The sequence below is a fragment of the Kytococcus schroeteri genome (assembly GCF_042433515.1).
Lineage (GTDB): Bacteria > Actinomycetota > Actinomycetes > Actinomycetales > Dermatophilaceae > Kytococcus > Kytococcus schroeteri.
Window position 1 is genome coordinate 1 of record NZ_JBHLVH010000003.1, and the last position, 56,366, is coordinate 56,366.

49 protein-coding genes, 2 tRNA genes and 2 pseudogenes (1 of these 53 running past the window's edge) are annotated in these 56,366 nt (G+C 73.3%); 19 read left to right on the top strand and 34 right to left on the bottom strand.

The window, feature by feature from the left end; all coding sequences use genetic code 11:
- Window positions 1-414: 414 nt before the first annotated feature.
- From ACFFHC_RS01345 to ACFFHC_RS01355, 3 genes and pseudogenes are all read right to left on the bottom strand, one after another.
- A pseudogene (locus tag ACFFHC_RS01345) lies at window positions 415-939 on the bottom strand (urocanase-related protein); the annotation flags it as partial.
- A 419-nt stretch (window positions 940-1,358) separates the two neighbouring features.
- On the bottom strand, window positions 1,359-2,153 hold the full coding sequence (locus ACFFHC_RS01350) for a hypothetical protein (protein ID WP_144464418.1): 795 nt from the start codon (window positions 2,151-2,153) through the stop codon (window positions 1,359-1,361).
- 373 nt (window positions 2,154-2,526) lie between these two features.
- A pseudogene (locus ACFFHC_RS01355) lies at window positions 2,527-3,726 on the bottom strand (ISL3 family transposase); the annotation flags it as partial.
- 28 nt (window positions 3,727-3,754) lie between these two features.
- On the opposite strand from ACFFHC_RS01355, the gene ACFFHC_RS01360 reads away from it, so the two are divergent.
- Window positions 3,755-4,375 (top strand): hypothetical protein, encoded by a 621-nt coding sequence (locus tag ACFFHC_RS01360; RefSeq protein ID WP_141494903.1) that lies wholly within the window; start codon window positions 3,755-3,757, stop codon window positions 4,373-4,375.
- Between the two features lie 109 nt (window positions 4,376-4,484).
- Here ACFFHC_RS01360 and hutU read toward each other — a convergent pair whose 3' ends face one another.
- From hutU to ACFFHC_RS01380, 4 genes are all read right to left on the bottom strand, one after another.
- Window positions 4,485-6,197, bottom strand: coding sequence for a urocanate hydratase (gene hutU / locus ACFFHC_RS01365; RefSeq protein ID WP_141494904.1), 1,713 nt, complete (start codon window positions 6,195-6,197; stop codon window positions 4,485-4,487).
- 188 nt (window positions 6,198-6,385) lie between these two features.
- The gene (locus tag ACFFHC_RS01370) at window positions 6,386-8,182 is read right to left on the bottom strand and encodes a selenocysteine-specific translation elongation factor (RefSeq protein WP_101850094.1); all 1,797 of its coding nucleotides are present in this window, start codon (window positions 8,180-8,182) and stop codon (window positions 6,386-6,388) included.
- The gene (gene selA, locus ACFFHC_RS01375) at window positions 8,179-9,558 is read right to left on the bottom strand and encodes an L-seryl-tRNA(Sec) selenium transferase (protein WP_101850095.1); all 1,380 of its coding nucleotides are present in this window, start codon (window positions 9,556-9,558) and stop codon (window positions 8,179-8,181) included. The genes ACFFHC_RS01370 and selA overlap by 4 nt, the downstream gene beginning before the upstream one ends.
- 208 nt (window positions 9,559-9,766) lie before the next feature.
- Window positions 9,767-9,862, bottom strand: a tRNA-Sec gene (locus ACFFHC_RS01380).
- A 110-nt stretch (window positions 9,863-9,972) separates the two neighbouring features.
- Between ACFFHC_RS01380 and selD the strand changes: the two genes are divergently transcribed.
- A complete protein-coding gene (gene selD, locus ACFFHC_RS01385; protein WP_141494917.1) occupies window positions 9,973-11,043 on the top strand; it encodes a selenide, water dikinase SelD in 1,071 nt (356 codons plus the stop codon).
- A gap of 35 nt (window positions 11,044-11,078) precedes the next feature.
- Here the strand turns inward: selD and nrfD are convergent, their stop codons facing one another.
- From nrfD to fdh, 3 genes are read right to left on the bottom strand one after another with little or no spacing between them, the layout of a single operon-like run.
- The gene (gene nrfD / locus ACFFHC_RS01390) at window positions 11,079-12,218 is read right to left on the bottom strand and encodes an NrfD/PsrC family molybdoenzyme membrane anchor subunit (protein WP_379802575.1); all 1,140 of its coding nucleotides are present in this window, start codon (window positions 12,216-12,218) and stop codon (window positions 11,079-11,081) included.
- The gene (locus ACFFHC_RS01395) at window positions 12,215-13,243 is read right to left on the bottom strand and encodes a 4Fe-4S dicluster domain-containing protein (protein ID WP_101850097.1); all 1,029 of its coding nucleotides are present in this window, start codon (window positions 13,241-13,243) and stop codon (window positions 12,215-12,217) included. Before ACFFHC_RS01395 ends, nrfD begins: the two co-directional genes overlap by 4 nt.
- Window positions 13,240-16,557 (bottom strand): formate dehydrogenase, encoded by a 3,318-nt coding sequence (gene fdh / locus ACFFHC_RS01400; RefSeq protein WP_379802576.1) that lies wholly within the window; start codon window positions 16,555-16,557, stop codon window positions 13,240-13,242. Before fdh ends, ACFFHC_RS01395 begins: the two co-directional genes overlap by 4 nt.
- Window positions 16,558-16,759: 202 nt before the next feature.
- On the opposite strand from fdh, the gene ACFFHC_RS01405 reads away from it, so the two are divergent.
- Window positions 16,760-17,506 carry a DUF6318 family protein gene (locus ACFFHC_RS01405; RefSeq protein WP_379802577.1) on the top strand — a complete coding sequence of 249 codons (747 nt, stop codon included), beginning with the start codon at window positions 16,760-16,762 and terminating at the stop codon, window positions 17,504-17,506.
- A gap of 23 nt (window positions 17,507-17,529) precedes the next feature.
- Window positions 17,530-18,393 carry a hypothetical protein gene (locus tag ACFFHC_RS01410; protein ID WP_379802578.1) on the top strand — a complete coding sequence of 288 codons (864 nt, stop codon included), beginning with the start codon at window positions 17,530-17,532 and terminating at the stop codon, window positions 18,391-18,393.
- Between the two features lie 215 nt (window positions 18,394-18,608).
- Here ACFFHC_RS01410 and hutH read toward each other — a convergent pair whose 3' ends face one another.
- On the bottom strand, window positions 18,609-20,237 hold the full coding sequence (hutH, locus tag ACFFHC_RS01415; protein WP_083323604.1) for a histidine ammonia-lyase: 1,629 nt from the start codon (window positions 20,235-20,237) through the stop codon (window positions 18,609-18,611).
- A 104-nt stretch (window positions 20,238-20,341) separates the two neighbouring features.
- Entirely contained in the window at window positions 20,342-21,847 is a 1,506-nt protein-coding gene (putP, locus tag ACFFHC_RS01420; protein WP_379802579.1) for a sodium/proline symporter PutP, read from the bottom strand.
- A gap of 173 nt (window positions 21,848-22,020) precedes the next feature.
- Between putP and ACFFHC_RS01425 the strand changes: the two genes are divergently transcribed.
- Window positions 22,021-22,761 carry an IclR family transcriptional regulator gene (locus ACFFHC_RS01425; RefSeq protein WP_070705408.1) on the top strand — a complete coding sequence of 247 codons (741 nt, stop codon included), beginning with the start codon at window positions 22,021-22,023 and terminating at the stop codon, window positions 22,759-22,761.
- A gap of 167 nt (window positions 22,762-22,928) precedes the next feature.
- Here the strand turns inward: ACFFHC_RS01425 and ACFFHC_RS01430 are convergent, their stop codons facing one another.
- Window positions 22,929-24,236, bottom strand: a complete 1,308-nt coding sequence (locus ACFFHC_RS01430; RefSeq protein WP_101849888.1) for a Dyp-type peroxidase — start codon at window positions 24,234-24,236, stop codon at window positions 22,929-22,931.
- A 9-nt stretch (window positions 24,237-24,245) separates the two neighbouring features.
- Entirely contained in the window at window positions 24,246-24,827 is a 582-nt protein-coding gene (locus tag ACFFHC_RS01435; RefSeq protein ID WP_181443183.1) for a copper chaperone PCu(A)C, read from the bottom strand.
- 159 nt (window positions 24,828-24,986) lie between these two features.
- Between ACFFHC_RS01435 and ACFFHC_RS01440 the strand changes: the two genes are divergently transcribed.
- A complete protein-coding gene (locus ACFFHC_RS01440) occupies window positions 24,987-25,967 on the top strand; it encodes an NAD(P)H-quinone oxidoreductase (protein ID WP_101849890.1) in 981 nt (326 codons plus the stop codon).
- Between the two features lie 39 nt (window positions 25,968-26,006).
- Here the strand turns inward: ACFFHC_RS01440 and ACFFHC_RS01445 are convergent, their stop codons facing one another.
- Window positions 26,007-27,602, bottom strand: coding sequence for a hypothetical protein (locus tag ACFFHC_RS01445; protein ID WP_379802580.1), 1,596 nt, complete (start codon window positions 27,600-27,602; stop codon window positions 26,007-26,009).
- 296 nt (window positions 27,603-27,898) lie between these two features.
- Between ACFFHC_RS01445 and ACFFHC_RS01450 the strand changes: the two genes are divergently transcribed.
- Window positions 27,899-28,051: a hypothetical protein gene (locus ACFFHC_RS01450; RefSeq protein ID WP_379802581.1), complete on the top strand. Its 153-nt coding sequence runs from the start codon at window positions 27,899-27,901 to the stop codon at window positions 28,049-28,051.
- Window positions 28,052-28,124: 73 nt separating this feature from the next.
- Here the strand turns inward: ACFFHC_RS01450 and ACFFHC_RS01455 are convergent, their stop codons facing one another.
- Both ACFFHC_RS01455 and ACFFHC_RS01460 read right to left on the bottom strand, forming a co-directional pair.
- Window positions 28,125-28,793: an ABC transporter ATP-binding protein gene (locus ACFFHC_RS01455; RefSeq protein WP_379802582.1), complete on the bottom strand. Its 669-nt coding sequence runs from the start codon at window positions 28,791-28,793 to the stop codon at window positions 28,125-28,127.
- A 304-nt stretch (window positions 28,794-29,097) separates the two neighbouring features.
- Entirely contained in the window at window positions 29,098-29,241 is a 144-nt protein-coding gene (locus tag ACFFHC_RS01460) for a hypothetical protein (protein WP_379802583.1), read from the bottom strand.
- 180 nt (window positions 29,242-29,421) lie between these two features.
- Between ACFFHC_RS01460 and ACFFHC_RS01465 the strand changes: the two genes are divergently transcribed.
- The gene (locus ACFFHC_RS01465) at window positions 29,422-30,429 is read left to right on the top strand and encodes a P1 family peptidase (RefSeq protein WP_379802584.1); all 1,008 of its coding nucleotides are present in this window, start codon (window positions 29,422-29,424) and stop codon (window positions 30,427-30,429) included.
- 2 nt (window positions 30,430-30,431) lie between these two features.
- Here the strand turns inward: ACFFHC_RS01465 and ACFFHC_RS01470 are convergent, their stop codons facing one another.
- The 6 genes from ACFFHC_RS01470 to ACFFHC_RS01495 are packed head-to-tail and all read right to left on the bottom strand — an operon-like array spanning window position 30,432 to window position 35,284.
- On the bottom strand, window positions 30,432-31,088 hold the full coding sequence (locus tag ACFFHC_RS01470; protein WP_141495043.1) for a LutC/YkgG family protein: 657 nt from the start codon (window positions 31,086-31,088) through the stop codon (window positions 30,432-30,434).
- Window positions 31,085-32,566 carry a lactate utilization protein B gene (locus ACFFHC_RS01475; protein WP_070703552.1) on the bottom strand — a complete coding sequence of 494 codons (1,482 nt, stop codon included), beginning with the start codon at window positions 32,564-32,566 and terminating at the stop codon, window positions 31,085-31,087. Before ACFFHC_RS01475 ends, ACFFHC_RS01470 begins: the two co-directional genes overlap by 4 nt.
- Window positions 32,563-33,360 (bottom strand): (Fe-S)-binding protein, encoded by a 798-nt coding sequence (locus ACFFHC_RS01480; RefSeq protein ID WP_256374414.1) that lies wholly within the window; start codon window positions 33,358-33,360, stop codon window positions 32,563-32,565. Before ACFFHC_RS01480 ends, ACFFHC_RS01475 begins: the two co-directional genes overlap by 4 nt.
- The gene (locus ACFFHC_RS01485) at window positions 33,357-33,494 is read right to left on the bottom strand and encodes a hypothetical protein (protein ID WP_168168416.1); all 138 of its coding nucleotides are present in this window, start codon (window positions 33,492-33,494) and stop codon (window positions 33,357-33,359) included. The genes ACFFHC_RS01480 and ACFFHC_RS01485 overlap by 4 nt, the downstream gene beginning before the upstream one ends.
- A 21-nt stretch (window positions 33,495-33,515) precedes the next feature.
- On the bottom strand, window positions 33,516-34,295 hold the full coding sequence (locus ACFFHC_RS01490; RefSeq protein WP_101849892.1) for an ABC transporter ATP-binding protein: 780 nt from the start codon (window positions 34,293-34,295) through the stop codon (window positions 33,516-33,518).
- Window positions 34,292-35,284, bottom strand: coding sequence for an FtsX-like permease family protein (locus tag ACFFHC_RS01495; protein WP_070703550.1), 993 nt, complete (start codon window positions 35,282-35,284; stop codon window positions 34,292-34,294). The genes ACFFHC_RS01490 and ACFFHC_RS01495 overlap by 4 nt, the downstream gene beginning before the upstream one ends.
- Before the next feature lie 353 nt (window positions 35,285-35,637).
- On the opposite strand from ACFFHC_RS01495, the gene ACFFHC_RS01500 reads away from it, so the two are divergent.
- The 8 genes from ACFFHC_RS01500 (at window position 35,638) to ACFFHC_RS01535 (ending at window position 44,827) form a co-directional block, all read left to right on the top strand.
- Entirely contained in the window at window positions 35,638-36,804 is a 1,167-nt protein-coding gene (locus ACFFHC_RS01500) for a sensor histidine kinase (protein WP_101849894.1), read from the top strand.
- Entirely contained in the window at window positions 36,801-37,487 is a 687-nt protein-coding gene (locus ACFFHC_RS01505) for a response regulator (RefSeq protein ID WP_101849895.1), read from the top strand. The genes ACFFHC_RS01500 and ACFFHC_RS01505 overlap by 4 nt, the downstream gene beginning before the upstream one ends.
- Before the next feature lie 319 nt (window positions 37,488-37,806).
- Window positions 37,807-39,609 carry a BCCT family transporter gene (locus ACFFHC_RS01510; RefSeq protein WP_070705398.1) on the top strand — a complete coding sequence of 601 codons (1,803 nt, stop codon included), beginning with the start codon at window positions 37,807-37,809 and terminating at the stop codon, window positions 39,607-39,609.
- A gap of 25 nt (window positions 39,610-39,634) precedes the next feature.
- Window positions 39,635-41,281, top strand: a complete 1,647-nt coding sequence (locus ACFFHC_RS01515) for an ABC transporter substrate-binding protein (RefSeq protein ID WP_070705397.1) — start codon at window positions 39,635-39,637, stop codon at window positions 41,279-41,281.
- Between the two features lie 4 nt (window positions 41,282-41,285).
- Complete coding sequence (locus ACFFHC_RS01520; RefSeq protein WP_379802585.1) at window positions 41,286-42,263, top strand: ABC transporter permease; 978 nt, start codon at window positions 41,286-41,288, stop codon at window positions 42,261-42,263.
- Window positions 42,256-43,089, top strand: a complete 834-nt coding sequence (locus ACFFHC_RS01525; protein WP_070705884.1) for an ABC transporter permease — start codon at window positions 42,256-42,258, stop codon at window positions 43,087-43,089. The genes ACFFHC_RS01520 and ACFFHC_RS01525 overlap by 8 nt, the downstream gene beginning before the upstream one ends.
- Entirely contained in the window at window positions 43,086-44,081 is a 996-nt protein-coding gene (locus tag ACFFHC_RS01530) for an ATP-binding cassette domain-containing protein (protein ID WP_238138210.1), read from the top strand. Before ACFFHC_RS01525 ends, ACFFHC_RS01530 begins: the two co-directional genes overlap by 4 nt.
- Window positions 44,078-44,827, top strand: a complete 750-nt coding sequence (locus tag ACFFHC_RS01535) for an ABC transporter ATP-binding protein (RefSeq protein ID WP_379802586.1) — start codon at window positions 44,078-44,080, stop codon at window positions 44,825-44,827. The genes ACFFHC_RS01530 and ACFFHC_RS01535 overlap by 4 nt, the downstream gene beginning before the upstream one ends.
- Here ACFFHC_RS01535 and ACFFHC_RS01540 read toward each other — a convergent pair.
- Together ACFFHC_RS01540 and ACFFHC_RS01545 are read right to left on the bottom strand one after the other, a co-directional pair.
- Window positions 44,814-46,607, bottom strand: coding sequence for an FAD-binding protein (locus ACFFHC_RS01540; protein ID WP_141495023.1), 1,794 nt, complete (start codon window positions 46,605-46,607; stop codon window positions 44,814-44,816). The genes ACFFHC_RS01535 and ACFFHC_RS01540 overlap by 14 nt on opposite strands.
- Before the next feature lie 7 nt (window positions 46,608-46,614).
- Window positions 46,615-47,862 (bottom strand): MFS transporter, encoded by a 1,248-nt coding sequence (locus ACFFHC_RS01545; protein WP_141495024.1) that lies wholly within the window; start codon window positions 47,860-47,862, stop codon window positions 46,615-46,617.
- An 83-nt stretch (window positions 47,863-47,945) separates the two neighbouring features.
- Here ACFFHC_RS01545 and ACFFHC_RS01550 point away from each other — a divergent pair, with 83 nt between their 5' ends.
- Complete coding sequence (locus tag ACFFHC_RS01550; protein WP_070705466.1) at window positions 47,946-48,242, top strand: ArsR/SmtB family transcription factor; 297 nt, start codon at window positions 47,946-47,948, stop codon at window positions 48,240-48,242.
- A gap of 102 nt (window positions 48,243-48,344) precedes the next feature.
- Here the strand turns inward: ACFFHC_RS01550 and ACFFHC_RS01555 are convergent, their stop codons facing one another.
- The 6 genes from ACFFHC_RS01555 to ACFFHC_RS01580 all read right to left on the bottom strand — a co-directional run bounded on the left by ACFFHC_RS01555 (window position 48,345) and on the right by ACFFHC_RS01580 (window position 52,906).
- Window positions 48,345-49,322, bottom strand: coding sequence for a type IV toxin-antitoxin system AbiEi family antitoxin domain-containing protein (locus tag ACFFHC_RS01555; RefSeq protein WP_379802587.1), 978 nt, complete (start codon window positions 49,320-49,322; stop codon window positions 48,345-48,347).
- Between the two features lie 195 nt (window positions 49,323-49,517).
- Window positions 49,518-50,420, bottom strand: a complete 903-nt coding sequence (locus ACFFHC_RS01560) for a hypothetical protein (protein ID WP_379802588.1) — start codon at window positions 50,418-50,420, stop codon at window positions 49,518-49,520.
- 19 nt (window positions 50,421-50,439) lie between these two features.
- Complete coding sequence (locus ACFFHC_RS01565) at window positions 50,440-50,952, bottom strand: cation:proton antiporter regulatory subunit (protein WP_141494959.1); 513 nt, start codon at window positions 50,950-50,952, stop codon at window positions 50,440-50,442.
- A gap of 3 nt (window positions 50,953-50,955) precedes the next feature.
- Entirely contained in the window at window positions 50,956-51,309 is a 354-nt protein-coding gene (locus ACFFHC_RS01570) for a thioredoxin domain-containing protein (protein WP_181443193.1), read from the bottom strand.
- Complete coding sequence (locus ACFFHC_RS01575; RefSeq protein WP_181443192.1) at window positions 51,306-52,124, bottom strand: VOC family protein; 819 nt, start codon at window positions 52,122-52,124, stop codon at window positions 51,306-51,308. The genes ACFFHC_RS01570 and ACFFHC_RS01575 overlap by 4 nt, the downstream gene beginning before the upstream one ends.
- Before the next feature lie 131 nt (window positions 52,125-52,255).
- Window positions 52,256-52,906 (bottom strand): MBL fold metallo-hydrolase, encoded by a 651-nt coding sequence (locus tag ACFFHC_RS01580; RefSeq protein WP_141494958.1) that lies wholly within the window; start codon window positions 52,904-52,906, stop codon window positions 52,256-52,258.
- Between the two features lie 46 nt (window positions 52,907-52,952).
- On the opposite strand from ACFFHC_RS01580, the gene ACFFHC_RS01585 reads away from it, so the two are divergent.
- Entirely contained in the window at window positions 52,953-53,600 is a 648-nt protein-coding gene (locus tag ACFFHC_RS01585) for an SDR family oxidoreductase (RefSeq protein ID WP_070706076.1), read from the top strand.
- Window positions 53,597-54,640, top strand: a complete 1,044-nt coding sequence (locus ACFFHC_RS01590; protein WP_070706074.1) for an LLM class flavin-dependent oxidoreductase — start codon at window positions 53,597-53,599, stop codon at window positions 54,638-54,640. Before ACFFHC_RS01585 ends, ACFFHC_RS01590 begins: the two co-directional genes overlap by 4 nt.
- A 61-nt stretch (window positions 54,641-54,701) precedes the next feature.
- On the opposite strand, the gene ACFFHC_RS01595 is transcribed toward ACFFHC_RS01590, so the two are convergent.
- The 3 genes from ACFFHC_RS01595 to ACFFHC_RS01605 all read right to left on the bottom strand — a co-directional run.
- Window positions 54,702-54,777, bottom strand: a tRNA-Thr gene (locus tag ACFFHC_RS01595).
- Window positions 54,778-54,888: 111 nt separating this feature from the next.
- Window positions 54,889-55,686 (bottom strand): transglycosylase family protein, encoded by a 798-nt coding sequence (locus tag ACFFHC_RS01600; RefSeq protein WP_379802589.1) that lies wholly within the window; start codon window positions 55,684-55,686, stop codon window positions 54,889-54,891.
- Window positions 55,687-56,081: 395 nt separating this feature from the next.
- Window positions 56,082-56,366, bottom strand: the 3' end of a protein-coding gene (locus tag ACFFHC_RS01605; RefSeq protein ID WP_141494877.1) for a transglycosylase family protein. The gene runs 657 nt beyond the window's last position; 285 of the gene's 942 nt are visible here — the last part of the coding sequence; its start codon lies beyond the right edge, outside the window — the gene reads right to left on this strand; its stop codon occupies window positions 56,082-56,084.

A 56,366-nucleotide genomic window follows, 5' to 3' on the forward strand; every position in this document is an offset into this window, starting at 1 on the left:
ATTTGGCATCGATTCATGACACACTGTTGAGTTCTCAAGGACCAAACACTCCCCAACACCCACCGCACACTCAGCGCGATCTCGTTCAGGGGCGATCCACAACCTTACACCATCCCAGCCCCGCTCACCAACCCGCCCCGCAAAGGACAGACCAGATCACCAGACCTGAGAGAAAGAGGTTGCCGCCACCCAGACCCCGGACCCACACTCTCCAGTCTCCCGGAGCGGGCCACCCGGCTGGGCAACGAGGAGGAACAATACACACACTCCACGCCAGACGCAAACGGCCACACCGAGCGGACCGCACTCCCTGTGGACCGCGGCGGGACACGAGGGGCGGAGACGCCGACGGGCCACCCGGGAGGCTCCCGGGTGGCCCGTCGTGCTGGGTTCAGCTCACCCCTGGCGCAGCCGTCAGTCCTCGGCGACCGTGTCGCTGTACTTCGCCGCGGTGGCGCGCGCCGCGTCCATCATCGGGACACGGGCGCCACGCTCCTCGGCCACCTCGATGGCGCGCTCGTAGCCCGCGTCGACGTGGCGGAACACACCCATGGCCGGGTCGTTCGTCAGCAGCGCCTCGAGCTTGGCCGCGGCCAGCTCGGTGCCGTCGGCCAGACCCACCTGACCGGCGTGGATGGAACGACCGATGCCGACGCCACCGCCGTGGTGGATGGACGTCCACGACGCACCCGAGGACACCGAGGTCATGGCGTTCAGCAGCGGCCAGTCGGCCACCGCGTCCGTGCCGTCCTTCATCGACTCGGTCTCCCGGTACGGGGAGGCCACCGAACCCGAGTCCAGGTGGTCGCGACCGATGACGATCGGCGCCGACACCTTGCCCTCACGCACCAGCTGGTTGAACAGCATCCCCGCCTTGTGGCGCTCGCCGTAGCCCAGCCAGCAGATGCGCGCCGGCAGCCCCTCGAACTCCACGAACTCCTGCAAAGAGACCGTTATGAAACCGTTGCCTTCAAGGCCTTGACACAGCCCCGTTACCAGAGAGATCAGTCTGCACAAGATGTATAGATGAGGGTAGAACGGCTTCTTGCTACCGCTTCCTGCCACTCCTTGTCCGACTCGGGGACGTTCAAACCATAAGTGTCCAACCTGGGGCCGATCCGACCATAACCCACGCAGTCCAAACCCCACTCTTGGTCTGCCCCGAGCCATTCGACCATTACGTGATCGGGTCCAGCACCCAGCAGGACCCGCCCCGGATGGCCATAGAGGATGCGTACCAACCCATAGAGAACTGGTTCAACTGTGTCTTCGCGACAGAGGACCGGCAGTCCCTCACGCACTTGGTCCACTGTCAAAGTCCGAGGCATATCTTCCCTCCGCCACTCATGCCAGACAGGTCAGATGTTCGCAGCACGCTTTACCCAATCAGGGCAACGGATGTACCCCGTGCAATACGATGTGACGATCCCAAAGGACTTCCCGTCACGGAGCGTGCGCCCATCATGGATAGTCACAAGGACAGTTCTTGTGGTCACCTTGCAGGTGCGAAAGATCCATCGGCCACTGCATGTAACGTAATTCACTGGGGCTAGATATTCGCGCTTTTCGTCCTTCTTGATGGTTGACGTGTACATCCTGGTAGACGCATAAGCGGCAGTCTTGGTCACGTTGTGCTTGCGGTACATCTTGATATGCCCAAAGCCTCGCTCCTTAGTGAAAGCCGTGGCCGGCTCGTAATAGCCTTTGCGCAGATGCACCCCCCGACCCTCCCTGTCCTTCCAGTGGGACACCGTATTATAGCGGCCATCTGGCGCCGGGAGAGCGAGCGACTCTAGTTCCCTTGCACCTTGGGTGAGATCATTTGCATCGACCTCAGAGGCGGAATCTAGGGCAGCAACACTGGATTCAAGGGACACGGGGACTTCACTGCCAACTCCCCCGAGTTCCTTTCCCATCACGGCAAACTCTACAACCTCTCCCTGTGCGGCGAGGGAAGCGATATCATCCCCAGTAAGTGATTCATCCGCGGACTGCTCATTTTCCTCGACACCTTCAATCTCCGCCTGATAGGCTTGATCGGCAGCGACAGTGGGCGAGGTCGCCCCAGATCCCTCATCGGCCGAAGCGAATGTTGAGCCCGTGATGAGTACGGCGCCGGCAAGACTTGCTGCAATTGAGTTCACGATATTCATGTAGGGAAGTTAGCACACCGCCGCGCCCCTGTCGAACGCGCTGCGGAAGAAGCATATTGGCGGACTCCAGCCGATCACCTCGCCCGGGTTCCGCCCATTCTGGATTGGGTGTCACACCACCACTGCTACACCCTCAGATCGGAAGAGCCATCAACCCCGGGCGATAGGATCAACAGTGATGTTCCACCGGCCCCGTCTCGTTCAAGGTAGGTGCAATAACTGCGACCATACTGAACTACTTCAGTGGGACAAGGGTGCTCTGGGCATCGATTGACCCCTATTCGCCTCATGGGCACTTGTTCCAGAGTGCGCCTCGCAAGTAAAATATTTTGAGGTCTTGTTTAAATCCGCATGGGTTCCAGGCTCTTCGCAAACGAGGGTGTAGTCGGGGCCTGAATCCGCCAGCTTCGAGGAGTGCTCGGGCGATGTAGTGGGTGAGGTTGCCGAACCCGAGGGCCAGCCCGCGAAGATGCTCAAGTCGTCCATTCACGGCCTCGGTAGGTCCGTTGCTGGTGCGGGGTCGCTCGAAGTAGGCCAGGACATCACAGACGCGTCTGGCCAGGGTGCGGCCGAGCTTGCGCAGCTCGACCAGCGGTCGGGGCACCCCGTCGGCGGGGGCATCGATCACCGAGCTCATCTCGACGCGGCCGGCGACCCGGTTGGGGTCTCGGTAGGCGGAGATCATGCGCTGGTAGATGACCCAGGTGCACTTGATCTGGACGTGCCGGTCCCCGGTGAACAGCTTGTCGAGGCGCTCGTCCTGGCGGTCGGCGAGCAGGTCGGCGCCGGTGTGCAGGGTCCGGCGCGCCGAGTAGAGCGGGTCGTCCTTGCGGCCGCGGTGCCCGTGCACCTCCTGCTGAACGCGGCGGCACTCATCCAGGGCGTCGCCAGCCAACCGGATGACGTGGAACGGGTCCATGACAGTGACCGCGTCCGACAGTTCCTCGGTGGTGGCGGTCTTGAACCCGGCGAACCCGTCCATGGCGACGACCTCGATCCCGTCGCACCAGGCCTGGTCCCGCTGCGCGAGCCAGTCTTTGGACGCCTTCTTGCTGCGGCCCTCGACCACGTCCAGCAGGCGGGAGGGCCCCGTACCGTCCCGGACCGGGGTGAGGTCGATGATGACGGTGACGTACGTGTCGCCCTTCCTGGTGTGCCGCCACACGTGCTCGTCGACCCCGAACACCTTCACCCCCTCGAACCGGGCCGGGTCACCGATCAGGACGCGCCGGCCCTCGGCCAGGACGGCGTCGTTGGCGGTGTCCCACACCACCGCCAACGCCTCGGCGACCCGGGCGATGGTCAGGTGCTGCACGACCAGCGCGAGCAACGCCCAGCGCAGCCCACCGCGGGAGATCTTCGCCCGCGGCTCGGCAGCGGCGGTGGTGTCCTGACGCCATACGTGGCCGCACTCGGTGCACCGGTACCGGCGCACGGTGAGCAGCAGCGTGGTCGGGCGCCATCCACACGGCTCGTGCGCCAGTTACCTGGTCACGGTGTCCCGCGCAACGCCCTGGCAGCCGCAACGTCGGCACCAGTCGCCCGGCTCGACGACTCGGCAGGCGAGCACCGAACCGCACTTTTTCCTGCAGGACAAGTACATGGGAAACGGGCTGGTGTACCGCAACGGCCACCTCGAGACCACCGACCGACGGACCCTCAAGGGCGACCTCACCAACGCCAACGGACTGCACGAACTCGGCATCCCGCTGGACATCATCGGCACCGTCGTCCACGACTCCTTCAAGGACACCATCGAGGCCGTGGGAGCAACCGGCGTCCGCTTCCACGAGCTCCCCCCACCTTCGGACAAGATGCAGGCCCTCAAACCCGGAGCATGGTGGGCACTGGAGATCACCGGAACCTCACCGACCTACTCCGAGACCTTCCATGACGAACACGTGAGGACCGTGAAACTCCCTGCCGTGTGGACCCTCGAGTCCTACTGCACCGACCCCACCCCCGACGGCCGGGACGGCAGCGGCTTCTACCACCCCGGCGACACGCTCAACATGGTCGTTACCCAACGCGTCGCCGACGCCCTCACCGCGGCCGACATCACGGTCCGCCTCGAAGAAGTCGGCCGCCACCCCCACCCCGTCTGGGACACCGAGGAGTGCGACAACCAGGCCGAGGCCTGGCGCCAGCGCATGGGGGTCGAGTTCGCCGACTGGCCCGACCCCGGCTGCTGCCCCGACCTCCTGCGCCCCACCACCACCTGATCGAGCCACCCGCACCGGCGGAACCCCCGAGACGCGCATCGGTCCGCATCTCGCCAGTCGAGATACGGACCGATGCGCATGCGGGCACGCAGGCCCGGGACAGTCCGGATCAGTCCTCGGCCACCGGGTCCTCGAACGCCCGGGCCTTGCGGCGGGCGGCGTCCATCATCGGCACGCGCACGCCCCGCTCGTCGGCCACCTCGATGGCCCGCTCGTACCCCGCGTCCACGTGGCGCAACACACCCATGCCCGGGTCGTTCGTCAGCAGCCGCTCCAGCTTCAGCTCGGCCAGGTCGGTGCCGTCGGCCAGCCCCACCTGCCCCGCATGGATCGACCGCCCGATGCCCACCCCACCACCATGGTGGATCGACGTCCACGACGCCCCCGAGCTCGCGGAGGTCAGCGCGTTGAGCAGCGGCCAGTCGGCCACGGCGTCCGTGCCGTCCTTCATCGCCTCGGTCTCCCGGTACGGGCTGGCCACCGAGCCCGAGTCCAGGTGATCCCGGCCGATGACGATCGGCGCCGACACCTTGCCCTCACGCACCAGCTGGTTGAACAGCATCCCCGCCTTGTGGCGCTCGCCGTAGCCCAGCCAGCAGATGCGCGCCGGCAGCCCCTCGAACTCCACGAACTCGTCGGCGGCGTCCAGCCACTTGTGGAGCTTCTCGTCCTCGGGGAAGAGCTCCTTGAGGGCCTGGTCGGTCACCTTGATGTCCTCCGGGTCGCCCGAGAGCGCCACCCAGCGGAACGGGCCGAGCCCCTCGCAGAACAGCGGGCGGATGTAGGCCGGCACGAAGCCGGGGAACTCGAACGCCCGGTCGTACCCGGCCTTGCGCGCCTCGTCGCGGATGGAGTTGCCGTAGTCGAACACCTCGGCGCCCGCGTCCTGGAACTCCACCATCGCCTTGACGTGGGCGGCCATGGCGGACTGGGCCTTCTTGGTGAAGCCCTCCGGGTCCTTCTCCGCCTCGGCGTGCCAGTTCTCCATCGTGAACTCGACCGGCAGGTAGCTCAGCGGGTCGTGGGCGGAGGTCTGGTCGGTGACGACGTCGATCTGCAGGTCGCCGGCCTTGTGGCGCTCGAGCAGGGCCGGGAACACCTCGGCCGCGTTGCCGACGATGCCGATGGACAGGCCGCGCTTCTCCTCCTTGGCCTTGTTGGCCCGGGCGATGGCGTCGTCCAGGTCGTCGGCGATCTCGTGCAGGTAGCGCTTGCCCACGCGGCGCTCCAGGCGGGTGCGGTCCACGTCCACGATGAGGCACACGCCGTCGTTGAGGGTGACGGCCAGCGGCTGCGCGCCACCCATGCCACCGCATCCACCGGTGAGGGTGATGGTGCCTGCGAGGGTGCCACCGAAGCGCTTGGTGGCCACCGCGGCGAAGGTCTCGTAGGTGCCCTGGAGGATGCCCTGGGTGGCGATGTAGATCCACGAGCCGGCCGTCATCTGGCCGTACATCATGAGGCCCTCGGCCTCGAGCTTGCGGAAGTGCTCCCAGGTGGCCCAGTCGCCCACGAGGTTGGAGTTGGCGATGAGCACGCGGGGGGCCCACACGTTGGTGCGGATGACGCCGACCGGCTTGCCGGACTGCACGAGGAGGGTCTCGTCGTCCTCGAGCTCCTTGAGGCTGGCCACGATGGCGTCGAAGGCCTCCCAGGAGCGGGCCGCGCGGCCGGTGCCGCCGTAGACCACGAGGTCGTCCGGGCGCTCGGCGACCTCCGGGTCGAGGTTGTTCATGAGCATGCGCAGCGGGGCCTCGGTCTGCCAGCTCTTGCAGGTCAGCTCGGTGCCGCGCGGGGCGCGGACGGGGCGGGCGCCTTCCATGGGTGTCTCCTTCGACTCGGTCGGCCGGGCGAGGCCCGGTGGCCGGTGGTGGGTGCACCCCGGCGCTGGTGCGGCCATTCCACCAGCCGTCGCGCCGGGGCGGCAGGTGGGGGCGGGGCGAGGTGTCCCAGATGTGGGACAGGCAGCGGGTGGGACGAGGGGCGTCGGGAGGCGACGAGCGCGGCCCGTCAGCGGACGACCTCGCGCTGCTGGCCGTCCACCCGGCGGGTCCAGCCTCGGCCGTCGAGGTGCTCCAGCAGCGGGACCGCCACCCGCCGCGTGGTGCCGAGCGCCTGCCGGGCCACACTGAGGGTGAACGGCTGCGGGAGGGCGGCGAGCTCCCGCATCGCGCGGGCGGGGGCGTCCGGGAGGAGGACGACCTCCCCCGGCAGGCGCAGCAGGCGGCCAGCGCGTGCGGCGGCCGCGAGCTCCCGGGCGCCGAGACCGAGGTCGTCGAGCTCGCGGGCCTCGGGCGCGGCGAAGGGGTCCTCGCGCAGCCAGGCCTCCACCTGGGTGACGGCCGCCTCGGCCGGGCCCAGGCCGGCGGCAGCGGGGTCGTGGACGCGGCCGTCGTCGACCGCGAGGCCGACCTGGCGCGCCAGCTCGGGCACCAGGGTGGCGTGCTGGGCCGGCAGGCCGATGGCGTGGGCGGCCTCGGCGAGCGGCACGCCGGCGCTCAGCGGCTGGGTGCGGTGGTGGGCGGCCACCGCATCGGACAGGGCGGTGCGCCAGGCGGACCAGGCGGCGGGGTCGACCACCACGTCGCCGTGACGGACCTCGGTGGGGGTGGCGACGTCCTCGGACGCGGGGGCGAGGCCGAGGCGCTCCAGCAGGGCGACGTCCTGCACCCGGCGGTCGGCCAGGCGGAGGCGGCGCAGCGCGGCCGGGTCTCCCCCGGCGGCCTCCAGCGCGGCGGCCCGGGCGGCGGCCGCGCCCCGGCGGCGCAGCGGGAGCGGGTCCACCTCGCGGACGGTGGCCGACCAGACGCGCCGGCTGCCCGGGTCACGGAGGATGGCGCGGTCGCCCACCCGCCACGGCAGGGGCGCCGCGAGGGTGAGGCGTACGTGGTGCCCGCCGAGTGGCCGCACGTGCGCCTCGACGTCGGCCGAGCCCACGTGGAGCGTGGCCTGCTGCGGCGGGGCGCCCGTGTCATCGACCGGGGCCAGCGCGAGGTCGACCACGGCGGAGCTCTCCCACGCGCCGGGGGTGAGGAGCACGGCGCCGCGCCCCACGGCATCGACCGCGGTGCGGCGGAGGTTGACCGCCACCCGCGAGACCGGGCCCACCTGCTCGAGCGGCGCGTCCTGGCTCTGGAGGCCGCGGACGGCCACGCGGGTGGGGGCGCCGTGGGCGTCGAGGAGGTCGAGCTCGTCGCCGACGGCCAGCGTGCCCGCGCCGAGGGTGCCGGTGACCACGGTGCCACTGCCGCCGACCGTGAACGCGCGGTCCGCCCAGAGGCGCACGGGCGCTGCCGGATCCGGCTCGGGGGTGCGGGCGGCGAGGGCGTCCAGCGCCGCGCGGAGCTCGTCCATGCCCTGGCCGGTGGGAGCCGCCACGCACACGTGCGGGACCGCGAGCCCCGCCGCCTCCAGGTGCGCGCGGGCGGTGACGAGGGTCTCGGCGGGTTCGGCGAGGTCGCAGCGGGTGACCACGAGGAGCAGGTCGCGGACGCCGAGGGCGCGGACGGCCGCCAGGTGCTCGGTGGACTGCGCCTGCCATCCCTGGTCGGCCGCCACCACGAAGACCACCGCGGGCGCCGGGCCGAGCCCGCTGAGCATGGTGCCGATGAAGCGACGGTGGCCGGGGACGTCGACGAAGGCCACCTCGGTGCCGGACGGGAGCGTGGTCCACGCGAAGCCCAGCTCGATGGTGAGGCCGCGCGCCTTCTCCTGGGCGAGGCGGTCGGGGTCGCGCCCGGTGAGGGCCCGCACGAGGGTGGACTTGCCGTGGTCCACATGGCCGGCGGTGGCCAGGACGCGCCTCATCGGGTGGGGTCCGTGGGGGTCGGCCCGGGGGCAGGGGCGGGCGCGGGCTCGCCCAGGGCGACGCGCACGGCATCGACCAGGGCGGGCTCGTCGGCGGGGTCGATGCAGCGCAGGTCGACCAGCCCCACCCCGCCCTCGACGCGGGCCAGCACCGTCGCGGTGCCCGCCGGAGGACGGCGGAGGCGCGCCACGGCATCGGAGGGGAGGACCAGCGCCCACCCCGGCAGCGGGACCCCCGGCGCCCCGCCGCCGCCGACACGGCCCTCGACCGGCACGACCTCGAGGCCGAGCTGGGCGGCCAGGGCGCGGGTGCGCGCGGCGAGGGCGTCCGGCGTGGCGTGGAGCGCGTCGGCCACGGGGGTGGACGGGCTGCGCAGGGTGGCCTCGAGCGCGGCGGCGGTGAGCTTGTCGATGCGCAGGGCGCGGGCCAACGGGTGACGACGCAGGCGCTGGACGAGCGCGACATCGCCCAGGACGAGGCCGGCCTGCGGACCGCCGAGGAGCTTGTCGCCGCTCGCCGTCACGAGGTGGGCGCCGGCGGCCAGGGCGGTGGTGAGGTCGGGCTCGGTGGGCAGGGCGGGGTCGGGGGCGAGCAGGCCGCTGCCGACGTCGTGCACCACCGGGACGCCCAGGGTGGCGAGCTCGCCGGCATCGACGCCGGAGGTGAAGCCCTCCACGCGGAAGTTGGACGGGTGCACCTTGAGGATGCAGCCCGTGTCCGGGGTGACGGCCTCGGCGTAGTCGCGCAGGTGGGTGCGGTTGGTGGTGCCGACCTCACGGAGGCGGGCGCCGGTGCTGGCGATGAGGTCCGGGAGGCGGAAGCCGTCGCCGATCTCGACCAGCTCGCCGCGGCTGACGACGACCTCGCGGCCGGCGGCCAGGGCGGTAGTGGCGAGCACCAGGGCGGCGGCGCCGTTGTTGACCACGAGGGCGTCGCCGGCGGCGGGGACCGCGCGGCGGAGGGCGTCGAGGAGGCCGGTGGCGCGCGGGCCGCGGGTGCCGGTGGCGAGGTCGAGTTCCACGTCGACGTGGCCGGCGGCCTCCTGGAGCGCGCGGCGGGCGGCCGCGGCGAGCGGGGCGCGGCCGAGGTTGGTGTGCACCACGATGCCGGTGGCGTTGAGCACGGGTGTGAGGCTGGTGGCGTGCTGCGGCAGGGCGGCCGCGGCGGCGTCGACCACCTGCTCGGGGGTGATCTCGCCGGCGCGGGCGCGCTGCTGGGCGGCGGTCACGGCATCGCGGACGGTGCGGCGGTCCAGGCGGGTCAGGGCCGGGGCGAGGCGCGGGTCGGCGAGCGCGGCATCGGTGCGGGGGATGCGGCGGCGCGGGTCCGGGGTGGGGCCGCGTGCGGCATCGGGGGCGGGGGGCGCGCCGGTCATGGGACGAGGGTAGGCGGCGGGTGTCCGGCAGGCGGGGTGGGGCGGCGTGGGTGGCCTTCGGTTTCCGCACCGGTGCCGAACTCGGTCGCCGCCCACGACGAGAACCGCACCGGTGCCGAACTCGACGGTCGACCTCGGCACCGGTGCGGATCTGGTGCAGGTGGCAGACCGAGTTCCGCACCGGTGCGCATCTCGGCACGGGAGACGTTGGCGGAGGCGGACGGGAATCGAACCCGCCAGGACGAGGTACTCGCCCTCGCCGGTGTTGAAGACCGGGGGGCCCACCAGGAACCCAGACGCCTCCGTGGCACAGCGTAGGTCAGCGAAGCGGCGCGGTGCGGGAGCACCGACCGGCGGAGGGCTGCCGAGGGCCGGGGTGAGGGGGCGGCGCCCGGGCGCTCCTAGTCTGGACCCATGACCGATGTCGTCCGCCTGACCCAGTACGCCCGCGGCGGAGGGTGTGCCTGCAAGATCCCGCCCGGTGAGCTCGAGGACGCCGTGGCCGCACTGCGGGGTGCACTGCCCGGCGGGCCCGGCGACGCCAGCGACCCGGGCGGCCCCGCCCCCCAGGGCCACACCGCCGGACCCGCCCCGACCGCAGAGGTGCTCGTGGGCCTCGACGACGGCGACGACGGCGCCGTGGTCCGCGTGTCCGACCGCCTGGCCGTGGTCTCCACCGCCGACTTCTTCACCCCCGTCCAGGACGACGCCGCCGACTGGGGCCGCATCGCCGCGGCCAACGCCCTCTCCGACGTGTACGCCATGGGCGGCACCCCGGTCATGGCCATCAACCTCGTGGCCTGGCCGCGCGAGCTGCTGCCCACCGAGCTGCTCGCCGAGGTGCTCCGCGGCGGCCTGGAGGTGGCCACCCGGGCGGGCTGCCCCGTCATCGGGGGGCACAGCATCGACGCACCGGAGCCCACCTACGGCATGGCGGTCACCGGCACCGTGGGCCCCGACCGCCTGCTGCGCAACGACGCCGCCGAGCCCGGCCTGCCCATCAGCCTCACCAAGCCGCTCGGCGTGGGCGTGCTCAACAACCACCACAAGGCCACCGGCACCCGCCACCCCGAGGCCGTGGAGCTCATGACCACCCTCAACGACACCGCGAGCCGTGCCGCGGTGGACGCCGGGGTGCGCGCCGCCACGGACGTCACCGGGTTCGGCCTGCTGGGGCACCTGCACAAGATGTGCCGCGCCTCGGGCGTGGCCGCCCGCATCGATGCCGGGGCGGTGCCCGTGCTCCGGGCCGCCCGCGAGCTGCTGGGCCAGGGCTTCGTGCCCGGTGGGTCGCGCCGCAACCTGGACTGGGTGCGGCCGCACCTGCGCGCCGAGGGCGTGGGCGAGGACGAGCTGGTGCTGCTGGCCGACGCGCAGACCTCCGGTGGGCTGCTCGTGGTGGGCGAGGTGCCGGGCGCCCCCGTCATCGGCGAGACGGTGGCCAGCGGGTCCCTCGGTGAGGGCGTGACCGTGCAGGTGGCCTGACCTGACGGACCGCATCCGGCCGGGCGCGCACGGCCTCAGGTGGTGATGGAGTCGCCCACCTGGCCGGCGGCACGGCGGGCCGCGAGGCGGCGGCGCTGCGGCTCCACGGTGAAGCGCGGGTCGCGGGCCGAGGCCTGACCGCCCTCCACGACGGCGAAACGGGTCAGCGCCGAGGCCGCCGCGAGCGCCAGCCCGGAGGCCACCGAGACCACGCGTCCCGCCGGCGTGCCACGCAGGGCGCCGGCCGCGAGAGCTCCCAGGCCGCCACCGAGGACGCAGGCCTTGGCGGTGCGCATCATCGTGCCGGGGTGGCCGGTGTGCAGGGGCTCCAGCACACCCTCGTGCTCCAGGTGCTGCTCGAGGCGGTGCACGGCCACGAGGTCGCCGAGCGCCCCCAGCGCCGCCAGCCGGCGGGCCGGGCCAGCGGCCCCGGTGGGCAGCAGCACCATCTGCACGCCGCCGGAGGCCAGCGCCGCGGAGGAGACGAACACCTGCGGCAGGTGGCGGCGGCTCTCGAACCACACCGGGGTGGCCGTGTCACTCAGCAGCACCGCGGTGTAGGCGGCCAGCGGCGCGGAGAACAGCGCCAACCCGGCCGTGCCCACGGCATCGAACGGGCGGAGCAGCGCCCCCAGCACCGGCAGGCCCGGCCCACCGCGGCGGCCGCCGAGCAGGCGGTCGACCTCGCAGGCCGCGGCCAGCCCCGCGCTGGCGCTGTAGCCGCTGAAGATCCACGTGCCCACCGACATGGGCGAGGTGAGCTTGAGCGTGCGGAGCCTGTTGAGGAAGCGCTCGGGCCGCCCCAGGTCGGCGATGAGGGCCACGCCGCTCGCGCCCGCGGCCGCCAGGGCCGTCAGGCGCGCGCTGGTGCGCAGCGCGTCGTGACCGGCCAGGTGCGCGCCGACCGCCAGCAGCCCCGACCCGCCGGCCACACCGCCGGTGAACAGGTAGACGCTGATCTCGTGCCGCCACGGCACGGCCTTGACCACACCCTGCCCGTAGTAGCTGGAGAACTCCGGTTCCGGGACCACCGGCTGCTCACCGCGGCCCCGCGCCCGGCCGGTGAGCCAGTCGGTGCCCCGGGCGGCCAGATCGCGCGCGGCGCCCCGACGGCGGCGTCGCCGGGGGCCGGCGTACTCGGCCGGGAAGTAGGAGTCGAACTCGCTCGTGGTCACCGGCGGCCTCCCAGGAAGGACAGGGCCACGGCGCCCAGCAGCCCGGCGGCGGCGCCCACGGCGGTGCGGTACATCTGCGGCAGGTGGGCGGTGGGCACCACGGGGTCCGGCGGGAGGCCGTACACCTCGGGCTCGTCGAGCAGCAGGAACACCGACCCGGTGCCGCCCACTCCGTCGTGCTCGTTGGCGCCGTAGAGCCGCGCCTCCGGGAAGCCGTTGCCGCGCAGCAGGTCCACGCGTTCGTGGGCGCGGCGCACCATCTCGTCGTGGTCGCCGAACTGGATGGACGTGGTGGGGCAGGTCTGCGCGCAGGCGGGCGTCTGGTCGTGGCCGATGCGGTCGTAGCAGAGCGTGCACTTCTGGGCGATGCCGATGCGGGGCACCTCACCGCCGTCCACGTGGCCACGGCCCCCGGTCTCGTCCTCGCGCCGCTCGATGACGCCGAACGGGCAGGCCCCCACGCAGTAGCCGCAGCCGTTGCACACGTCGGCCTGCACCACGACGGTGCCGAACTCGCTGCGGAAGAGCGCGCCGGTGGGGCACACGTCGAGGCAGCCGGCGTGGGTGCAGTGCTTGCACACGTCCGAGGACATGAGCCACCGGAAGTCCGGCACCGTGCCCTCGGCCCGGGCCTGCTGGGCGGCGAGCAGGTCGGTCACCGGCCCGCCGGACGGGGCGGGCGCTCCCCCATCGGGCACGGCGGGCGCACCGACCGACGGCATGCCGAGGTCCACCAGCCGGCGCCCGGACTCCCGCGCGGTCTCGATGCGCTCGGCGGACTGCTCCACGAACGCCACGTGCCGCCAGGTGCTCGCGCCCAGGTCGCCGGTGTTGTCGTAGGAGTTGCCGGTGGCGCCCAGGTCGTCCATGGGCAGCGCGTTCCACTCCTTGCACGCCACCTCGCAGGCCTTGCAGCCGATGCAGATGGACGTGTCGGTGAAGAAGCCCTTGCGCGGGGTCGGCTCCCAGCCCGCGTCGGCCGCGGGGTCGGTGGGTCCGGCCAGCTGGTTGCCCAGACGGCTCATCGGGGGTCTCCCTCCATCTCCTCGGCCAGCTCCGCGCGCGTGGTCACCGCGGCGTTGTCGGTGCCCACCTCCGGCGTGGCCCCGGCGCGGCGGCGGTGCTCCTCCACGAGCTCGGCCAGCGCGGCACCGCGCGGGCGGCGGCCCGGCAGCACCTCGCACGAGCCCACCTTGCTCTCCTGGATGTGCACGTTGGGGTCCAGCGCCACGCCCAGCAGGTCGTTGGCGGCGTCACCGGACACCACGGCCTCGCCACCGACGCCCCAGTGGTACGGCAGGCCCACGGTGTGCACCACCTGGTCGCCGGCCTGCATCGGGCGCATGCGCTCGGTGACCAGCACCCGGGCCTCGATGGCGGCACGCGGGCTCACGATGGTGGCCCACCCGCCGTTCTCCAGCCCACGCAGCTCGGCGAGCTCCGGGGAGACCTCGCAGAACATCTCGGGCTGCAGCTCGGCCAGGTAGGGCAGCCAGCGGCTCATGCCACCAGCCGTGTGCTGCTCGGTGAGGCGGTAGGTGGTGAACACGAAGGGGTAGACCTCCGAGCCCGCCGCCCCCGCGCTCGGCGCGAAGACGTTGTCCTGCCGCGGGAAGAGCACCCGGGTGGGGCTGGCCTGCTGCCCGTAGACCACGTTGGCCACGGGCGACTCCTGCGCCTCGTAGTGCGCCGGCATCGGGCCGTCGACCATGCCCTTGGGTGCGTACAGCCAGCCCTTGCCGTCGGCCTGCATGATGAACGGGTCGTCGCCGGCCAGCGCCTCCGCGCCCCCCGTGTCGGGGTCCGGGCGGTAGGCGGGGTCCTTGTCGGCCGGGAAGTCCGGCACGTCGTCACCCGTCCAGCGGCCCGCCTCGGCGTCCCACCAGACGAGCTTCTTGCGCTCGCTCCACGGCCTGCCCTCGGGGTCGGCCGAGGCACGGTTGTACAGGATGCGGCGGTTGGCCGGCCACGCCCAGCCCCACTGCGCGGCCGTCTCGTCCTGCTCCCGGCCGGGCACCCGGTTCTTGGAGTGGTTCACCCCACCGGCGAAGACACCGGTGTAGATCCAGCAGCCGCCGTCGGTGGAGCCGTCGGCCCGCATCTCGGTGTAGGAGTCCAGCATCTGCCCGGCCTTCTCGCCGGTCAGGTGGCGGCCGTTCACCTCACGCAGCACGGCCTCGCCGTCCACCTCGCCGTGCTCGTCGCGCGGGTAGTCCCACGTGAGGTCCAGCAGCGGCCGGTCGCGCGGGTCGGTGGAGTCGGCCAGGCGCTCGCGGATGCGCACGCCCAGCTCGTGGAAGAACTCCAGCTCGCTCTGCGCGTCGCCCGGCGGCTGCACGGCCTGGTGGCGCCACTGCAGCAGGCGCTGGGTCTGCGTGAAGGTGCCGGCCTTCTCCACGTGGTTGGCCGCCGGCATGAAGAACACCTCGGTGTCGATGTCCTCCGGACGCCACTCCCCGGACTCGACCTCCGGGCCGTCCTTCCAGAAGGTGGCCGACTCGATGAGCTGGAAGTCGCGCACCACCAGCCACTTGAGGTTCGCCAGGCCCTCGCGCTGCATGCGTCCGTTGGCCGAGCCGACCGCCGGGTTCTGCCCCAGCACGAAGTAGCCCTCCACGTCGCCGGCGATCTGGCCCATGACCGTCTGGTAGGTGCCGTGCGTGCCGTTGATGCGGGGCAGGTAGTCGAACGCGAAGTCGTTCTCCGGCGTCGCGGCATCGCCCCACCAGGCCTTGAGCAGGCTGACGGTGTAGGCGTCGGCGCTGGTCCAGTAGCCCTTCTGCCGCGGCGAGGAGATGGAGGAGACGTAGTCCTCCAGGGTGTCGTGCTTGCCGGCCGTGGGCATGGGCAGGTAGCCCGGCAGCAGGTTGAACAGCGTGGGGATGTCCGTGGAGCCCTGGATGCTGGCGTGCCCACGCAGCGCCATGATGCCGCCGCCGGGGCGGCCCATGTTGCCCAGCAGCAGCTGCAGCACCGCCGCCGCACGGATGAACTGGGCGCCCAGGCTGTGCTGGGTCCAGCCCACCGCGTAGGCGAAGCAGGTGGTGCGCTCACGGCCGGAGTTGGACGTCACGGCATCGGCCAGGTCGGCGAACTGCTCCGGGGGGATGCCGCAGACCTCCTGCACCATCTCGGGCGTGTAGCGCGCGTAGTGGCGGCGCAGCACCTGCAGCACGCAGTGCGGGTCCTGCATCGTCTCGTCGCGGATCACCTTGGCGTGCTCCAGCGCGGGACCACCCGAGCCGTGGGACTCGCCCTCGGCGCGCTGGCTCTTGGACCCGCCGTGCTCGTGGCCGCCCTCGGACTCCTCCACGCCGCCGTCGTCGGGCGAGGCGTAGGCCCAGGTGGCGGTGTCGTAGGAGCCCTTCTCCGGGTCGTAGCCGGAGAACAGGCCGTCGAGGTCCTCGGTGTCGCGGAAGTCCTCACGCACCAGCGTGGCGGCGTTGGTGTACGCCCGGACGTACTCCTCGAAGTACAGCCCGTTGCTCAGCACGTGGTTGATGAGGGCACCCAGCAGCACCACGTCGGTGCCCACGCGGATGGGCACGTGGGTGTCGGCCACGGCCGAGGTGCGCGTGAACCGCGGGTCGACGTGGATGATCCGCGCACCGCGCTTCTTGGCCTCACTGACCCACTGGAAACCCACCGGGTGGCACTCGGCCATGTTCGAGCCCTGGATGACGATGCAGTCGGCGTTGGCCATGTCCTGCAACGACTGCGTGGCGCCGCCGCGTCCGAACGAGGACCCCAGACTGGGGACCGTGGCGGAGTGTCAAATACGCGCCTGGTTCTCGATCTGCACCGCGCCCGCCGCGGTGAACAGCTTCTTGATGAGGTAGTTCTCCTCGTTGTCGAGGGTGGCGCCGCCGAGGGCCGCGACCCCCATCGTGCGGCGCAGCGGGCGGCCGTGCTCGTCATGGTCCTGCCAGCCGTTGCGGCGGGACTCCAGGAAGCGGTCGGCCACCATGTCGATGGCGGTGTCGCGGTCCAGCACCTCCCACTCGGTGCCGCCGGGGCGCCGGTAGAGCACCTGCGTGACACGGGTGGGGCTGTTGACCAGCTGCTCGCTGGCCGAGCCCTTGGGGCACAGACGGCCGCGGCTGATGGGGCTGTCCGGGTCGCCCTCGATCTGGACGACCTTCTCGTCCTTGACGAAGACACGCTGGCCGCAACCCACCGCGCAGTACGGGCAGACGCTCTGGGCCACGCGGTCGGCGGTGACGGTGCGGTTGCTGGTCTCGCGCGTGGCACGGCTGGTCACCGCGCGTCCGCGACCCAGCGGGTCGCCCTCGCGGAACTGGCGCAGCACCGGCCAGTTCAGGGGGGTGGGGATGCCCATCACCGTCACCTCGTTCCGTCGTCGCGGGTCATCCTGCCACCCGGGACCGACAACTGCGAGGGGTGGATCCTCCGCAGGGGCAGTGGGCCGTCGACGTGTCTTGGGGGAATCGTTATCGGGAACCTGTGGAAAACCCTGCCGGCGGGGTGACGCGCTGTGCCAAGGTGCCGGTGTTGCCCTTCGTCGCACCGGGAGACCCCTCATGCCCACTCGCTCGCTGCCCGTGAAGACCGCCGTGCTCGCCGTGTGCGGGGCCCTGTTGGTGGGGGCGTGCTCCTCCGATGCGGAGGGTGGCGGGTCGTCGTCGACCACGCCTGATGCGGTGGAGCCCTCCGTGCCCGTGACCTCGCCGAGTGCCTCGGGTTCCTCGGGGTCGCCGGACGCGCAGGAGTCCTCTGGGTCTCCCACACCGAGCGAGTCCGACTCGGCTGATGCCTCACCCTCGAACGAGTCCAGCCCCCCGCACTCGCCCCGGCCGAGCAAGAGCTCCAGCGAGGTTCCGGCCCCGCCGCCGATGCCGGCCGCCGCGAAGGAGAACACCGCCGAGGGTGCCGAGGCCTTCGCCCGCTGGTACATCGAGACCCTGAGCTACCTCTACGAGCACCCGAAGGCGGGAGTCCTGGACAAGTACGCCGGTGAGGACTGCAACACCTGCGCCCGCCACGTCCGCGTGGTGCAGCAGTCTGCGGAACAGAATGCTCAAGCTGACAAGGTGGTCTATGAAGTGCTCGGGGCGGGGGAGCCTCACAGCATGGGGGATGGCTACGAAATCACCGTGGCGTTCCGCCAGAACGCGAGCGTGATCCGGGACGAGACCGGGTCCGTCGTCGGTAAGACCACGGAGCTGCCGGAGGTTGGATACGTCTTCCGCCTTACCTATGACAAGGGGTGGACGATCGAGAAGATGCACCCCAATGACGCCCCCTACTACGAGCCGGACGCCTCGTGATCACCTTGGCCTTGCTCGCGGCTGTGGCGAACGGGCCCGCCGAGTGTGCGGATGAGTATGACTTCGCATGTCAGGAGTACGACGACGGAGTCTCGACGGGCCTGACGCTGAAAGACCTCGAGCAGCTTGAGGACAAGAACCCGCCGAAGTCCGCGCCGCCGGCGCCCGGGAAGCCTCCGACCTTGTACTACGAGTACGTCGTCCAACACACCTGCCCGGGCATCCGCCCCGGACCCGACGAGCACGGCGCGGACTGCAACCTCTCGCGCCACGGCTGCGACGGCTACCTGGGCGACGGCCCCTTGGTCACCATCTCCGAACGGATCCTGCGCACCCAGGACGACGAGGTCGTCCAAGGTTGGTCGTTCACCGGTGTCACGTGTTACCCCGAGGCCGTCCCCGGCCGCTCCGGGGAAGTGGCCGACAAGCGCATCGCCAAGGCCTTCAAGGTCACGAAGTTCGCCCTACCCGCCCCCACCTGGGACCCGCCCCGCACCGACCCCCTGGTCAACAAACCCGTCTACTTCACCACCACCTTCGCCGACAAGGGCTACGGCCCCAACGAGACCCGCACCATCCCCCCATCACAGATGCTCGGCCACGACCTGAAGATCCTCCCCGAACTCAAGAACGTCACCTACCACTTCGGCGACGGCGACCAGCACGGCCCCACCGTCGACACCGGCGGCGAGTACCCCGACGGCAACATCACCCACACCTACACCAAGGCCGGCACCCTCCACCCCCGCATCACCGCCACCTACACCGGCCGCTACTCCCTGGACAACGGCCCCTGGCGCCCCCTCGGCCTCGAGGTCACCGTGAAGGGCGAACCCACCACCCTCACCCCCACCACCCTGGTCACCCAACTCGTCCCCAACCCCTGACCCGCCCACCCCGGGCGACCCGGCCGACGGCCCACGGGCAGCCGCCGGCGGCCCCAGAGCGTTGAGTCGTCGCGCACCGGGGTCGACACACCCCACCCACCCCAACGAACGACGACCCAACGGGAAGAGCACAGCAGAGCCCAGCGCCGCCCGGCCATGCACCCACGACGGCGCCCGGGGAGGCCTGCTCCCCGGGCGCCGTGGACGGGTCCGCGTCAGCGCAGCGGGCCGGTCACACCCTCGGCCGCGGCCAGGGCACGGCCGGAGGCGATGAACTCCACGGTGGCCTCGATCTCCGGGGAGAGGTAGCGGTCCTCGCCCGGGCCCTGCACGGTCTCGCGCAGCGCGGCGATGACGGCACCCGTGGCCGGCGACGGCGCCACCGGCGACTCGGCCGAGCCACGCTCGACGCCGCGCAGCTCGATGCCGCGCGCGGCGGTGTACAGCTCGATGGCCAGCACGCGGCGCAGCGCGTCCACGGTGCGGCGCAGCTTGCGGGCGGCCGACCACCCCATCGACACGTGGTCCTCCTGCATGGCCGAGGACGGGATGGAGTCCACGCTCGCCGGCACCGCGAGGCGCTTGAGCTCGCTCACCAAAGCGGCCTGCGTGTACTGGGCGATCATCAGACCCGAGTCCGTGCCCGGGTCCTCGGCCAGGAAGGCGTTGAGGCCGTTGTTGCGGGCCGGGTCCAGGAAGCGGTCGGTGCGGCGCTCGGCCACGCTCGCCAGGTCGGCGGCGGGGATGGCCAGGAAGTCCAGTACGTAGGCCAGCGGGGCGCCGTGGAAGTTGCCGTTGGACTCCACGCGGCCGTCGGCCAGCACGGCCGGGTTGTCCACCGCGGCGGCCAGCTCGGAGGTGGCCACCGTCTCGGCGTGGCGCAGGGTGTCGCGCAGGCCGGAGGCCACCTGCGGGGCGCAGCGCAGCGAGTACGCGTCCTGCACCAGGGAGCAGTCGTCCTTGTGGGACTGCACGATGTCGGAACCCGCCAGCACCGCGCGGAGGTTGGCCGCGGAGTCGGCCTGACCGGCCTGCGGGCGCAGGGCCTGCAGGTCCTCGGCGAACACGGCGTCGGTGCCCAGGAGACCCTCGATGCTCATGGCGGCGGTCACGTCGGCCACGCTCGCCAGGTGGCGCAGGTCCGCCATCGCCATGAGCAGCTGGCCGAGCATGCCGTCGGTGCCGTTGATGAGGGCCAGGCCCTCCTTCTCGCGCAGCTCGGCGGGCTCCACGCCCACCGCGGCCAGCGCGGCGCCGGCCGGCTGCACGGCACCGGTGGAGACGCCGCGCTCGTCCACCTGCTCGGCGGAGCCCACGCGCACCTCGCCCTCGCCCATGACGGCCAGCGCGCAGTGCGCCAGCGGGGCCAGGTCGCCCGAGCAGCCCAGCGAACCGAACTCGCGCACCACCGGGGTGATGCCGTGGTTGAGCAGGTCGGCGTAGACCTGCGCGGCCTCCGGGGAGACACCGGTGCGGCCGGTGGCCAGGGTGTGCAGGCGCAGCAGGATCGTGGCGCGCACCACCTCGCGCTCCACCTCGGGGCCGGAGGAGGCCGCGTGGGAGCGCACCAGGCCCACCTGCAGGCGAGAGCGCTTCTCGGTGGGGATGGAGGTGTTGGCCAGCGCGCCGAACCCGGTGGAGATGCCGTAGTGCGGGGTGGTGTCGTCGGCCAGGGCGTCCACGCGCTCACGTGCGGCGCGGATGGCGGCGACGGCCTCGTCACCCAGCTCCACCCGGGCGTCGTGGCGGGCCACGGCGATGACCTCGGTGGGCGTCAGCGGGGCCGGGCTGAGGACCACGGTCTGCGGGGCGTCGGTGGGGGCGGGGGTCGCGATCGGCGTCATGCGCACATCGAACCGCGCCGCCGGGAGCGGGGCCAGCGACGCAGCAGGGGCGGTGTCCCAGATCTGGGACACCGCCCCTGCGGTGGGCGCGGACCGGCCGGGGGTCAGAGACCCGCGATGGCCGCCTGCTCGCGCTTGGTGCGGCGCACGGCCTCGTCGAACTCGGCACGCACCTCCGGGCCGGGCTCCGGCGTCACCAGGGACACCACCACGGCCACCACGAGGTTGAGCACGAAGCCCGGGACGATCTCGTACAGCTCGAAGACGCCGCCCTCGAGGAAGCGACCCCACACGAAGGCCACCGCGGCACCGGTGACCATGCCGGCCAGCGCACCGGCCGTGGTCAGGCGACGCCAGTAGAGCGACAGCAGCACGATCGGGCCGAAGGCCGCACCGAAGCCGGCCCACGCGAAGGCCACCAGCTCGAGGATGGTGTCCGACGGCTTGAGCGAGAGCAAACCGGCGATGACGGCGATGACCAGCACGGCTGCGCGGCCCACGTTGGCACCGGCCGTGCCGTGCAGCTCCTTGCCGGTGACACCCAGGTAGATGTCCTCCACGAGCGCCGAGGACGACACGATGAGCTGGCTGGAGATGGTGGACATGATGGCCGCCAGGATGGCCGCCAGCATCAGGCCCGCGATGAACGGGTGGAAGAGCAGCATGCCCAGGTCGATGAAGACCGTCTCCGGGTCGGCCAGCTTCGCGGCATCGCGCTGGTAGACGCCGATGCCGACCAGCGCGGTGGCGGCGGCACCGAGGCAGGCCAGCGCCATCCAGCCGATGCCGATGCGGCGCGCGGCCACGGCCTCGTGCGGGGTGCGCAGCGCCATGAAGCGCGTGATGATGTGCGGCTGGCCGAAGTAGCCCAGGCCCCAGGCCAGCGAGGACACCAGGCCCATGGCGGTCAGGCCGCCACCGACCATCGTGAGCACGTGCGGGTCCACGGACTTGATGGCGTCCACGGTCTCACCCGGGCCACCCAGGTGGATCATGCCGACGATCGGCACGATGACCAGTGCGGCGGCCATCATCAGGCCCTGCACCACGTCGGTGTACGACACCGCGAGGAAGCCACCCACCAGCGTGTAGAGGATGACGACGCTGGACACGATGAGCATGCCCGTGAGGTAGCTGGTGCCGAAGGAGGCCTGGAAGAAGCGGCCGCCGGCCACCATGCCGGAGGACACGTAGAAGGTGAAGAAGATGAGGATGATGATGCCGGCCGTGATGCGCAGCAGGCCCTTCTCGTCGTCCGTGCGGGCGCTGAAGAAGCTGGGCACGGTGATGGAGTCGTCGGCGACCTCCGTGTAGGAGCGCAGGCGCGGGGCGACGAACTTCCAGTTGACCCAGGCGCCGACGGTGAGGCCGATGGCGATCCAGAGCTCGACGAGGCCGGAGGCGTACAGCGCGCCCGGCAGACCCATGAGGAGCCAGCCGGACATGTCGGCGGCGCCGGCGGAGAGGGCCGAGGCGATCGGGCCCAGGCCGCGGCCGCCGAGCATGTAGTCGCCCTTGTCGGTGGTGCGCGTCATCGACCAGAAGCCGATGGCCACCATCATGGCGAAGTAGAGCACGATGGCAGCGAGCTGCCAGGTTGAGGTGTCCACGGGAGGACCCTCCCTTCGGATGGTGCGTGGATGAGGATGAACGATGTGTTCGGGGACGACGCGGCGGTCGCGCGCGCGTCTGTCGGGGAGAACGGTACGCCGCTCGGGGGCCGCACCCCACCCACGTCGACGGCGATTCCGGTGACGTGCCCAGATCGTGACACCCTCTGCCTGTGCCCCATCCCACACTCCTGGTGCTGCGCGCCCTGTCCCACCACGCCGCGCCCGTGGCCGCCGGGCACCTGGCGCGGGAGACCGGCATCCCCCGGGCGTCGCTCTACCGGGCGCTGGACGACCTGCGTGAGACCGGCTTCGTGACCCACCTGCCCGAGGAGCGCAAGTGGATGCTGGGGCTGGCCGCGCACGAGCTGGGCTTCGCCTCGTCGCGGCAGCAGTCCGTGCAGCGGTTGGGGCAGCCGCTGGTGCGGCGGCTGGTGGACCGGGTGCAGCAGAACGGACACCTGGCGGTGCTGCACGGCACGGACGTGCTCTACCTGGCCGAGGAGCGGGCACCCCGGAGGCCGTCGCTGGTGACCGACGTGGGGGTGCGGATGCCGGCGCCGTGGACCGCGAGCGGGCTGGCGCTGCTGGCCGCGCTGCCGCGGGAGCAGGTGCGGGCGCTGTTCCCCGAGGCGGGGTCGTTCGTGGCGCGCGACGGTGCGCCGAGCACGCCGCGGGCGCTGCGGGAGGCGTTGCAGGCGGTGCGGGCCGACGGCATCGCGCGGGAGCGGGACACCGTGACGCCGGGGCTGTCGTCGGTGGCGGTGGCGGTGGACTCCCCCGGGCGCGTGGGGGTGCCGGCGGCGGCGGTGGCGGTGACCTACGAGCACGAGCGCGTGTCCGCCGAGGAGGTGGCCGCGATGGAGGCCGCCACGCAGGAGGCGGCGGCGGAGGTGGCACGCCGGCTCGGGTGAGGGCGGGGCCGGGAGCCCGCTGCCCCCTCGGTGATGTTGAGTCGTCGCCCGTCGGGGTTGGAGCGTGCCCCTGACCCCCAGAAGCGACGACTCAACGGGAGGGGGACGAGAGGGAGGGGGCGAGGGAACAGGACGGGGCGGGCGCTGGGAAGGCGCGTCCGCCCCGGTCAGGAGTCGAGGAGGTGGCTCCCCAGGTAGGCGTCCGCGCCGGCCGGGACACCCGGCAGCACGTGGAACACCGCCGACCCGACGTGCCGGGTCCACTCGTTGAGCGCGTCCTTCTGCGCCATCCGCCGCAGGATGGGCACGAACTGCTCCGCCGGGTCCTGGCAGAACACCACGAAGAACAGTCCGCTGTCCCCGCCCCCGTCGTCGTAGTTGTACGGACGGCGCAGGAAGCGGTGGCGCGGGTTGGCGTCCACCACGCGGCGCACGTGGGCGTCGTGCGGGATGACGGGACGCCCGTCGGGGTGCCGGGCGGTGATGTCCACCGGGTCGCGCTCGTGGCTCCCGGTGAGCGGCGCCCCGCGCGCCAGGTCGCGCCCGATGGCCTCCTCGCGCACCCGCTGCGGTGCCTGGGCCCAGGTGTCCATGGTGAAGCGCACGCGCCGCACGACCATCGCGGTGGAACCGTCGGCCCGGTGCACCAGCCCGGGCAGGTCGCGCTCCCCCGGGTTGTTGGTGCCGTCCACCTGGCCGAAGAGGTTCCGCATCGGGGCACCCGGGCGGGCCATGCCGTGGCTGCGCCGGAACCCGTTCTGCCGCCAGCGCACCACGGCCAGGTCGCGCACGGACGCCACCAGCTGCCCCACGGCGTGCTGCACGGTCAGCGGGTCGTCGCCGCACACCTGCAGCAGCAGCTCGCCGTCGCTCCAGCCGGGGTCCAGCTCGCCGTCGATCGCCACCTCGGGCAGGGGCCGGCACCAGGCGGGGCGCTCCGCCTCGAGCCCGGCGGCCAGGTACGCGCCGAGCCCCCACCCCACGGTGACGGTCAACGATGCGGGGAGCGCCGCCAGCCACGGCTCGGTGTCGGTGAGCGTGCCCTCGCCCCGGGTGAGGCGGTCGATGTCGGCGGTCCACAGCCGCATCACGCGGCGCAGGGAGTCACGGTCCGCACCCTCGACGAGGTCGAGCGCCACCCACGTGGCGTGCGCGGGCGGCGCGGTGAGCACCCCGGCCTGGGTGCGCCCGCGCGGGTCCACCACGGTGCGGGCCTCGACCGACGCGCCCTCCTCCGGCGATGCGGCGTCGGCCGGCAGGGTGAGCAGGCGGCGCCGCCCGGGCTCCAGCGCGTCGGCCGGACCGGGGGCGAGCGTCTCGGTGCGCGCCGGCACCGCCGCAGGTCGTTCGGTGGCGCGGGCGCCGGCGAACCCGGCCAGGCCGCTGCCGGCCACCACGAGCCCACCGCCGAGCAGGCTGCGGCGCGACGGGCTGGCGGGCCCGCCGGCGGGCTCACGCGGGGTCCGGGAGGTCACGCGCCCTCCTCAGTGCTCGTGGTCGTGGCCGTCGCCGCCGGAGTACTTCTCGCCCCCGCCGTCGAAGGTGCGCGCCTCGGCGGTGAGCGGGTAGGTCTTGCCGTCGGCGTCCTCGAGGGTGATGACCACCTCGTCACCGGCGACGATCGGCTTCTTGACCCCCATCAGCATGATGTGGAGGCCGCCGGGCTCGAGCTCCAGGACCTCACCCGACGGAACGGTCATGCCGCCCTCGACGGGCTGCATGGACCCACCGGCGACCTCGTGGAGCTCGACCGACTCCGCCACGTCCGTGGAACCGCTCACGAAGGTCACGTCCACCGGCAACGGGTTCTGCAGGCGCCCGAAGACGGCCGTCATGTCGTCCTCGGTGGCCTTCACCCAGCCGTCGTACAGGCCGACCGCCCCCACCGGGGGCGGGGACTGGGTCGACGGGTCCTGCGAACCCGAGGCCGCGCCCGAGCTGGTCGCCGCATCGGAACTGGTCGCCGCATCAGAGCTGCTGCCGTCGCCGTCGGAGGCCCCGTCCTGCGAGCAGGCGGTGACGAACAGCAGCCCGGTGGCTGCCAGGGCGATGAGGCGACGGTGCATGGTTTCCTCCACGGAGCGGGTGCGGGTGCGGCCGCCTGCCGCACGAGGACGCCGAGGATACCAAGTTCTACGACGTCGCGTAGTTGTTCTGTCACCCTTCCTCGCGCCGTGCCGCCGACGACTCACTAGGGTCGGGGCACACCCCATCGAGGAGGCACTGTGCGCGCCATCGTGATCGACGACTCCGGCGAGAAGCCGGCCCTGACCCTGTCCGAGGTCGAGGACCCCACCCCCGGCGAGGGCGAGGTCCTCGTGGAGGTGGCGGCCGCCGGCGTCAACCGGGCCGACCTGGTGCAGGCCGCCGGCAAGTACCCGCCGCCGCCCGGTGAGAGCGAGGTGATCGGCCTGGAGGTGAGCGGCCGCATCGCCGCCCTGGGCGCCGGCGACACGGGCGACTGGCAGGTGGGCGACGAGGTCTGCGCCCTGCTGGCCGGCGGCGGCTACGCCGAGCAGGTCGTCGTGCCGGTGGGCCAGCTGCTGCCCGTCCCCGCGGGCGTCGACCTGGTGACCGCCGCCGCCCTGCCCGAGGTCGCCTGCACCGTGTGGTCCAACCTCGTCGATGCGGGGCACCTGGCCGCCGGGGAGACCGTCCTGCTGCACGGCGGTTCGTCCGGCATCGGCACCATGGGCATCCAGGTGGCGCGCGCGCTGGGGGCCCGGGTGGCCGTGACCGCCGGCTCGCAGGAGAAGCTCGACCGCTGCCGCGAGCTGGGCGCCGAGATCCTCGTCAACTACAAGGAGACCGACTTCGTCGAGGCCGTCCGCGACGCCACCGCCGACGGCGTCGACGTGGTCCTCGACCTCATCGGCGCCGACTACCTGGGCCGCAACCTGCAGGCCCTGGCCAAGGACGGCCGGCTCGTCGTCATCGGCCTCATGGGCGGGCGCGAGGGCGAGATCAACCTGGGCCTGATGCTGCAGCGCCGCCTCACCGTGCAGGCCACCTCCCTGCGAGGGCGGCCCCGCCCGGACAAGGCCCGCATCGTGGCGGCCGTGCGCGAGAACCTCTGGCCCCGCATCGAGGCCGGGGAGATCCGCCCGGTGGTGCAGGAGGTGCTGCCGATCACCGAGGCACAGCGGGCACACCAGCTGCTCAAGGAGTCCCAGCACGTCGGCAAGGTGGTGCTGCGGGTGGGCTGAGGTGATCTCGGGGCGGCGCAGCCAACCCCGACACCTTCCTCAGTCCGCCCGACGCCGTTGCCACAGCAGCGTGGCAACCATCACGACCACACACAGGCCAGCCGTCAGGAGCGCGACCAGTGTGACCTCCAGGTAGTTCTGCTGGGTGTAGTCCGCAGTGCCCCCGACGTACGCGAACAGCCACGCCGCGACGAGGGCGATGGGCACGGAGATCACCACCGGCAGGAGCGTGGCCACCATCGTGGTGCGAGCCGCCTCTGCCGGGTCCAGCCCCGCCCGCTCCAGCAGGCGGTGCTCCTGCGCGGATTCCAGGGCACGGTCGCCCAAAGTGCGCAGGAGACCCACCAGAAGGAGTGCTGACGCAGCGAGCACGCCGGTTCGCATCCAGTCGGTGCCCGGGTGCTGGAAGTCGTCGTCCGGCCCCAGCACCTGCATCACCGCCGGCCTCGTGGTGCCCTCGAAGAGCCGTAGGGCATCGGCCGCGTCCCAGTCCAGTGGCCCACTGACGTACACGGTGTCGGACGGCTCCCACCGCTCAGGGTCCCCGATGGCCACGTCCGTGAACAGACGCACTGCATCAGCCCCCTCCGTGGACGCACCCCCACAGGTGTCGACGGGTACGTCCATGCCGAAGAACTCCCGCGCGGCATGGCAGTCGCGAAAGACCACCGCCGTGCCATGACGGGACCCGTCTGCACCCACCCGCGATCGGGCCACCTCTCCGCCCGCCGCCGCAGCCCGTTGCGCCAGGTCATCCGGGAATCGCGCGGGCGCGTCGTCCCAGTAGGCGCTCCAGACCTTGGTCTCCCCCGCCGCCTGGGCGAAGGCGGGGCCGCTCTGGGTGCCGTTGTACAACGACACCTCGGAACCCACGATGAAGACGAGCACCCCGACGAACGCACCGGCCCTGGCCAGGCGCGTGGCACCACCCCCGAGACGCTTGGCCGCCAGCCACCGGGTGGGGTGGGCCGACCGGGCGAACAGCCGTGCCGCCCACCGTGACAGCACGGGCAGGCCGAGCGGTAGCCCGACGATGACCAGCACGGCACCCCCCATGAGCATGAAGAGCGAGAAGTCGGAGCTGGCGGAGCCCAACCACACGGGCAGGGGGATGGCGACCGCCAGAGCCAGCAGACCGAGGACCAGCGGGGCCAACCCCCAGTCACCGAGCGAGAACCGAGCACCGGCACGTCGCTCCGACGTGCTCGCCGTGGCCGCCCACACCGACCCCAGCAGGACGACCCCGAGCACGACGGGCAGGGCCCACCAGAGGGGGATCCGCGCAGCCGGCAGGAGAAGGGCGTCGTTGCCGGGCCAGGAGTTTCGGTGGCTGAGAGTCAGGCCCCACAGCAGGCCACCCGCCGCGGCACCGAGCCCGCACAGGACAGCCGTCTCGAGGACGACCACCTGCCGGATCGCCACGCGGCTGACGCCCAGCGCCCACAGGTGCCGGGCACGATCCCGGGTGACGCCGGACACCGCTCGCGCCGCCGTGCCCAGGAGCAGCACCGCAGGGAACACCACGAGCGCGAGAACGGACATGAGTCCCGGGATACCTGCCGGCACGTCGAGCGTGGTCTCGGTCCAGGTCACCTTCGACTCGCCGGGCCCGTATCCCGAGATGCGCTCCGACATGTCTCGGTCGAGCTGCTGCCCCTGTGGCGGGCGAGCGATGGCGTAGCCCTCGCTCCGGGAGATCAGGAAGTCGTCCCCGATGACACCCCCCCTCACCCGACCCGGCCGTGCTCGGCCGCAACCCCAGGTCCTCGGCCGTCAGCCCCTGCCGCACCAGACCCGGCGAAACCACGGCCTCACCCGGCGCGGGCAACCGGTCCAACCCCGGCGGCACCAGAGCCGGGTCGTCCTCGTGACCGGGGTCGGGCTCGATCCACTGCACCGGAATCTGCCCCACCCCACCAGGAAGCACCGGCATGGTCTTTGCCCAGGTGGCCGTGGCAGGAGCCCCCATCACGGGCTGGCGGGCGCCCAGGTGCGCGTCGGCCAGCACCACCTGCCGCACCAGCATCACCCCGACCAACAGCGCCACCGTGGCCACCACCGAGGAGACCACCAGACTCACCTGACGCCACCGCTGCCGGGGGCTGCCCGACAACGCCAACCCCCGCGCCACCCGCCAGGCAGCACCCCACGACGAACTCACGCCCGCCCCCGCAGGTCCACCACGGCATCACACGCCGCAGCCACCGCCGGATCATGCGTCGCGATCAACGCCCCCACACCCCGCGCACGCACTCGCTCGGCGATCAGGTCGATCACCTCGCCGGCCGCCACCCGGTCGAGACTCGCCGTCGGCTCATCAGCCACCAACAACACCGCCCCCGGCCGCACCAACGCCCGCGCGATCGACACCCGCTGCGCCTGCCCACCAGAGATCTCGTCCACCGCCTTGTCCGCATGCCCGGCCAACCCCACCGCCGCCAACGACTCCCGCGCCAACCCCAACGCCTCACCCCGCGGCACACCGTCGAACAACAACGTCACCGCCACGTTCTCGGCCACCGACAACTCCGGCAACAAACCCGACTCCTGGTAGGCCACCCCCACCAACTCACGCCGCAGGCGCGCTCGCTGTCCCGCCCGCAGCGAGGACATCTCGTGCCCGTCCACGGTCACCCGGCCGCGCGTGGGCCGCTGCATCCCCACCACGCAGGACAGGATGCTGCTCTTGCCCGACCCGCTCGGCCCCATCAACGCCACCGACTCGCCCCGCTCCACCCGCAGCGAGAAACCCTCCACCACCGGACGGTCATACGAAACACCGAGCTCCACGAGCTCCAACGCGGGAACAGTCATCAGACGACGCACCTCTCTAGGCAAGACGACACAGGACGGAAAGGAACGAAGGGACTCCCGACCGGGAGTGCACACCGGAGGACACGAGCGCGGGACGACCACCTGGGCCGTCCCGCGCTCCAGCACGGACTCAGCGGCGGGGAGCCACCCAGCCCCCGCAGTTGTCGATGAGCTTGAGCCGGCAGGAGCGGAACTCCTTGATGCTGGTCGATTGGACCATGTGGCCGCAGGAACCCCCGGCGGAATCGCGCACGAATGCGGTGTAACCGCCCATGCGGGCCTGCCCTTCCATCTCGTGGCCGTCGTCGAGGGTGTCTCAGACGTAGATGTGACGGCTCCAGTCGGATCCGCCGGAGTTCTTGGCATGACCACCGGTGGTCGCGCTGACCGCCACCCCCGCCGCAGCTGAGCCGCCGGTCATGACGAGCACGGCAGCTGTGGCCGCAAGGACCTTTCGCATGATGTTCTCCCTGTGTGTGATGACGCCGTGTGTGGGGCGCATCGCCATCAAGCCTCACCGTGTGTGTGTCAAGCGCTACGCAGCGCTCCGCTTGAGTGTTCGGCAGATGTTCACGCCAGAGATCAGCGGACGGACCCACGACCCGAGGTCCAGGACACCCCACCCCCTACCCTGCGCCCCATGACCTCCCCCGGCAGCATCACCGATGTCCCCGGCCTGCGGGTCGGCCACGCCCAGCGCACCGACGACGGGTGGCGCACCGGCGTCACCGTCGTGCTCCCGCCGCCCGGCACGGTGGGCGCCGTGGACGTCCGCGGCGGAGGGCCGGCCACCCACGAGACCGACGCACTCCACCCGGCCTCGCTCGTCCCCACCGTCGATGCCGTGGTGCTCACCGGCGGCTCGGCCTTCGGACTGGCTTCGGTGACCGGCGTGCAGGCGTGGTGCGAGGAGGCCGGGCGCGGCTTCCCGACGCCGGGCGGCATCGTGCCGATCGTGCCCGGGGCCGCGCTCTACGACCTCGCGCGGGGTGGGGTGGTGCGGGACTCCGCCGGCGCCCCCACCCGGCCGGACGCAGCGATGGGGCGGGCCGCCGCGCAGGACGCCGCCGCACAGCCCGAGGGGGCGGAGGTGACCCGCGGGCGGGTGGGCGCCGGCACCGGGGCGCGGGTGATGGGGGCGAGCCGGCCCGGTGGACTGGGCACCGCATCGGTGCGGCTGGGCGGCGACGAGGATGGCGGCGGGCCCGTGGTCGGCGCGCTGGTAGCGGTGAACGCGCACGGCACGCCGGTGACGGTGGACCCGGCCGACCTGTGCGACCCGGTGCCCACCACGGGGGTGCTCAGCGATGCCCCCACCCACCCCGGCGCACAGGACCTGGGTGACTCCCCGGCATCGACCCCGCGGCACGGCACGAACACGACGCTGGCCGTCGTCGCGACCGACCTGGCGCTCACCGTGGCCCAGACCGAGGCCGTGTGCCGCGCCGCGCACGCCGGCATGGCCCGCGCGCTCGATCCGGTGCACAGCCTGGTGGACGGTGACGTGGTGTTCGGCCTGGCCACCGGCACGCGGCCGCTGCCGGAGGACGCCGACGCCGTGACCACCACTCTGCTGCAGGTGCAGCAAGCGGCGGCCACGGCGGTGCAGCGGGCGATCGCCGACGGGGTCTCCCGCCGGCACGGCTGAGCTCAGTCGGTGACCAGCAGCACGATCAGGGTGCGGGGCCCGTGGACTCCCTCCACCCGCTCCAGCTCGATGTCGCTGGTCGCACTCGGACCGCTGATCCACGTCTGCGGCTGGGCAGCCTCCGCATCGGGGTGCAGGCGAGCCACGGCCTGCGGCACATCGGCCACCACCTGCTCGGCGCGGACCACACAGACGTGGGTGTCCGGCACCAGGCTCAGCGCGCGGCGCCCCTGGTCCGGGCCATGGTCGAGCACGATCGTCCCGGTCGCGGCGATGCCGACTGCGGCGGCGGTGACCACCGCATCCACCCCGTCCAGCCCCGCGGTGTCGACCTCCTGCTCGGCGACCACCCGCATCGACCCGTGGCGCACCTCGGACAGCCACCGGTCATCGAGGCCGGTGGGGACGACCACCGAGGAGCACCCGGCCACCTGCAGGGCGCCAGCCACGGCCCGCGGCAGGTCGGCGGAGGTGACGGGCTGCACGGTGGCCCGGTAGTCACGCACCACCTCGGTGAAGCGCTCCAGCACCCCCTCGGCAGGTGGTTCGGCGCCCTGCATGGTGGGCATGGTGCGGTGCCCGACCTGCGGGTCGGGGGCACCGTCCACGTCGGCGAGCGCGCCGCGCAGTCGGTCCAGGATCTCGCTGCGGGCGCTCATCGCTCGCCTTTCTCGGTCGTGTCGTCACCGTGCTCGCGGGCCCACCACTGGCGGAAGGTCTCCGCGGGTGGCGCCGAAAGGTCCCGCGCCCCGGTCCACGCGCCGAGGCCGGGCAGCGCCCGGAACGGCCGGTCACCCCGCAGTCGACCCACGGTGGTGGCGGCCCGTTGAGCAGCCTCCAACCGGCGGTGGTCGGACATCACCCAGGTGGCCGCCTTCATCGCCGCCGCCTCGGCCCGGTGCCCGCCGGCCTCCACCGAGCGCTCCCGACCCTCCACCAGCAGCGTGGGGATGTCGATGCGCACCGGGCAGGCGTCGAAGCAGGCGCCGCACAGGCTGGAGGCGTAGGGCAGGGAGGCGTCCACCTCGGAGGACACCCCGCGCAGCAGCGGGTTGAGCACGGCGCCGATGGGGCCGGGGTAGACCGAGCCGTAGGCGTGGCCACCGGTGCGCTCGTAGACCGGGCAGACGTTCAGGCAGGCCGAGCAGCGGATGCAGCGCAGCGCCTGCCGGCCGGTGGTGTCCGCCAGGGCATGGGACCGCCCGTTGTCCAGCAGCACCACGTGCACCTCCTGCGGCCCGTCGCCGGGGTGCACCCCGCTCCAGACGGTGGTGTACGGGTTCATCCGCTCGCCGGTGCTCGAACGCGGCAGCAGCTGCAGCATCGACTCCAGGTCCTCCCAGCGGGGCAGCACCTTCTCGATGCCGACCACCGAGACCAGGGTCTCGGGCAGGGTCAGGCACATCCGGCCGTTGCCCTCGGACTCCACCACCACCAGGCTGCCGGTCTCGGCCACGGCGAAGTTGGCCCCGGAGACCGCGACCTTGGCGCGCAGGAACTTCTCGCGCAGGTGCACCCGGGCCGCCTCGGCCAGGCGGGCGGGTTCGTCGGTGAGGTCCGCCGGCGCCGGGCGGCCCACCCGGCCCATCTCGGCGCGGAAGATGTCCCGCACCTCGCTGCGGTTGCGGTGGATCGCCGGCACCAGGATGTGGCTGGGCAGGTCACCGCCGAGTTGCACGATGAGCTCGGCCAGGTCGGTCTCCCAGGCGTGGATGCCCGCGCCCTCCAGGGCCTCGTTCAGCTCGATCTCCTGGGTGGCCATCGACTTGACCTTCACCACCTCCTCGGCCCCCTTGGCCCGGGCGATGTCGATGACGATGCGGTTCGCCTCGGCAGCGTCGCGGGCCCAGTGCACGGTGGCCCCACGGGCGGTCAGCTGCTCCTCGAGCTGCTCGAGATAGTGCGGCAGGTGGCGCAGCGCCTCGTCCTTGGTGGCCTCCCCGGCCAGTCGGAGCTGCTCCCACTGGTCGACCTCGCCGACCACCTCGGCCCGCTTGGCGCGGATGGTGTGGGTGGCGTGGTGCAGGTTGCGCCGCTGCGTGCTCTTGCCCAGCGCCTCGCGGGCCGCTTCCGGGAAGGGAGGCATGCCCAGGAAGGTGGGCGAGGTCTGCTGGACCGGTCCGGGAATGGTCGTCATGCTGGGTCCTCCTGGGTGGATGCGAGCACCTCGGCCAGGTGCAGGGTGCGCACGCCGGACCGCTGCCGGCCGAGCACTCCGCCGATCTGGGCCAGGCACGAGTTGTCCCCGGCCACCACGACCTCGGCGCCGGTGGCCGTCACCTGCCGGGCCTTCTCGGCCCCCATCGCCACCGAGACGTCGGAGTTCTTCACGGCGAAGGTGCCGCCGAAGCCGCAGCACTCCTGCGCCCCCGGCAGCTCGCGCAGGTCGATGCCGCGCACCGCCCGGAGCAGCTGCAAGGGGCGGTCGCCGACGCGCAGCATGCGCAGTGAGTGGCAGGTGGGGTGGTAGGTCACCGAGTGCGGGAAGAAGGCCCCCACATCGGTGACCCCCAGCACGTCGACGAGGAACTCCGAGAGCTCGTGCACGCGCGGGGCCAGCGCGGCGGCATCTCGCTCCAGGCCGGTGTCGCCCACGGCGCGGGCGATGCCGGTGTGCTGGTGGCGCACCGAGCCCACGCAGGAGCCCGAGGGGGCCACCACCGCGTCGTAGTCACCGAAGGTGTCGATGAAGGAGCGCACCAGTCCGGCGGCCCGCGGCCCGTACCCGGTGTTGGTGAACATCTGGCCGCAGCAGGTCTGCTCCATCGGGAAGTCGACCTGCACCCCAAGACGCTCCAGCAGTCGGACCGTGGCCTTGGGCGCCTCGGGCCACATGGTGTCGTTGAAACAGGTGGCGAACAGGGCAACCCGGCGGGGGCGGGAGGGTGGGAGAGAGGCGCCTGCAGCGCCCTCGATCTGGGCAGTCGTCACGGCATCCGTCCTTCCAGCACGGTGGCCTGCAGGCCGACGATGAGGCAGGCCACCACCAGCCTACCGATGCTCCAGGGCAGCCCCTTGCGCAGGATCTCCGACTCCCGCCCGCGCGGGGTTTGGGCGGACCTCACGCGGGACTGACCCGCGAGGGCTCAGACCGTCAACAAGGAGGCGCCCCTGCGGCGGGCCTTCCCCGCCGCAACCGGCTCGTGGGAGTCCGCCGTCTCCTCCCGCCGCCACCCACCCACGGCATCGGCCAGGACGGCACGCCCCGAGTCCATCGTCAGCACCCGGTCCATGAGTCCCAGGTGTCGCTCGTCGTGGGTCACCACCACGGTGGCCACGTCGTGCTCCCGGGCGATGTCCACCAGACGGGCGAACACCTCGCCGGCACGGGCCGGGTCCAGGGCCGAGGTCGGCTCGTCCACGAGCAGCACCTTGGGGTCGCCCATGATGGCGCGGGCGATGGAGATGCGCTGCTGCTGGCCACCGGAGAGCTGGTGCGGGCGGAGCCCCTCCACGCCGGGAAGGTCCATCTCGGCCAACAGGCTCCGGGCGCGCTCACGGGCGGCGGCCAGGTCCTTGCCGCGCGCGCCCCGCAGACGGGCCACCAGCTCCAGCTGCTCCAGAGCCGTCAGGGCCGGCAGCAGCTTGGCCTGCTGGAACACCAGGCCCACGGTGTCGCGGCGCACGGCGTCACGCTCCGAGGCGCCGAGATCGCCGCACTCCCGGCCACCCAACCGCACGCTGCCCCCATCGGGGTGGCGCAGCAGGCCGGCCACGGCGAGCGCGGTGGACTTGCCCGAGCCGGACGGCCCGGTGAGGGCGATGATCTCGCCGGGCGCCACCTCGAGGGAGAAACCGTCCAGCACGTGGCGCACGTCGTCGCCATCGGGGAAGCTCACGGTCACATCAGTCAGTTCGAGGCTCATCGGGCTCCCTCCAGGGCCAGCGCGGGGTCAATGGTCAGGACGCGGCGGACGGCCAGGGCGCCGCCCACGAGTCCGGCGGCCACGAGCAGCAGCCACGGGACGACGGTGGTCAGGACGGAGAGTTCGAAGGGCACGGCGCCGGTGGTGACGACCCAGGCGCCCAGGGCGGCGGCCACGAGGGCACCGAAGCCTCCGCCGACCACGAGGAGCAGCAGGCCCTGCGTGAGCACGTCGGTGACCAGGGTGCGGCGGCGGGCGCCGAGGGCGCGCATCACCGCCAGGTCGCCGGTGCGCTGGATGGTCCAGACGGTGAGGAAGGCACTCACCACCACCGCGGAGACCACGAGCAGCAGGCCGCGGATGAGGTTGAGCGAGCCCTGCTCGGAGGCGTAGGAGCCCACGGCCTGGAGGGCCTCGCCGCGGTCCATGACGGTGGTGCCGGCGGGGGCCTTCGGGTCGGCCTCGGGGAGCACCAGGGCGGTGGCGGCCGAGCCGGTGGCCATGGGCAGCTGCTGCCAGGTGTCCATGGGGAGCCACACGGCCGGCAGGTGGTTGAGGTCCAGGTACTCGTCGTCCTTGCCCACACCGGTGAGGGTGCCGTCGCGGTTGACCTTCGCGTCGCGCACGAGGTGGCCACCGGCGGCCTCGGAGAGGGGGCCGTCGGGGTCGATGCCGATGACGGAGACGGTCTCGGTGCTGCCGTCGGTGGCGATGCGTGCGGTGGCCATGCCCACCGCGTGCTGCTCGTTGCCGGCCACCTGCTCAGCGGAGAGCTGGCTGCGCGAGAGCTCCACCTTCTCGCCATTGCTCGGCGAGGCGACGACCACCGACTCGCCCGGCAGGGCCTTGACGGCCGAGACGCTCTGCGCACCCAGCCCGGCCGTGAGGCCGCTGAGGGCCACGACCAGCAGCGACACCAGTGCCACCACCAGACCCATGACCGCGAACCGTCCGCGCGCGAACCATGCGTCGCGCAGTGCCACGAACATCTCGTCCTCCTCGATCCTGCCCGGTCGGTTGTCCGGGCATGAACCAGTTCACCGCCCGGGGAGGCGGATTCCATCGGCTGACCGGTGGGGTGCGACCTCAACCGTTCGGTGGATGGCGGGCGGGCAGGTCCAGGAGGGGGCCCACACCGCCAGGGGCCGGGTCCGACACCGGCCCCTGCTCGCGGCGCGGGAAACCGTGCGCTGCACGGGAAAGGTGGCCACCGCACGGGAAGTTCCACGTGCGCCCGTGAGGTTTCCCGTGCCCGGCGACGGTTCCCGTGCGCCCACGCCACACGGCCCCGCACCACCCGCCACGGGCCGGCGTCGACCCGCCCACCACCTACGGTGACCCCATGGAACGCGTGACCCGGGTGATGGCGCAGGTGCTGATGCTGGCCCTCCTCGCCCTGGCCACGTGGCAGTCCGGGGCCAGCCCCCGCCCCACGCCCCCGGACACGGACCCCGCCCTGCCGTGGTGGACCTTTGGCCTGGCCGGTGCCGTCTGGTGGCTCACCCTCGGCGGAGCCTTCACCCGCCGCGTCGCCGGCTCCACCCCCCTCTCCCCCACCCGGGCCAACCTCGCCTGGCTGGTGGCGCTGAGCCTCGGGTGGGCCGTGCTCATGCACCTGCACCCGGCGTTCGCGTGGGTGGCCTTCCCGCTGTTCGTGCTCTGGCTCATGCACCAGCCGCTGCGCTGGGCCGTCCCCGCCGTCGCGGTGCTCACCGCCCTCGTCGCGAGCGCCGAACTCGCCTCCCCCGACGGGGGGCTCGGCGGCGTGGTGGGCCCCGCCATCGGTGGTGCCGCGTGCGTGCTCGGCGCCTGGACGATGACGCGCGTGCGCCAGGAGTCCGAGACCCGGGCGGCCCTCGTGGACGAGCTGCGCGACACCCGCGCCGCCCTGGCCGCCGCCCACGCCGAGGCCGGGGCACTGGCCGAGCGCCACCGCATCGCCCGCGACCTGCACGACACCGTGGTGCAGTCCTTCACGAGCGTGGTGCTGCTCACCGGCGCCGTGCCCGAGGGCCCCGACCGCGACCCACTGCTGGACCGCATCGAGGACGTGGCGCGCGACGGGCTCGCCGAGTCGCGCCGCGTGGTGGAGGCCCTGCGCCGCGAGGACGGCCGCAGCCTCACCGACGCGCTGCGCCAGGCCGCCGAGGCCGTGGTGGACCCGCCCACCGAGCTCGTCGTCACCGGCACCGAGCGCCAGCTGCCCACCGCCACCGAGGTGGGTCTGCTCCGCATCGCGCAGGGGGCGCTGGGCAACGTCACCGAGCACGCCGGCGCCACTCGGGCCACGGTCACGCTCACCTTCGGCGACGACCACGTGCGTCTGGTGGTGGCCGACGACGGCCGCGGCGGGGCCCGCCTGGACGCCCCGCCGCGCACCGACGGGGGCGCCACCCGCGGCACCGGGCTCACCGGGGCGCGAGACCGGGCCGCCGACCTGGGCGGCACGCTGGAGCTGCACTCTCCGCCGCGTGGCGGCACCCGACTCACCGTGGAGGTCCCCGCATGAGCGCCCAGGCCACACCGCGCCCCACCACCCGGGTGGTGCTCGTGGACGACCACCCCGTGGTGCGGGCCGGCATGTCGGCGGTGCTGGCGGCCGGCGGCGACATCGAGGTGGTGGCCGAGGCCGGTTCGCACGCCGAGGCGATGACGGTGCTCACCGGGTCGGGCGGGCCGCTGGCCGGGGCGGTGCCGGACCTGGTGGTGGTGGACCTGCACCTGGGGTCCGGGCCGGACGGGGCGGCGCTCATCCGCGACCTGCGCGCGGCCGGGGTGGCCACGCCGATGTTGGTGCTCACCGCCCACGACTCCGGCGACGACGTGCTGCGCGCCGTGGAGGCCGGGGCCGCCGGGTACCTGCTCAAGGACGCCCCGCCGGCCACCCTGCGCGATGGCGTGCACCGCGCCGCCGCGGGCGAGACGGTGCTGGCCCCGGCCGCTGCGGCGCACCTGGTGGCCGGGCGGCGCACGCCTGCCCCGGAGCCGGCGGCCGCGGCGACGCTCACCGCCCGCGAGCTGGAGGTGCTCCGAGGCGTGGCGCGCGGCCTGACCAACCGGCAGGTGGCGCGGGAGCTCGGCATCGGCGAGGCGACGGTGAAGACGCACCTGGTGCACGCGTTCACGGCGCTGGGGGCGGTCAACCGGACCGATGCGGTGCTGCGCGCGCAGGAGCTCGGCCTGCTCGACTGAGCGGGGCGGGGTGGCCCGCGGGGCTCAGGATGGTCCCGTCCGGACCACCCGTCCCGGGACGTGAGGGGGCCATGAAGGGTCACCTCGACTGTCGAGGTGACCCTTCATGGCCCCTCGGCGCGTGGGCCGCCGGGGCGACACCTGTCTCGCCCGGCGGCGCCCGGGGAACCCATCACCGAGCGGCCGGGAGAGCTTGCCCTCGCGCGTCACGACGTTATGGTGGGTCCGATCGACCGGTCGCGGGCCCCCGGCCCGGGGCGCCCGGACGGGCGTCGGGAGGGAGTCCGCGAGCGCACACACCCCCGACCCAGGAACCCCCATGTTGCAGTCACTCCACGACAAGCTGGGCCTGCGGACGTCACCCGTCATCTTCTTCGGGTCGATCGCGCTCACCGCAGCCTTCATCATCCTGACCCTCGCCTTCCCCACGACCATGGCGTCGACCTTTGCCACGGGCGCCGACTGGATCATCGAGAACCTGGGGTGGTTCTACATCCTGGGCGTGACGGTCTTCCTCATCTACCTCGTCGTGACGGCGCTCAGCCGCTTCGGCCGCATCCGCCTGAGCCCGCGGGACGAACCGCCCGAGCACAAGTTCCTCGTGTGGTTCAGCATGCTCTTCGCCGCCGGCATCGGGTCGATCCTCATGTTCTGGGGCGTCGCCGAGCCGGTGAACCACTTCGCCAACCCCCCGATGGCCGACGTCAAGCCCCAGTCCGACGACGCCGCCCGGGAGGCCATCAGCTTCACCCTCTACCACTTCGGGCTGCACACGTGGACGATCTTCACGCTGCCCTCGCTGGCGTTCGCGTACTTCATGTACCAGCGCAACCTGCCGCCGCGGGTCTCCTCGTTGTTCCACCCGCTGCTGGGTGACAAGGGCATCCACGGCCCGGTCGGCAAGGCCATCGACATCGTCTCGATCGTGGGCACCCTGTTCGGCGTCGCCCTGACGATTGCCCTGGGCACGCTGCAGATCAACGCGGGCCTGGCGCGGGTGTTCGGCATCGACCAGAGCGCCCTGAGCATCGCGCTCATCATCGGCGGAGTCACCCTGATGGCCCTGGCCTCCGTCATGGCGGGCCTCGACAAGGGCATCAAGATGCTCTCCAACGCCAACATCCTCGCCGCCGTCCTGCTGATGGTCTTCATCGTGATCAGCGGACCCACCCTCTACCTGCTCAAGGGCGCCGTCGAGTCGGTGGGCCTGTACGCGCAGCGCCTGCCCTACCTGGCCTTCTGGAACGACGCCTTCGGCGACAACCCGGGCTGGCAGCAGAGCTGGACGATCTTCTACTGGGCGTGGACCATCACGTGGTCGCCCTTCGTGGGCATCTTCATCGCCCGCATCTCCCGCGGCCGCACCATCCGCGAGTTCGTCTTCGGCGTGCTGGCCGCCCCGGTGACCTTCTCGGTCGTCTGGTTCGGCATCTTCGGGTTCGCCAGCTTCGACATCATCGGCGGCAAGGACGGTGGCAAGCTGGTCACCTCGGTCCTGGAGCAGGGCCCCGAGGTGGCGCTGTTCGAGTTCCTCGACCACTTCCCCCTGGCCTCGGTGGTCTCGGTCCTCGCGGTCGTCATCGTGGTGCTGTTCTTCGTCACCTCGATGGACTCGGCCTCGCTGGTCATGGACTACATGGCCCGCGGCCACGACGAGGACGACCGCTCCCCGGTCCTCCAGCGCGCCCTGTGGGCCGTCGCCACCGGTGTGGTGGCCGTGGTGCTGCTGACCTACAACCCCGATCCCGACAGCGACGTCATCGCGGCCCTGCAGGACATCATCACCATCGTGGGCCTGCCCTTCTTCGTCATGGGCTACCTCATGATGTGGGCCCTGAACCGCGCCATGCGCGAGGACGCCGGCGAACTGCTGCCGCTGGCCACCAAGCGGTGGCGCAAGGTGCTCCCGCCCGAGGAGGCCGAGCGACGCCGCCAGGAGGGTGACGAGGAGGCGTGGGACACCACCGAGGTGGAGCACGACCCGCACTACACCACCGAGGACGGTTCCACCATCGCCGCGCCGGAAACGGCGGCCTACGTGGCCACCGACCTGCGCGACGCCGACGGCAACGAGGCGTTCACCACCGAGGACCAGCAGGTGGAGGGCGCGCACCGCATCTGATCGCCTGCTCAGATATGGTGCGCGGGTGACTTCGCGCCCCGTCTCCCGCCGCTCCGTCCTGACCGCCTCCGCGGCAGCCGCCGCCACCGCCCTCGCCGGGTGTGGACTCTCCACCCCCGGCGGGGGCGGTGGCACGTCCGGCGCCCCGTCGGGCAGCGGCGGGGGCGAGGGCGACCACCCCGCCCTGGTGGTGGCCGGCACCGAGGAGCTGGGCGCCTTCAACCCCATCTCCGGCCACGGCGAGCAGGGCGGCACCGCGCTCTACGAGGGCCTGCTGCGCCTGCGCAGCGACGACCCCGAGGCCCTGCCGACCATGGAGCCCGCGCTGGCCGCCGAGGAGCCCACCGTGAGCAAGGACCAGCGCACCTGGCGCGTGCCGGTGCGCCAGGGGGTGCGCTTCCACGACGGCAGCGAGCTCACCGCCGAGGACGTGGTGGCCACCTACCGGGCGCTCCTGGACCCCGAGTCCGGCAGCGAGGCCGCGTGGGCCTACGACATGGTGAGGACGGTGGAGGCCGAGGGCGACGAGGTGGTCTTCCACCTGGAGTACCCCTACGTGGACTTCCCCAGCCGGATGCTGCTCGGCATCGCGCCGAAGGCCAAGTTCACCGGCGGGCCGGCCACCGAGTCCCCGCTCAACCGGGAACCCGTGGGCACCGGGCCGCTGCGCCTGGTCTCGCTCAAGCCCCACGAGGCCACGCTCGAGCGCTTCGAGGACTACTGGGGCGAACCGTCGGCCGTGCCGCGCCTGACCATCACCACCGTGCTGGACGAGGGCACCCGCGCCCAGCAGGTGCGCGCCGGCGAGGTGGACGGCACCGTGCTGCCGCCCAAGCTGGCGCAGGCCACCGCCGACGCCGCCGACCACCTGCAGCTGGCCGTGGCCAAGACGGCTGACTGGCGCGGCGTGAGCTTCCCCGAGAAGGCCGCCGTCGCCGCCACCCCGGAGCTGCGGGTGGCGTTGAACCTGGCCGTGGACCGGCAGGCCATGATCGATGCCGTGCTCGGCGGCCGGGGCACGCCGGCCGCCACCCCCGTCTCGGCGGTGTACGGCGACGCCTACGAGGACCTCGCCTACGAGCACGACCCCGAGAAGGCCAAGCAGGTGCTGGAGGAGGCCGGGTGGGCCCCCGGCGAGGACGGCATCCGCACCAAGGACGGCGAGCGGGCCGGGTTCACCCTGGCCTACGACCCCAAGGACTCCGTGCGCCGCGACCTGGCGGTGGCCTTCGCCGAGGACCTCAAGAAGGTGGGCGTCGAGGTGACGCCCAAGGGCATGACCTGGGACGAGATCGAGCCGGTCTACCGCGAGATCGGCATCCTGCTGGGTGGCGGCGACAAGCCGTACAGCATCGACAGCCAGGTGTTCGGGCAGCTGCACACCCCCATGAAGGGCGCCGCGTTCTTCTACAACCCCGGTGGCCAGGGCAGCGACGAGCTGGACGCCCTGCTGGAGAAGGCCCGCCGCGCCACCGACGAGACCGAGCGCAACCGCCTCTACCGGGACGTGCAGAAGAAGACCTTCGAGGACCCCAACGGCGTCTACTTCATGTTCCTCGAGCACACCTACGTGCACGACCCGCGCGGCTACGACACCGGCAACCTCGTGGTGGAGCCGCACGCCCACGGCGTCTCGTGGGGCCCGTGGTGGAACGTCGGCCAGTGGACGTGAGGCGGTGACGCTCTCCCGCATCGGCCGGATGACGGTGCGGCGCCTGGCGTGGTCGGTGCCCGTGGTGGTGCTGGTCTCGCTGGCCGTGTTCGCCCTCGCCGCGGCGAGCCCCCTGGACCCGCTGGAGGCGATGCTGGGCGACCGCTACCAGCGCCTCACCCCCGAGCAGCGCGCCCAGATCGGGCACGCCTCGGGCATGGACGCCCCGTGGTGGCAGGCCTGGTGGTGGTGGCTCGGCGACCTGCTGCAGGGCGACCTGGGGTTCTCGCACGTCTTCCGCCAGCCGGTGGCCGAGGTGCTCGCGCAGCGCGTGGGCTGGACGGTGCTGCTCACCGTGCCCGCCCTGCTGCTGGCCCTGCTGCTGGGGCTGGTGGGCGGCGTGGCCGCCGGGCTGCGTCCGCGCTCCTGGTGGGCGCGCACCGTGGCCGGGGTGGCGATGGTGCTGCAGGCCCTGCCGCCCTACGTGCTGGCCCTGGTGGGTGTGCTGCTGCTCTCGGTCACCTGGGGGCTGCTGCCCACCGGTGGCATGGGGCGCCCCGGCGAGGCCGTCACCGCATCGGGCCTGGTGCGCCACGCGGTGCTGCCGGTGACGGTGCTGGCGCTCAGCCAGGTGCCGTGGCTGCTGCTGGCCGCCCGGGAGTCGGTGGTCGAGACCGCCGCCTCCGATGCGGTGCGCGGCGCCCGGGCGCGCGGCCTCTCGCCGCGCACGGTGCGCCGCGGGCACGTGGTGCCCGCCGCCCTGGTGCCGGTGGCCACCCTCGTGGGGCTGCGGCTGCCGGAGCTGGTGGTGGGCGCCGTCATCGTGGAGGAGGTGTTCGCGTGGCCGGGCGTGGCCAACGCGCTGGTGCAGGCCGCCCTGCAGCTGGACTTCCCGCTCCTGGCCGCCCTGACCACCCTCACCACGGTGCTGGTGCTGGTGGGCTCGTGGGCCGCCGACGCGCTGCACCTGGCGCTGGACCCGAGGGCGGAGATCGATGCGTGAGCTGACCCGCACCGCCGGCGGCCGCGTGGCGCTGGGCACCCTGGCGGTGCTCGTGCTGCTCGCCGTGGTGCTGCCGCTGGTGGTGGACGACTCCACCCACCTCGTGGACGCCCTGCAGCCCCCCTCGGCCGAGCACTGGGCCGGCACCGACCACGCCGGGCGCGACCTGCTGGTGCGGGTGGCCCAGGGGCTGCGCGTGAGCCTGCTCATCGCGGCCCTCTCGGCGCTGGTGTCGGTGGTGCTCGGGGTGCTCGTGGGCGCCGCCGCGGCGAGCCTGGGCCGCTGGGCGGACGCCCTGCTCATGCGCACCGGCGATGCCGTCTCGGCCCTGCCGCACCTCGTGCTGGGCCTGGTGGTGGTGGCCCTCTACCCCGGCTCGGTGGTGGCCATCGTGGCCTCCATCGCGCTGACCCACTGGCCCACCGTGGCCCGCCTGGTGCGCGCCGAGGCGCTGGCCGTGCGGAGCTCGCAGTACGTGGACGCCGCCCGGCTGGCGGGCGCCTCGCGCTGGCAGCTGCTGCGGCGCCACCTGGTGCCGGCGGCGCTGCCCCAGGCGCTCGTGGCCGTGGTGCTGCTGCTGCCGCACGCGGTGTTCCACGAGTCCACGCTGAGCTTCTTCGGTCTGGGGCTTCAGCCCACGCAGGCATCGCTGGGCACGCTGCTGGCCCAGGCACGTTCCGACGTGCAGCTGGGCGCCTGGTGGTCGCTGGTGGTGCCCGCCCTGGCTCTGGGGGCCACCACCGTGGCGGTCGGCGGCCTGGGGCGGGGCCTCACCGACGCCCTGCGCTCCGGCGACGCCATGAGCGAGGCGGAGGTGCACGCATGAGCCCGATGACGGGGGCCACCCCCCTGGACGACACCGCCGCCCCCGCCGCCCGGGTGCACGGGCTCTCGGTGCGCCTGCCCGTGGCCGGGGGCCGCCACCGGGTGCACGCCGCCCACGCGGTGGACCTCGAGCTGCACGCCGGCCGGGTGCATGCCCTGGTGGGCGAGTCCGGGTGCGGCAAGTCCGTGCTGGCCAGCGCCCTCATCGGGCTGCTGCCGCCGGGCGCCGAGGTGGACGGGCGCCTGGAGGTGGCCGGCCACGCCCTGGGCCCGCGCGACGAGGCCGAGTGGCGCCACCTGCGCGGCCACCACGTGGGACTCGTACCGCAGTCGGCGGCCACGCTGCTCACGCCCACCCGCCGCGTGGGGCCGCAGGTGGCCGAGACCCTGCGGGCGCTGTCCCCCGAGGCCCACGGCCGTCGTGGCCGGGAGCTCGACGCCCTCGTGGCCCGGGCCCTGGAGCGGGTCGGCCTCGGGGCGGGAGTGGTGCGGCTGTACCCGCACGAGCTCTCCGGGGGCATGGCCGCCCGCGTGGCCTACGCGCTGGCCACGGCCGGACGCCCCGCGGTGCTGCTGGCCGACGAGCCCACCGCCAGCCTCGACGAGGCCAGCCGCGAGGCCGTGCTGGACCTGCTGCGCGAGGCCGCCGACGACGGCGCCGCGGTGCTGCTCATCACCCACGACCTCACCTCGCTCGGTGCCCACGCCGGACGGGTGGACGAGGTGTCGGTGATGTACGGCGGGCAGGTGGTGGACCACGGGCCGGCCGAGGTGCTGCTCGCCGCCCCCGGCCCCCTCGACGCCCCCGACCCGGTGGGCACCGGCGGCCCCGGGGAGCCCGGCCGCCACGCCTACACGCGCGCCCTGGTGGCGGCCCTGCCGCGGCACGGGCTGCACCCCATCGGTGGGGCGCCGCCCTCCCTGCTCGATGCCGTGACGCCACCCTCGGTGGAGGAGCGGCTGGCCCAGCCCGTCCCCGGAGGTGCCCCGTGAGCGACACCCACCCCGCCCCCACCCCCGCAGCCGCCGGCGAGGAGGCGCGTACCGGCACCCCGCCCGGCCCCGGGCCCGTCGTACGCCTCGCCGGCGTGACCGCCGCCCCCGCCCCCGGCACGCCGGAGGTGCTGCGCGGCATCGACCTCGAGCTGCTGCCCGGCACCACCACCGCGGTCACCGGCCCCAACGGTGCCGGCAAGTCCACGCTGTGCCGGGTGGTGGCCGGGCTCGTGACGCCCTCGGCCGGCACTGTGGAGGTGGCCGGGCGGGCACTGCACCCCGGGGTCCCCGCGGCCGGGGTGGCCATGCTCTTCCAGTCGCCGCGCCGCTCGGTGAGCCCCCGGATGACGCTGCGCCAGGCCATCGCCGAGCCGGTGGAGCTGCGACGCAGCCGGGAGCGCCCCTCCCGCCGGGCCGTCCGCGAGGCCGTGGACGCCGCCGCCGCGGAGGTGGGCCTCACGCCCGACCTGCTGAGCCGCCGCCCGGCCGCGGTCTCCGACGGCCAGCTGCAGCGCGCCGCCCTGGCACGGGCGCTCGTCATGGAGCCGGCCGTGCTGCTGGCCGACGAGGCCACCGCCATGCTCGACCCGGCCACCACGGCATCGGTGGTGGGCCTGCTGCGGGCGCGGGCCGCATCGGGGCTGACGGTGCTCACCATCAGCCACGACGCCGAGCTGCTGGAGGCCTGGTGCGTCGCCCCCGGCGACCGTGTGCTGGAGCTGGCGGCCCTCAGCCGGCGATGACGCCCGCGGCCGCGCGCCGCCCGGTGAACAGGCACCCACCCAGGAAGGTGCCCTCCAACGACCGGTAGCCGTGCACGCCCCCGCCGCCGAAACCGCTCACCTCGCCGGCGGCGAACAGCCCCGGCACCGGCCCACCGGCCGCGTCGAGCACCGCACCGTCCAACCGCGTGGCCAGCCCGCCCAGTGTCTTGCGGCTCAGGATGCGCAACCGCACGGCCATGAGCGGCCCGGCTGCCGGGTCCTGGAGGTCGTGCGGTGCCACGGAGCGCACCAGTTTGTCGCCCAGGTAGGTCCGCGCGTCGCGCAGCAGCCGGCGCTGCGGGTCGTCCTCGCGTCCGTGGGCGGCCACGGCCTCGCGCACGGCGGCCCGGTCCAGCGGCCGTCCGCCCATCGCCTCCATGCGGCCCAGCAGCGTCTCCAGGTCGTCGGCCTCGATGACGTCGTCCCCGGCGTCGACGAAGGCCTGCACCGGTGCCGGCACGTCCGTGCGCACCCGCCCCAGCACCCCGCGCACCGACCGCCCGGTGAGGTCCGGGTTCTGCTCGCTGCCCGAGAGCGCGAACTCCTTGCCCACGATGCGCCGGTTGGTCACGAACCACGAGTGCTCCGCGCCGGTGGCCTGGAGGTGCTCCAGCGTGCCCAAGGTGTCCGTGCCGGGGAAGAGCGGCGCGGGCAGCCGGTGCCCGTCGGCGTCGAGCCACAGCGAGCTCGGCCCGGGCAGGATGCGGATGCCGTGCCGGTGCCACACGGCCTCCGGGTTGCCCAGGCCCTCGGTGTAGGCCCACATGCGGTCGGTGTTCACCCACGCCGCGCCGGCCTGCGCCCCGAGCTCCAGCCCGGAGCCGTCCACGTACGCGGGCACGCCGTGCAGCAGGTCCTCCGGCAGGGCGCCCAGGCGCTGCGGCCAGGCGCCGCGCATCATCGCGTCGTTGCCCCCGATGCCGCCGGTGGCCAGCACTACCGCACCGCCGCGCAGCTCGGTCTCCCCGGTCACGCGAGTGGCGCGGGCCCGGCCGCGCTCACCCGTGGGCAGGGTCGCCCGGGTGCCGGAGGTCGTGCCCGACGCGCTCCCTGGGCCCGGTGCGGTGGCGGCCGCGTCGCGCCCGCCCACCGGGCCACCGTCGGCCTCGAGCACCTCGGCCCGCACGCCCACCACGCGGTCGCCCTCGCGGAGCAGCTCGACCACCCGGTGCCCCGGCAGGTAGGTGGCCCGCCCCGCCTCGATGCCGCGGCGCAGGTCGTCCACGAAGGGCTGCACCAGCCCCGGCCCGGTGCCCCAGGTGATGTGGAAGCGCGGCACCGAGTTGCCCGGCCCGGTGTTCTCCACACCGGGTCCACGGTTGTCGCCGCGCTCGGCCCAGCCCACCACCGGGAAGAAGCGGATGCCCTTGGTGGCCAGCCACTCCCGCTTCCCGCGGTGCGCCCACTCCACGTACGCGCGCGCCCACTGGCGGCCCAGCGCGTCCTCGGCGCGGTCCCAGCCGGCGGTGCGCTCCCAGTCGGCCCACGCGAGCTCCAAGGAGTCCTTCACGCGCAGCCGGCGCTGCTGCGGGGAGTCCACGAGGAACAGCCCGCCGAAGGACCACCAGGCCTGCCCGCCCAGGTCGGTCTCGGGGGAGGCGTCCACCAGGGTCACGGTGCGCCCGGCCGCCAGCAGCTCCGAGGCGCAGACCAGGCCGGCCAGGCCGTGGCCCACCACCACGGCATCGGCCGGTGGGGTGGCACCGGCACCCGGAGCACGGGACGAGGTGGGGCGGAACGAGGACGACGCGGGACTCATGGGGCCATCATGACGCGGCCGGGGCCCGGCGCAGGCGCGCCTCGGTGGCCGCCACGCCGAGGGCCAGCGGCACCGTGAGCAGCGCCCCGAGGGCCAGCAGGCCGAACCCGCCGGCCAGGCCAGTCGCCACGGCCAGGGCACCCACCACCATCGAGCCCAGGCCCGTGCCGGCGTCGTAGCCCACGTTCCACACGGTGGAGGCCGAGCCCAAGCGCGCCGGACCGGCGCGTTCCACCATGAGCACGAAGGTGTCGTTCTGCAGGGCGCCGAAGCCCACCCCGAAGCAGGCCGCACCCAGCACGGCCACCAGGTCGGAGGAGAGCTCGGCGGGCAGCCACCCGGGCAGGGCGCGTGGGCCCGTCATCGCCGCGGCCATGAGGGCCACACCGAGCGCCGAGAGGCCCGTCATCGGGGTCAGGAGCGGGCCCACGCCTCGACGGTCGCTGAACGCCCCCGCCCAGGCGCGCCCCACCATCTGCCCGGCGGAGACCACCAGCAGCGCCCAGAACACCGCGCGGGCGTCCTGCAGCCCGATGCCGAGGAAGGTGCCCGCCGCGCCGAAGGCCAGCGAGCTGGCGAAGAGCACCACCGCCGGGGTGGCCCACGGGCGGCGCGCCGGCAACCCCTCGGCGGCCGCGGTGGCGGGGGCCAGCTCCTCCGGCGGGGCCTGCCGCTGGCGGATGCGGGCGGCCAGCGGCGCCACGAGCACCGCCGCCCCACCGGCCAGCCAGAACACCGTGGACCACCCGGCGCCGTGCACGAGCGGCAGGCCGGCGGGCAGGGCGGGGATCTGCGCGGCGGCCAGGGCCACGCCGTACATGCCCACCGCACGGCCCCGCAGGCGCGGCGGGGCCAGGGAGGCCGAGAGCGCCGACCCGGACACCACGAGCAGCCCGAAGCCGACCCCACGCAGGGCCTGCACCAGGTGCACCCCCCACAGCTCGGTGGTCCAGGGCAGCGCGAGCGCGGGGGCGCCCATGAGCACCAGGCCCGCCACGTACGGGCGCACGTAGCCCACCCGTGCCAGCAGCCACGGCATCGCCAGCTGGGCGGCCACGCAGGCGCCCATCATCACCGTGGTGGAGGCGCCCACCCCGGCCGGGGAGGCGCCCAGGTGCTCGGCCCAGGCCGGCACCACCGGCAGCAGCAGGGCGAAGTTGACGAAGGCACCCACGATGCCGACCAGCATCCACAGGTAGGAGGGAGTGAACAGGCCCTCGGCGGGTGCGTGCGGGATGCGGGGTGAGTCGGACACGCCGCGAGGGTACCGACCGGGCGCCCACCCTCCCCGGGCGCGATGGGCCCGTGAGCGTCCGGGCGGTGTGGCACCCTCGGGGCATGGCCGAGGACCGTCACACCCAGTGGGCGCGGCGCTTCGACCTGCTCGGCGACCCGACGCGGCTGCGGCTGCTGGACCGCATGCACCACCACCCGGGGTCCACCGTGGCGGAGCTGGCCGAGGCCGCCGGCATCAGCCACGCCACCGCCTCGCAGGCGCTGCGCACGCTGCGGACCCAGGGCTGGGTGGAGGCCACCCGCGACGGCCGGTCCATGCGCTACCGCCTCGTCGACGAGACCGCCCACCGCCTGCTGCACGTCATGGGCGCCGACCACGCCCTGGACGCCCCCGACTGACGCCCCCTCAGCAGGGGTCGCTCCGGGTGTCCCGGGGGCGGTCACGCCGTGGACGGACCCACCCCCGGCGAACCGGACCCGCCCCCGGCCCGGTAGCCCACCTCACGCGCACCGCCGTCGCGAGCGCGCCACCGCATCGGCCACCATCTGCCGCACTGCCTCCGGCCGGTCGAGGTCCGCCCAGACCAGCCGCACCACCTCGTGACCGGCACGCTGCATGGCCAGGTCCCGCCGCTTGTCCTCCACCGCCAGCCGGCCGTGGTCGCGGTACTTCACCATCCCGTCGAACTCGACCACCACCCGTTCACCCCGGACGCGCAGGTCCACCCGTCCCAGCCACTCCCCGTCGGCGGTCACCAGGTTGACCTGCGGCTCCACCTCGATGCCGAGCCGCCCCAGCAGCAGCCGCGTCCGGGTCTCCCCCGGCGACTCCGACCGTCCGTCCGCCAGCGCCAGCGCCGCCGCCGCCCGCGCGTGCACCGGTTGAACCCGGCAGCGGTCCACGAGTTCCTGCACCGCCTCCCGCGTGGTGGCCCCAGCGTGCAGGGCGGCGTCCAGCACCACCACCCCCGCCTCGAGGCCGTAGCGGTCCGCCACGCCGACGGCGGCATCGGCCACGGGCACCACCTGCACGCCCCGGCACCGCACCGGGTGGACGCCCGGGTAGCCCCGGTAGACCGTGTGCGCACGGCGGCGCCGCCCCTGGCCTCCCCGGGTCCGGCTGCCCTCCACCACCGAGGGAAGCCGCAGCAGGGGCAGCCCGTGCAGGACGGCCGCGGACGCGTGGCTGACGGCCGTGTCCGGCCCCCAGGTGCGGGCGACGGCCACCGCGAGGCGGGCGTGCCGCTCCCGCGCCGGGGCCTCGGCCCACCGCCGCCCCTCCACGTAGGCGCCGCGGGCCACACGCACCAGGGCTCCGCGCCGCACCAACGTGGCCGCCGCCTGCTCCCCGATGCCGCACCCCGCCAGCTCGTCCCAGCGCACGCAGCCGTGGTGCACCGCCACGAGAGCGGCCAGCGAGTCCGGCAGGGGCGGCGGGGTCGGCGCGGCGGGCGAGTGGGGTCCGGGCGGGGCGGTCATGGCGGCATCGTGGCCGAGCGGGGCCCACCGCCGCGCCGCACCGTCCACAGCAGGCGTGGTCCGCGGCTCCCACCGCCGCCCGAGCTGCCCGGGGTGGGTTCGGTTGTCCCGGGTCGACGCCGCCCACGACGTCATCCACCCCCGGCGAACCGGACCCACCCCGGATCAACCGGCGCCACCCCGCCTGACGCCCCCTCAGCGCAGCGCGGCCGGGTCCACCTCCCAGCCGCCCGGCCCCACGGACCCGGCCTCGTACTCCTCCAACGGCACGTCGCCGACCGCCCACGCGCCGAGCACCTGGTCCATGAGCTCCCACGAGCGCACCGCCGTGTCCCCGCGCACCGTGAGCAGCGGGTCCCCGTCGAGGATGCCGGCGAGCACCTCCCCGTAGGGCAGCAGGTCCGGGGCGCCCACGGTGGTCGTGAGCACCTTCTGCTCGATGCGGGCGGGGTCCGTGGCGTTCATCGTCAGGTGCAGCTCCACCGGGCCCGGCTTGAGGCTCACCACCAGCTGGTCGGGCCCCTGCTGCCCGTGCAGCCCGTCGGGCACGTGCCGCACGTCGCGGAAGGTGATGCGCACCTCCTTGCGCTTCCTCCCCAGGGCCTTGCCGCTGCGCAGCACGAAGGGCACGCCGGCCCACCGGTTGGTCCGCACCTCCACCACCACCTGCGCCAGGGTCTCGGTGTCGCGTGCGGGGTCCACGCCCTCCTCGGCGGTGTAGTCCGGCACCTCCCGGTCACCGACCCGCCCCGCGGTGTACCGGGCCCGACGGGAGGCGCGGGCGGGGTCGTCGCCCCACAGGTGCGTGGCCCGGACGACGTGCTCCTTGAGGTCGCGCAGCTCGTCGGCGTCGATGCGGGCGGGCGGCTCCATGGCCACGATGGCGAGTACCTGCAGCAGGTGGCTCTGCAGCATGTCGCGCAGCGCGCCGGCCTTGTCGTAGTAGCCGGCACGGCCCTCCAGGGCGAGGTCCTCGTCGTAGGTGATCTCCACCATCGCGATGTCCTCCAGCACGAGCACCGACAGGATGGCGGGCGTCTCACGGTTGGCCATGGCCCCAAGGTCGCCCAGCGGCAGCGCGATGTGGGCGCTGTCCATCAGGTGTCCACCCGCCCGCTCACGGCCGGGGCCGGAAGGACCCCGCCCCCAGCACCTCCGAGAGCGCCACCAGCCCGGACTGCGCCCCGATGGCCACGAGCACGTCCCCGCCCCGCAGCTCCTGCCCGGGGGTGGGTGCGGTCACCACGGACTCGCCGCGCACCAGGGCCACCACGGAGCACCCCGTGAGGGTGCGGGCCCGCGTGTCGCCCAGGGTGGCACCGTCGTACCGGCTGCCGGGCTCCACCACGAGGCGGGCGGACTCCAGCCCGGGCACCTCGGCGGAGAGGTCGGTGAAGTGCTTGGCCACCCGGGTGGTGCCCAGCATGTCGGCCACCGCGTCGGACTCCTCGAGGGTGAGGTGCAGGCTGTCCTGGGCCCGGTCGGGGTCCTCGCGGGAGAAGGCGCACAGGTCGGCCACACCGTCCCGGTGCACCACCACCACGAGCGTCCGGCCGGCGCGGGTGGTCAGCTCGTAGCGGACCCCCACCCCGGGCAGCACCGACTCCTTGACCTGTGCCCTCTCTGCCATGGCTCAAGTGTCCCGCAGGCGGTGGCGCAGCTCGCGGGCGGGCACCGGCCCGTCGATGCGGTGCACGGTCACCCCGTCGCGCACCACCACGACGGTGGGCACGGTGTGCACGGACCACGCGGTGGCCAGCAGCGGCACCTCCTGGGTGTCCACGAGGGCGAACACGCGCTCGGTGCCGTCGACCGCGGCGGACCCGCCCAGCTCGGCGGCCACCTGCGTGAACACCGGCTCGAAGACCGAGCAACTGCCGCACCACGAGCCGGTGAAGCAGACCACCACGGCCCGCCCCGGGACGGCGAGGAGACCTGCGAGGTCCTCCACCCGACCCAGCCGGCGGACCGGGTCAGGCCGGGTCACGCAGTGCGCGCGAGGTCGGCCGGCGTGACGACCTCCTCGCCGGTCACCTCGATGACGCCGAATTCCTCGCCCTGCGGTCCCCTCATGAGCGCCTGGGCCGGCGACTGGCTGCCGTGGGGCGGCCTCGCCACGACGGCCCCGGCGGCGGTGGCGCGCTCGAGCCAGGCGGGCAGGTCCTCCACGCCGAACCAGACCGCCCAGTGGCTGGGGACCGAGGGCGGGATCAAGGCCTCGGGCACCACGCCCACCACCTCGCTGCCCCCCACCGTGCCGCTCACGTAGGACTCGTCGCCGCCCCCGTCTGAGGTCCAGTCGAGGTCGAGCACCGCGGCGTAGAAGTCGTGCTGCGTGCGGAAGCGCCGGGTGTGGAGCTCGTGCCGCACCACGGTGCCCACGCCGCCCATGGAGCGGTAGCCGGGGCTCCGCCGCGCCTCCCACAGGCCGAACGCGGTGCCCTTGGGGTCCACCGCGCAGCACAGGCGGCAGGCGTCCACGAGGTCCACGGGGTCGTAGAACACGGTCCCACCCAGTCGCGTGGTGGCTGCCACGGCGCGGTCCACGTCGGTGCACGAGAAGTAGGTGAGCCAGCCGGAGGGAGGCACCACGTCACCGGTCGCCTTGGGGCCGATGCCGGCCACCGGTCGGCCGTCCTGCCAGGCGATGTGGAACTCGTGGCCCTCACCGGTGAGCCGCTCCTGCTCGATCTCCCACCCGAAGACCGCGCGGTAGAAGTCCACGGCCGCCGGCACGTCGTCCACCTGGCAGTCCACCCAGCAGGGCACACCGGTGGGCCACGGCTGTTCAACAATCGTCATGGTCCAAGAGTGCCTTCCCCGGGCGCCGGATTCCAGTCCCCACAGGGACCCACACGGGTAATCAGCGGTTCTCCGCCACATATTCATCACCTGCGTACCGGGTGCCTGCCCCCACCGCCGAAGCCCCTCGGTCACCAGCCCCGCTCGCGCCACTGACCGAGCTGTGGGCGCTCGGCCCCGAGCGTGGTGGGGTCACCGTGCCCGGGGTGCACGTGCGCCGCGTCGTCGAAGCGCCCGAAGAGCCGCTCGGTCACGTCGTCCAGCAACTGCTCGAAGTCCTGCGACGACCACGTCCTGCCCACTCCCCCGGGGAAGAGCGAGTCGCCGGTGAACAGGTGCACCTCGTCGCCGTCGCGCAGCACCAGGGCCACCGACCCGGGGGTGTGGCCGCGCAGCGCCACCACCTCCAGCGCCAGGTCCTCGACCTCCAGCACCTCGCCGTGGGCCAAGGAGCGCACCGTGCCGGCGGGCAGGCCGGCCTCCTCCTCGATGGCGGCCGCGTCCTCCACGCCGCCGTGGGCCACCACACCGTCCCCACCGGCCAGCTCCGCCAGGGCCCGCACGTGGTCCCAGTGGCGGTGCGTGGTCACCACGGCGCGCAGGTCCGGCGCGCGGTCACCGGCGGCCTCGGCCAGCAGCCCGCGCAGGGCGGGGGCGTCGTCCGCGGCGTCCACGAGCACCTGCGCCCCGGTGGCCCGGGAGGTGAGGACGTAGCAGCGGTTGTCCATCTCGGAGACGCTCGTGCGGTGGACGGTCACGGTGGGCAGGTCGACGATGCGCATGCCCCCAGTGTGACGCGACGTGGTCGGCCTGCGAGAGACTGCAGTCATGGCTGACATCCTCATCATCGGCGGACACGGCAAGATCGCGCTCCAGGCGGCCGCCCTGCTGGCCGAGCGGGGCGACGAGGTCACGAGCGTGGTCCGCAACCCGGACCACGCGGCGGACGTGCGCGCCACCGGCGCCACGCCCCTGGTCCTCGACGTGGAGCACGCCCAGCACACCGAGCTCGTCCGCGCGATGCGGGGCCGGGACGCCGTGGTCTGGTCCGCCGGGGCCGGTGGCGGCGACCTCGCCCGCACCTACGCCGTGGACCAGCGGGCCGCCATCGCCTCCATGCGGGCCGCCCGCGACGCCGGCGTGCCCCGCTACGTCATGGTGAGCTTCTTCGGCTCGGCCCTGGACCACCCGCTGCCCTACGACGAGGGCTTCTTCCACTACGCCCAGGCCAAGGCCGTGGCCGACGCCCACCTGCGCGGCACCTCGCTGGCCTGGACGATCCTCGCCCCCAGCCGCCTCACCGACGAGCCCGGCACCGGCCGCATCGAGGTGGGTGCGCAGCAGCCTTCCCAGGTCCCGCGGGCGGACGTGGCCGCCACCATCGCGCACGTGCTGGGCGAGGGGTCCCGGGCCTCCCTGCACCGCACCCTCACGATGAACACCGGTGACACCCCCATCGCCGAGGCGATCGCATGAGCACCCCGGCCACCCCACGCACCGCGCCCGGTGGCCGCGTGCCGCTCTCGGTGCTCGACCTCGTGCCCCGCTCTGAGGGCATGACCCCGGCCGATGCCATCGAGGCCTCGCGCTCCTACGCCGCCCGGCTGGACGCCCTGGGCTACCACCGCCTGTGGGTGGCCGAGCACCACAACACCACCACCTTCATGTCCTCGGCCACGGCCCTGCTCATCGCCCACCTGGGGGCGGGCACGCAGCGCATCCGCCTCGGTTCCGGCGGGGTGATGCTGCCCAACCACTCGCCGCTCATGGTGGCCGAGTACTACGGCACCCTGGCCACGCTCCTCCCCGGCCGCATCGACCTGGGGCTGGGCCGCGCGCCGGGCACCGACCCGATGACGGCCTCCGCCCTGGCCCGCCGCTCGGCCGGGCTCGAGGACGTCGCCTCGGACGTCGCGATGCTGGCGCGCTGGCTGGGCGAGGAGCCGGACGCGGCCGTGGGTCAGGTGCGCGCGGTGCCCGGGGCCGGCACCCGGGTGCCGCTGTGGATGCTGGGCTCCTCCACCGGCGGTGCGGCCGTGGCCGCCGCCCTCGGTCTGCCGTTCAGCTTCGCGAGCCACTTCGCCCCGACCCAGCTGTCGGAGGCGATCGCGCTCTACCGCAGCCAGTTCCAGGCCGACGCCCCCACCGCCCAGGTGGACCGGCCGTATGTCATGGCCGGGGTCAACGCCCTCGTGGCCCCCACCACCGAGGAGGCCCGGTACCTGTTCACCACCTCCCAGCAGCTGGCCGCCGGCATCCGCTCCGGACGTCCGGCGCCGCTGCAGCCGCCGGTGGAGGACGTCACCCGCGTGGTGCCCGAGGAGCTCCTGCGGCTGGCCGACGGTCACGGCATCCGCATGGTGGGCGACCCCGCCACGGTGGTCGGGCAGCTCGAGGAGTTCGTGGAGCGCCACGACCTGGACGAAGTCATCACCACCACCTACACGCACGACCCCGCCCTGCGGGTCCGCTCGGCGGAGCTCCTCGCCGAGGCGTGGGGGCTCGAGGGCGCCTGACCCGCGGCACGGACGCACCACGGCCCGGCCCCCTGCGTGGGGACCGGGCCGTGGCGTCAGGTGGAGCCCCCGACAGGAGTCGAACCCGCGACCTGCTGTTTACAAGGCAGCTGCTCTACCAACTGAGCTACAGGGGCCTGTGGCGGCACAGTGTAGGCCGCACGTCCGCCGCTCCCCACACGGCCGAGGCCTCCCCCGGTGCACGGGGGAGGCCTCGGCGATCGGCCGCCGGGGCGGCCGTCACGGCATCAGACGGCGACGCCGTAGGACGACCAGAAGTAGCCGCGGTCGGTCCTCACCCAGCCGGAGGCCAGCTTGGTGCCCTTCACCGTGGTGCCGGCGCGGTACTGGCCCAGGATGGCGTGGGACAGGCCGGCGCCCGCGCGCACGTTGACGCCCTGGGTGATGCGGAAGGTGGTGGCACCGGGGGTGTCCGCCACATCGGGGGTACCGAAGGAGTGCCAGAAGTACTTGCCCTCGGTGGTCTTCACCCAGCCGGAGGCCAGCTTGGTGCCGGTGACCTTGGTGCCCGGGTACAGCTTGCCCACGGCCTGGTAGGAGGTGCCCGGGCCGGTGCGGTAGTTCACCCGGTCGGTGATGGTCCAGTCCTGGGTGGGGGTGGTGGGCGGGGTCGGCGGGGTGGGCGGGGTCGGCGGCGTGCCCGGCATCGCGTTCTTGTCGGCGCCACCGTTGTCACGGGTCAGGCCGGCCTTCTTGCTGCACACCGGCCACGCACCGGGACCCGCGTAGGCCAGAGCGCGACGGGCCGCGGCGATCTGCTCGGCCTTGGAGGCGAGGTCGGCGCGCGGCGCCCACACCGTGGCCCCGACGCCCTTCCAGGCCACGGGGTGGAACTGCAGGCCACCGTAGTAGCCGTTGCCGGTGTTGATCGACCAGTTGCCACCGGACTCGCACTGAGCCACGCGGTCCCACACTGTCGGGTCGTAGGCGGCGTGGGCGGGGGCGGAGAAGCCGGAGGCCACGACCGCGCCGGTGAGGCCGGCTACGGTCAGGCCGCGCTGGGCCGAGGAGTTCTGGGGGGACATGAGGGGAGGTCCTTTCCTGACCGGTCCGCCGCCGGGGTGACCTGTCGGGTTCGGGCGTCAGGAGCCCGGCCTCGCTCGGGAGGCTTCACCCCGAGTCGGCCACCCGGTGCGGTGGCCGACGGAGATGGGTGCCCCGTGTTCGCCAGCGCCCGGGAATCCGGCAGGGCGCACCCGTGGCGAACGTGGGCGGCGGGTGCGCGCAAGGGGATGTGCGTGATGAGGAGTCGCTCCCGTACTGGAGGTGCGGGCGCGATTCACAGAGTAGCGACGGACGCGCCCGCGTCAAGCCCTGGGTGGACATGTGCGAGGCCCCCGTCCACCTGTGGGTGGTCCGGGGGCCTCGGGGCCGGCTCGGCGCCGGCGGGTGGCTCACCGCAGCGGGTGGGCCGGGTGGCTCACTTGGTCAGCTCACCGAAGGTGTGCCAGAAGTAGCCGCGGTCGGTCTTGACCCAACCGTTGTCGAGCTTCACGCCCTTGACGGTGGCACCGGTCAGGTACACGCCCAGCGGGGTGTTGTCCATGCCGGCCTCCGGGCGGACGTTCACCCCGTGGGTGATGGTCCAGGTACCGGCCTCGGAGGTGGTCTCGGAGCCGAAGGTGTGCCAGAAGTAGCCGCGGTCGGTCTTCACCCAGCCGCTCTCGAGCTTCACGCCCTCGAGCTGGGTGCCGGCCTCGAGGAT

Excerpts from the sequence above, each read along its gene's own strand:
- ACFFHC_RS01580 (WP_141494958.1), bottom strand. The coding sequence starts at position 52,906 with ATGCGCATCGTCGACCTGCCCACCGTGACCGTCCACCGCACGAGCGTC.
- selA (WP_101850095.1), bottom strand. The coding sequence starts at position 9,558 with ATGACCGGCGCGCCCCCCGCCCCCGATGCCGCACGCGGCCCCACCCCG.
- ACFFHC_RS01540 (WP_141495023.1), bottom strand. The coding sequence starts at position 46,607 with ATGAGTCCCGCGTCGTCCTCGTTCCGCCCCACCTCGTCCCGTGCTCCG.
- ACFFHC_RS01395 (WP_101850097.1), bottom strand. The coding sequence starts at position 13,243 with ATGAGCCGTCTGGGCAACCAGCTGGCCGGACCCACCGACCCCGCGGCC.
- ACFFHC_RS01490 (WP_101849892.1), bottom strand. The coding sequence starts at position 34,295 with ATGAGCCTCGAACTGACTGATGTGACCGTGAGCTTCCCCGATGGCGAC.
- ACFFHC_RS01450 (WP_379802581.1), top strand. The coding sequence starts at position 27,899 with ATGGTCTTTGCCCAGGTGGCCGTGGCAGGAGCCCCCATCACGGGCTGG.
- ACFFHC_RS01465 (WP_379802584.1), top strand. The coding sequence starts at position 29,422 with ATGACCTCCCCCGGCAGCATCACCGATGTCCCCGGCCTGCGGGTCGGC.
- ACFFHC_RS01470 (WP_141495043.1), bottom strand. The coding sequence starts at position 31,088 with ATGAGCGCCCGCAGCGAGATCCTGGACCGACTGCGCGGCGCGCTCGCC.
- ACFFHC_RS01445 (WP_379802580.1), bottom strand. The coding sequence starts at position 27,602 with ATGTCGGAGCGCATCTCGGGATACGGGCCCGGCGAGTCGAAGGTGACC.
- ACFFHC_RS01565 (WP_141494959.1), bottom strand. The coding sequence starts at position 50,952 with ATGGCAGAGAGGGCACAGGTCAAGGAGTCGGTGCTGCCCGGGGTGGGG.
- hutH (WP_083323604.1), bottom strand. The coding sequence starts at position 20,237 with ATGACGCCGATCGCGACCCCCGCCCCCACCGACGCCCCGCAGACCGTG.
- ACFFHC_RS01510 (WP_070705398.1), top strand. The coding sequence starts at position 37,807 with ATGTTGCAGTCACTCCACGACAAGCTGGGCCTGCGGACGTCACCCGTC.
- ACFFHC_RS01405 (WP_379802577.1), top strand. The coding sequence starts at position 16,760 with ATGCCCACTCGCTCGCTGCCCGTGAAGACCGCCGTGCTCGCCGTGTGC.
- hutU (WP_141494904.1), bottom strand. The coding sequence starts at position 6,197 with ATGGAAGGCGCCCGCCCCGTCCGCGCCCCGCGCGGCACCGAGCTGACC.
- ACFFHC_RS01505 (WP_101849895.1), top strand. The coding sequence starts at position 36,801 with ATGAGCGCCCAGGCCACACCGCGCCCCACCACCCGGGTGGTGCTCGTG.
- ACFFHC_RS01600 (WP_379802589.1), bottom strand. The coding sequence starts at position 55,686 with ATGTCCCCCCAGAACTCCTCGGCCCAGCGCGGCCTGACCGTAGCCGGC.
- ACFFHC_RS01555 (WP_379802587.1), bottom strand. The coding sequence starts at position 49,322 with ATGACCGCCCCGCCCGGACCCCACTCGCCCGCCGCGCCGACCCCGCCG.
- ACFFHC_RS01560 (WP_379802588.1), bottom strand. The coding sequence starts at position 50,420 with ATGGACAGCGCCCACATCGCGCTGCCGCTGGGCGACCTTGGGGCCATG.
- ACFFHC_RS01550 (WP_070705466.1), top strand. The coding sequence starts at position 47,946 with ATGGCCGAGGACCGTCACACCCAGTGGGCGCGGCGCTTCGACCTGCTC.
- ACFFHC_RS01500 (WP_101849894.1), top strand. The coding sequence starts at position 35,638 with ATGGAACGCGTGACCCGGGTGATGGCGCAGGTGCTGATGCTGGCCCTC.
- selD (WP_141494917.1), top strand. The coding sequence starts at position 9,973 with ATGACCGATGTCGTCCGCCTGACCCAGTACGCCCGCGGCGGAGGGTGT.
- ACFFHC_RS01590 (WP_070706074.1), top strand. The coding sequence starts at position 53,597 with ATGAGCACCCCGGCCACCCCACGCACCGCGCCCGGTGGCCGCGTGCCG.
- ACFFHC_RS01350 (WP_144464418.1), bottom strand. The coding sequence starts at position 2,153 with ATGAATATCGTGAACTCAATTGCAGCAAGTCTTGCCGGCGCCGTACTC.
- ACFFHC_RS01585 (WP_070706076.1), top strand. The coding sequence starts at position 52,953 with ATGGCTGACATCCTCATCATCGGCGGACACGGCAAGATCGCGCTCCAG.
- ACFFHC_RS01575 (WP_181443192.1), bottom strand. The coding sequence starts at position 52,124 with ATGACGATTGTTGAACAGCCGTGGCCCACCGGTGTGCCCTGCTGGGTG.
- ACFFHC_RS01435 (WP_181443183.1), bottom strand. The coding sequence starts at position 24,827 with ATGCACCGTCGCCTCATCGCCCTGGCAGCCACCGGGCTGCTGTTCGTC.
- ACFFHC_RS01370 (WP_101850094.1), bottom strand. The coding sequence starts at position 8,182 with ATGAGGCGCGTCCTGGCCACCGCCGGCCATGTGGACCACGGCAAGTCC.
- ACFFHC_RS01495 (WP_070703550.1), bottom strand. The coding sequence starts at position 35,284 with ATGTTCGTGGCACTGCGCGACGCATGGTTCGCGCGCGGACGGTTCGCG.
- ACFFHC_RS01460 (WP_379802583.1), bottom strand. The coding sequence starts at position 29,241 with ATGCGAAAGGTCCTTGCGGCCACAGCTGCCGTGCTCGTCATGACCGGC.
- ACFFHC_RS01360 (WP_141494903.1), top strand. The coding sequence starts at position 3,755 with ATGGGAAACGGGCTGGTGTACCGCAACGGCCACCTCGAGACCACCGAC.
- ACFFHC_RS01530 (WP_238138210.1), top strand. The coding sequence starts at position 43,086 with ATGAGCCCGATGACGGGGGCCACCCCCCTGGACGACACCGCCGCCCCC.
- ACFFHC_RS01475 (WP_070703552.1), bottom strand. The coding sequence starts at position 32,566 with ATGACGACCATTCCCGGACCGGTCCAGCAGACCTCGCCCACCTTCCTG.
- ACFFHC_RS01525 (WP_070705884.1), top strand. The coding sequence starts at position 42,256 with ATGCGTGAGCTGACCCGCACCGCCGGCGGCCGCGTGGCGCTGGGCACC.